Consider the following 57114-nt stretch of genomic DNA (forward strand, 5'->3'; position numbering starts at 1 on the left):
GGTCGCTTCGTCCTCGACGGGGCGCTCGACGTGTCGCTGTCCTCGCGCGACATTACGCTCGGGCAGGCACGGGGTTTCGAGCGGGCGCTCTCGGCGTACGTCCAAGCGTGCGTGGATCGAGGGGGCTGCTTCCTGGGCGACTCGGTCGACGAGGGGCTGGCCACGATCAAGGAGCTCCTCGCCGAGACGGATCAAGAGCCGCTCGGCACCGGCACCGATCGCGAGCTGACCCAGGGCCGGGCGCTCTATGGCCTGATCGCGCCGCTCTACAACAAGGACTACTGGTACATCCTGGACACCGCCTTGGCCGATGCCCTCAAGGGAGACGGTGCCGGGCTGTTGAACCTCGCCGACCTGTACGCCTCGCGCAACGGCGACGGCACGTATGAGGACAACTCGTCGGAAGCGATCTTCGCGATCAACTGCCTCGACGATCCGTGGGCGATCGGGCCGCGCAAGATCCACGCGGCGGTGCCGGAGTTCGAGGAGGCGTCCCCGACTCTGGGGCGTACGTTCGCCTGGATGCTGGCCGGCTGCAAGGGGCAGGTGGCGCGCTCGACACTCGCACCACTCGACATCCGTGCGGCCGGTGCGGCGCCGATCGTGGTGATCGGGACGACGCGTGATCCGGCGACACCGTACGAATGGGCCGAGGCATTGGCCGCTCAGTTGGAGTCCGGGGTGCTGGTCTCGCGTGACGGGGATGGGCACACGGGTTATAACTCGGGCAACCGTTGCGTGGATCTGGCGGTGGAGGACTACCTGGTCGAGGGGACCGTGCCGGATGACGGGTTGAGCTGCTGAGCCTTGGGCCGGTGCTCAGCGCAGAGGCTCGGCGACCTGCAGGATCCGTTCGGTCGCGAGTTTGATCATCAGTTGCGCGGCCGGGCTCAGGTGCGCGCCCGTGCGGTGCACGATCGCGAAGGTCTCGTAGAGGGCCGGACTGAGGCTGACGAAGCCCGCGTCCGGTGCGAGTCTGGGCAGGATCGCGTTGGCCGCCCCTCGAGGGATGACGGTGTCGGCGTAGCCGGCCCCGGCCACCTCGACGGCGGTCTCGACATCCTCCACCTCCACACGCGTACGCGGGTTGAAGCCGGCCTCGTGCACCATCTGCCGCAGCCGCCCGCGGGTCGCGTCGACCGAGGCGAAACTCGTCTCAGGCAGGACCATCGGCGACTCGGCCAGCCGTTTGGCGGTGACGGGCTTTGCCACGCGCTCGGGGTGGACCGAGATATAGACCAATTCGTCTCGTGCGACCGGGATGATCTCCAGGCCCTCGGTGCTGGCCGGTGAGGCGACGAGGGCGGCCTCGATCCGGCCGCGGCGCAGGTCGTCGAGGACCTCGGAGGAGTTCTGGCCGATGAGTTCGACGCGGACTCCGGGGTAGCGGTCCAGCACGTCGCCGATCAGCGTGGCGCTGAGGTAGAGCCGGGAGATGCCGAAGACACCGAAGCGGATGGTGCCTGTCTCGAGTTCTTTCACCGCCTGCACGGCGCGCCTGGCTTGGTCGGCCGCTGCGAGGGTTGCTTCTGCGTACGGTCGCAGTGACTCAGCGGCCGACGTGGGGAGGACGCCTCTTCCTACTCGCTCGAAGAGCGTGACGCCCAGGGACTTCTCCAGCGAGCGGATCTGCTCCGAGACGCTGGGCTGGGCGTAGCCGAGGTCGGCGGCGGCGGCGGTCAGCGAGCCGGCTTCGTACGTCGCGAGGAAGCAGGTGAGTTGATGCAGCGAAAGCATAGGCAAGTCCTTGGGAAGTTACTGGAAAGTGAGGCTACCCCTATCGCTTCGGTCCAGCGAGACTTCTGCCAATCGTTCACTCACTGATCTTGAGGAGGTCGCCATGTTCGACGCCACCTGTGCCGCCTGCGGCAAACACCACCTGATCTTCGAAAGCCAGATCCGCGGCCTCGACAACACCGAGCACGGTGCCGTCGTACGTTATGAGTGCTGGTGCGGGTCGGAGCAGTTGTGGGGCGCACGCGGCCCCGTCGCAGCCTGAGCGGTTCTCGCCCCTGCCGTAGCGTGGCCGCATCGCTGACTCATCTCATCCCGGTCGGTTCCGGCTCGTAGCCCTGCTGCTGATCGCCCTCGTGTTGGGTGCGGCGGCGGGGCTGCTTGCGTTGCGCGATGTCGGCGAGCCGCCGCGGCAGCCGCTGCCATCCTCTCCCACTCCGACCCCGACTTTGGTGCCAGGTTTGCCAGCGAACGTGGCGGTGTCGCAGTTCAACCTTTGGTCGGAGAACCCATCCTGGCGCGACGATTTGCGGACCCTCGTTCGCAGGCACCAACCCGATCTGATCGGGCTCAGCGAGACGTACGACAAGTCGGCGTCGACGCTGGCGCCTGCCGGCTATCGGGCCTGGCTGCCGGTTGAGCCCCGGCACGCGCAGGACACGGCCGTGCTGTGGCGCGACGACTGGACGCTGCTGGCGTCGGGTTCGGCCCACATGTCGGCCGAACCCGACCTGCGCTTCCCCTCGTGGCGGCTGCGCCGGGCCAACTGGGCGACCCTGCGTACGCACACCGGCGCCGTCGTCTCGGTGATCGCGGTCCATCCCAATCCCGTGGGCATCGACCTGCACGAGTACCTCCGCAACCTGGGCGGCCTGGTCGCGCGACTGTCGGCCCGGGGCCCGGTCTTCGTGCCGGGGGACTTCAACGTCCGCTATGAGGGGGACGGCTACCCCGTGCGCTGGGTATCCGCTGCTGGGTTGATGAATCCGTACGACACCCTCGGCGCACCGGTCGGCGGCACCGGCAGGCACGGCGGGACCATCGACTGGGTGCTGGCCTCGGCCTCCCTGACGGCCGTCCGGCTGCGTACGTTGTCCGATCTCGGCTCAGATCATGTCGCGGTGACCGTGGAGTTCGCGCCCTGATGTCCCGATTGCGGGCTGGCCGCGTGGACTCTCTATACTCGCCGCGTTGCGCAGCCGTCCTCGGCTCAGCAGCTGGCCGCCTTAGCTCAGTCGGTAGAGCGAATCACTCGTAATGATTAGGTCGTCGGTTCGATTCCGACAGGCGGCTCTCACACGCCTCTGGCCAAGCTGTCCCCGAAGACTTCCGCGTTGTGCGCGTGTGCCGCGTGGTGCAGACCGAAGACAGCATCCATCCCGGCGTGCAGCCCCATCAGATCCTCTGCCTGGTTGACCGCCTTCTTGGCGAGCGCCAGACCGAGGCGGGGCATCTGGGCTATCCGGTTGGCTAGCTGGTCAACCGTCTCTTGGAGCTCAGGCTCGGGCACGACGCGGTTCACCATGCCGAGGGCATAGGCACGTTCGGCGCTTATCGCCTCGCCAGTGAAGAGCAGTTCCTTGGCGGCACGGGGATTCAGCGCCCAGGGGTGCGCGAAGAACTCCACGCCAGGGATCCCCATCGCCACGGTCGGATCGCGGAAGTAAGCGGTATCGGATGCCACGATGAAGTCGCAGGCCCATGCGAGCATCAGCCCCCCGGCGATGCAGGCACCGTGGACCATCGCGATCGTCGGCTTCGGCACCTCACGCCACCGTCGGCACATACCGAGATAGACCTCGGATTCTCGGGCCCACCGGGACTCGACGCCCTGCTGACCCACATGGTCCCAATGCAAGACGGCGCGCCGCTCGAATGAGGTATCGACATCTCGCCCTGGCGTACCGATGTCGTGGCCTGACGAGAAATGCCGACCGGCGCCGCGCAGCACGATCACTTTGACCTCGACGTCGTCGACGGCGCGGCTGAACGCGTCGTCGAGTGCGTACGTCATCGCCGAGTTCTGCGCGTTGGCGAACTCCGGGCGGTTCATCGTGACGTACGCCGTGGGACCGTCGACAACGTAGTGAACCGGCTCGTCGGTGCTCATCGGACGAGGCTAGACCGCAACCGACCGACCGCGCCACAAATATCATGAGAAATTGTTGACGGCTCTTCGATGCCGGATGAGACTGTCGTGGTGAAGGGCGTCGTCGAGCATCCGCGCTCGGCGGGACAGTTGGCCTTCAGCAGATCGATGGGCGCCTATCTGTGGGCGCGCGCCGCCGCGTATCTGGGCTTTTGGGCCTTCGCGGTGGTCTCCGCCATCGTCATGTACGAGGCCACCGGCTCGGTCGCAGCGGTCGCCCTGATCACGGTCGCGCAATTCCTGCCGCGAATTCTTCCTCACGCCGCTCTCGGGAGTGCTCGCCGACCGAGGGCACGTCGCGACTCTGATCGTGTCGGGCTTCTTGCTCACCGGCGCTGGCTCGACCCTGCTGGGGTGCTGGCTGCTCGCCGTCGGCGGGCCTTCCGGGCTGGCCGGCCCCACGCCCGTGCTGCTCGCCTCGTTGGTGGTCGGCCTGGGCTTCTCGGTCGGTTCGGCGTCGACATCAGCGGTGCTCACGGTCCTTGTCGAACCTCACGAACTCGCGGTCGCCATCCCGCTGAACTCCGTACCGCTGATGGTCGCGCGAGCGCTGGGTCCGGCTCTGGCGGGGCTCCTGCTCCTCATCGCCGGGCCGGCGAGCGCCTGCCTGTGTGCGGCTCTGCTGAACTTCGGCTGCGCCGCTGTGATGGCCTGGTTGCGATTGCCGCAGCGCCTCGCTGCCGAGGATGAGGCCGGCTCGGTGCGACTCGCGACCGCAATCGCCCATCTGTGGCAGAACAAGCCCTTGCTGCTGGTGCTGGTGGGTGCCGCCGCTATCGGCATCGGCGCGGAGCCCGGCGTCACGTTGGCGCCTGCTTTGGCGGCCCAGTTGGGCGAGGTACGAATGGCCGGTTGGATCGCCAGTTCGTTCGGTGTCGGTGGCGTGCTCGGTCTGCTCGCACTGGGCACCGTACGCCGCAGGTTGGGGCACGCTCACGGTGCCTCAGGCGGGCTGCTGCTGATGTCCGCGGGCCTCCTCGTGGTCACGATTTCGGGCTCGGTGGGACTCGCGCTCGCGGGGATGGCCCTAGCGGGTGTGGGCATGACGATCGCTCACGCCAGCAACGCCACGTTGCTCCAACTCCTGACGCCGCCTGGTCTGCGCGGACGGGTGACCGCGCTGTGGTTCCTGTGCTGGCTGGGCGCCCGTCCCGTGGGCGCAGCGCTGATCGGCGCGCTCGGCGATGTGTGGGGCGTGACCGCGGGGCTGCTAGGCACCCAAGCGGTCGTGGCCGGTGTCGCTGTCGCTTGCTGGCTCGTGTGGCGCGGCGTCAGGGAATGAGCACGATCTTGCCGGTGTGCTCGCTTGCCTCAAGCCGCTGGTGTGCCTGTGCGACCTCCGAGAGCGGCATGACTTGATCGATGACCGGGAGGATCTGTCCCGACTCCACCAGGGGCCAGATCGAATCCTCCACCTCGCGACAGATCGCGCCCTTTTCTGCCACCGGCCGAGGCCGCAGCGAGGTCGCCATCACCGCGGCTCGCTTCACCAGCAACTTGCCCATGTCGAGTTCGGCGCGCGTGCCGCCCTGCATGCCGATGATCGCGAGTCGGCCACCGGTGGCGAGGGTGGACAGGTTGCGTGCGAGGTACGAACCCGCCATGTTGTCGAGGATGACGTCGACACCGCGACCGTCGGTGGCTTCCTTGGTCGCGGCCACGAAGTCTTCGGTGCGGTAATTGATCGCTAGGTCGGCGCCCAGGCCGCGCGCCGTGTTCGCCTTCTCGTCGCTTCCCACGGTCGTGATCACGCGATGCCCCAGGGCGGTCGCCAACTGGATGGCGAAGCTGCCGATACCGCCAGCCCCGCCGTGGACCAGCAGCGTCTCGCCCGGTTGCAACCGCGCCGTCATCCACACGTTCGACCACACCGTCGCGGAGACCTCCGGCAGCGCAGCGACGGCTGGAAGGTCGAGATTCGAGGGCACGGGCATGACCTGTTGCCAAGGCACCGCGACCCTGCTGGCGTACCCGCCTCCGGCGAGCAGAGCGCACACTCGGTCACCGACCTGCCACCGTTCGACCGCTTGGCCGACCTCGACGATCGTGCCCGCGCACTCGAGGCCCATGACGTCCGTCACGCCGGGCGGCGGCGGGTAGTAGCCCTGCCGTTGCAAGGTGTCTGCGCGATTGACGGCAGTCGCCGCCACCTCGATGACCACCTCGCCCTCGCCTGCAACGGGATCCGGCAACTCGGTGAGCGCCATGACATCAGGCCCACCGAACGACTCCATGGTGATCGCACGCATGCGCTCACCTTGCCATGTCGATCACCGGGATTGAAGAGAGTTGGCTGTATTTATCATGAGAAATATTGACAGTGACCCGGCGTCGCTGATTCACTCCTCCACGAGCGTGACCGCGGTCACAACAGCACAGTGCCGGGAGGCAGTTCGGATGGACATCAGCTCAACGGGTCGCTCAGCCTGGGCGAGGGCCGGGGATCTTGCTATCGAGGTCCCTGCCGTGATCATCACGTTTTTGATGATGCTGCAGATCACCGCCAACGCCGTGCTGCGGACCTACTTCAAACAACCCATCGAATACACCCTTGAGATCACCCAGTACTGGTACATGCCCACGCTGGCCTTCCTTGGCTTCATGGCGGCCCAGCGCAGAGGCCAGCACATCGCCGCGGACCTGATCTTCACCCGGTTGCCGGAGGTGACCAAGCGTCCCGTGTTGGCCTCGCTGTACGCGGCTGCGGTCGTGCTGAGCATCGGGCTGGCGTGGTACGGCTGGGGGGAGGCTGTCGAGGCCTTCGAGTTCAAGAAGCACGCGGGGGTCTCCCCGCTGCCGGCGTGGCCGGTGTACTTCTTGGCACCGCTCGCCTTCGCCGTGATGACCGTGCAGTACGCCTATGCCACGATCCGGGTCTTCACCCACGGCGTGGATGACAGCCTCGAAGAGGCCGAGCTCAAAAGCGTCGACGAGGACGAGGTCCTTGCTGCGCGAGAGGACCGCTGAGATGACTGCCGAGACCCTGCCCGTCGTACCAGCCGAAGACGCGACCGAGCCGCCTAAAGGTTCGGGATCGTGGCTGACGTTCGTCATCGCCATCGGATTGCTGATCGCGTTGACGATCGGCATCTTCATGCCTCTTTTGCCCGAAGCGATCGGTGTCATCGCCTGCTTGCAGATGCTGGTCCTGATCTTCCTGCGGCTGCCGGTCGCGCTGGCGATGATGATCCCTTCGCTGCTCGGCATGTTCGCGATGCGCGGCTGGATGCTCGTGGAGTCGTCGCTGGCCACCATGCCCTACTCCGAGACAGCGACCTGGAGCCTGAGCGTCATCCCGATGTTCATCCTGATGGGGCTTCTGCTCTGGAAGGCCGGCCTCACCGAGGCACTGTACGTGGCCGCTCAGCGTTGGCTCGGCTGGTTGCCCGGCGGCCTGGCAGTCGGCACCAACCTGGCGGGCTCGGGCCTCGCGGCCGTGAGCGGATCGTCGGTGGGAACGACCTATGCGCTGGCTCGCATCGGCATCCCCGAGATGCTCAAAGCCGGCTATGACAAACGGATGGCGATCGGCGCGGTGATCGTCGCCGGACTGCCCGGCCAACTGATCCCGCCCAGCATCATGCTGGTCATCTATGCAGGCATCGCGGAGGTCCCCGTCGGGCCGCAGTTAATGGCGGGCATCGGGCCAGGCGTCATGGTGGCGATCCTGTTCACGATCATGATCGTGGCCTTCGCGACGTTCAAGCCCGCTTGGGGTGGGCGAGGAGGGGAGGAGCCGGAGTCCTATTCCTGGGCTCAACGCTGGCGCTCGCTCGTGCCCATCTGGCCGGTTCCGATGATCATCGGCATCATCATCTGGGGCACCTTCTCGGGAGTCTTCACCGCATCGGAGTCCGGCGCCGCTGCTGCTCTCGTCTCACTCATCGTGGCTATGATCTGGCGCCGAAACTCGGGCCCATGGCGAGCCGTCGCCGATGCGGCAGTTGCCACGGTCAGCAGCGTGGGTGCGATCTTCTTCATGCTCGTCGGGGTCGAGATGCTCTCCCGGATGATGGTGCTGACCGGGATCACCACTGGATTCAGTCAGATGGTCGAGTCGATGAATCTCGGGCGTACGAGCTTCCTGCTGATGATGCTGCTCGTCTACCTAGTGCTCGGCACGTTCCTCGAGCCGCTGCCGATGCTCGTCCTCACGGTTCCGATCCTGATCCCGACGCTGCAGGCGCTCGACATCTCACTGCTCTGGTTCGGCGTCTTCGCGGTCTTCATGGGGGAACTCGCGGTGGTCTCGCCCCCGGTCGGCATTCTCGCCTTCATCATCTACAGCATCGTGAAGGACCCCGAGGTCAACAGAGGTCAGAAGGTGTCCATGGGCGACGTGTTCATGGCGGCAACCTGGTTCTTGCCGATGGCCGTGCTGGTGTCGCTGCTGTTGATCTTCTTCCCGGAGGTGGCCACCTTCATCCCGGACTCGATGGGGAAGTAATTCCATAAATCTCATGAGAATTGCTTGCCAGCAATCATCATGAGGAATTAACCTGTGATCCACGTCACCACGCTCCGTGGCTGTCAACAGAGGAGATCACAGATGCGCACACGTTCCGCGAACCGTTGGCTCCGGCCAGCCGCCCTGATCGCTGCCGGCGCCTTGGCCCTGTCAGCGTGTGCCGAGAGCGGCACTGAGGGCGACGCCAGTGGCGGCGAGGGTGTGGAGTTCGGCACCGAGAAGGCAGACTTCCAGGCGGCGTTCGCCGACGTCGACCCGATCAAGATCAACACCCAAGTGCCCGCGCCCAAGGGGTCGCCGATCACCAAGAACTACGAGGACTACTTCGCTGCGATCGAGGACTGGTCGGACGGGAAGATCACCTTCGAGGTGGCCTGGTCCAACGCGGTGGCGCCTGCCACGGAGACCGACGACGCTCTCGCGGACGGCCGCTTGGACATGGGCTTGGTGATGGCGGCCTACGAGCCCGACAAGTACCCCGCTTATGCAGCGTTGAGCGACACGTCTTACATGGGCAATGGCAACCCGCTCGAAATGATCATGACGCCGCATGGGTACGTCACCGAGATCGTGTGGGACAACGAGCAGGTCCAGAAGGAGTTCTCTGACGCGGGCCTCAAGTTGCTAGTGCCCTCGTTCACCGGCGGCGTCAACAGCATCTTGTGCACTGAGGAGCGGCGCAGCCTGGCGGACCTCAAGGGCAGTCAGGTGCGGATCTCTGGTGCGGCGCATGCCGCTGAGGCCAAGGCGCTGGGCATGTCGCCGGTCTCGCTGACCTTCGAGGAGGTCTACGAGGGCCTGCAGCGCGGTGTCCTGGATTGCGCGTTCGCGGGCGTGACGGTCGTCCGTCTCGCGGATCTGCTCTCGGTGTCGCCGCACCTCATCTTGTCGAACGAGGCGAGCTTTGCTCAGGTGCCCTCGACGCTGGTGATGAGCCAACAAGCGTGGGACAAGTTGCCTCTCGTGGCCCAGCAACTGCTCTTCGACCGGCTCGACGTCTTCGTGCAGTCCAACATGGACTCCCTCGTCGGCCTGTTCCGCGACGTCTTGGGTGAGGTCGAGGGCAAGGGCGGCACGATCGCCGGCCTGGATGCTGATGCGCAGGCTGCCCTGGACAAGGGCAACGAGGACTTCCTCGAGGCGATCGCCGACAACGCGGCCATCGAAGACGGAGCCGGCCTAATCGAGCAGATCCGCGAGAAGTCAGAGAAGTGGCGCGCGTTGGTCGGCGAACTGGGCTACGACACCGAGGTGGAGTACGACGAGTTCCCGGCGTGGGCGCAGGAGAACGAGGTCGACCTGACCGACTTCATGGCCAAGGTCACCGAGATTCAGAACGAACAACGCCCTTGACCTTATTCCTCATGAGGAATAGGATCCCTGTGACCGCAGTCACGCGGTCCGAGATCTCATATCGAAGGAGACCAGTCCATGCGCATCATCTCCCCATCGCGCCGAGCGCGCGGCGTGGCTGTATTCGCCACCGTTGCCCTGGCGCTGACCGCCTGCGCTGAGCGGGACGAGAAGTCCGCCACTAGGTCAGACGGCGAAGGGGTCGCGTTCGGCGCCTCCATGGAGGAGTACCAGGCCGCCTTCGAAGAGATCGATGAGATCACTTTGAACACGCAGTCCCCGGCCCCCGAGGGCTCGCCCGTGGGCAAGAACTTCGAGGACTACTTCGCTGCAGTCGAAGAGTGGTCGGGAGGCAAGATCAAGTTCAACGTGACCTTCGCCAACGCGGTCGCTCCTGCGCCCGAGGTGGACGAGGCGATCGCCGACGGCCGCCTGGATCTCGGCAGCGTCATGGCGGGATACGAACCGGACACGTATCCCGCCTACGCGGCCTTGAGCGACACGTCGTTTATGGGTAACGGCTCTCCGCTGGAGATGATCATGACGCCGCACGGCTACATCTCGGAGATCGCCGTCGGCAATGAGCAGGTGCAAGAGGAGTTCGCTGCTCGCGATCTGACGATCCTGGCGCCGGCCTTCACCGGTGGCATTAACGGCATCTACTGCGGCAAGGAACTGCGTACGGCCGCCGACCTCAAGGGAGCACAGGTCCGCATCTCCGGTGCTGCGCACTCGGCCGAGGCCAAGGCGATGGGGATGACCCCGGTCTCGCTGGCGTACGAAGAGATTTACGAGGCACTGCAACGCGGTGTGCTCGACTGCGCCTTCGCCGGGATCACCGTGGTGTCGCTCGCGGATCTGCTCTCCGTCGCTCCGCACGCGATCTTGGATCGCAACACCCACTTCGGACAGGTCCCCTCGGCGCTCTCGGTGAACACCGAGGTGTACGAGGGACTGCCCCTGGTCGCGCAGCAACTGCTCTATGACCGCTCGGACGTGTTCATCGAGTCGAACATGGAAGGTCTCGTGGGCATGTACCGCGATGTCCTCGGCGAGGTCGAGGGCAAGGGCGGCAGCATCGCCGGACTGGACGAGGCGTCTCAGGCGGCTCTGGACGAGGGCAACGACGAGTTCCTCGACGCGGTCGCCAAGAACTCGGCGATCACGGACGGAGCCGGTCTCGTGGAGCAGATCCGCTCGACGTCGGACGCCTGGAGGGCCAAGGTCGGTGAACTCGACTACGACGTCGAGGTCGACTACGCCGACTTCTCCGCCTGGGCGCAAGACAACGAGGTCGACTTCGAGCCGTTCATGGACGAGGTGCGCACCACGTTGTCGGCCAACCGGCCATCCTGATAGCGCCAGCCGCACTCACGAGAAGGAGATCTTCAGCCGTGACCGCCATTGCGACCGATCCGCGCGCAACCTCATCCGTCGAATTCGACGGGAGCCAGCTCTCCAGTGCCGCAGCCGACTTCATCGGTGCCGGTGTAGTGCCGCATGTCATCGACGGTGAGTCGAGGGGATCCGTCGCTGGGGGAGAGCGCGCGATGGTGAACCCTTCGACGGGGCGCACCTTCGGGGCCGTGGCCAACGGCACGGCTGAAGATCTCGACTCGGCGGTGAAGGCGGCCAGGCGTGCCTTCGACGACGGGAGGTGGCGCCGCCTCGCGCCGCGCGAGCAGGAGGCGCGCCTGCATCGACTGGCGGATCTTCTCGTGGAGCATGGGGAGGTCATCGGTGACCTCGATGCGCTCGACGCGGGGATCCTGCGCAGGTACGCGTCCTTCATCGCGCAGTACTCCGCGAACGCGTTGCGCTACTTCGCGGGCTGGCCCACGAAGCTCGTAGGCCAGTTGCCCCCCGTCGGCCCTGAATACGTCGTGCAGGAGCGCGTCGAGCCGATCGGCGTGATGGGAGTCATCAAGCCGTGGAACGGGCCGGGCGCCATCTTCGCCCAGGTGGCACCCGCGCTGGCGGCGGGCAACTCGGTCGTCCTCAAGCCGGCAGAGCACACCCCCTTGAGTGCGACCTATATGGCGATGCTGGCCCTCGAGGCCGGGATCCCCCCCGGCGTGTTCAACGTGGTGCACGGCGACGGCGTCGTCGGCTCGGCCATGGTCGCCCACCCCGGCATCAATCGGCTCTCCTTCACCGGCTCGGTGGGCACGGGACGAGCGCTCGCGGCTGCCGCGGCTCAGACCTTCAAGAAGGTCAATCTCGAACTCGGCGGCAAGTCGCCGGTGCTGATCTTCCCTGACGCCGACCTGGAGGCCGCGGCTGCCGCAGCCACGCGGTCGGTGTGGAACAACTCGGGACAGGTCTGCACGGCAGGCACTCGCACGCTGGTGCATCGCGACATCCACGACGACTTCGTGCGGGCCTGCGTCGAGTTGTCGCAAGCACTGCCGGTGGGCAATGCCTTCGACCCCGAGAGCGAACTCGGTCCCCTGATCACCCCGGAGCAGTTGGCCAAGGTGCGCCACTATGTGGAGCTCGGCCAGAGCGAAGGCGCCACCTTGGAGCACGAGGGCGAGGTGCCCGCCTCGGGGGGCAACATCCAGGCCCCGGTGATCTTCTCGGGCGTACGCAATCAGATGACGATCGCCCGCGAGGAGATCTTCGGCCCCGTCATGTCGATCCTGAGCTTTGAGGACGAGGGCGAGGCGTACCGGTTGGCCAACGACACGGAGTTCGGTCTCGCCGCCGGGGTCTTCACCACCGACATCGCGCGCGCCAACCGGGCCGCCGAGGCGCTGGACGCCGGCACCGTCTGGATCAACTGCTATCAGGTGACCGATGCGGCAGTGTCGTACGGCGGCGCGAAGGCGTCCGGGTACGGCCGCAGCCTGGGTGGTCCTGCGCTGGAGGAGTACACCCGGCGCAAGTCCGTCTGGTCACGCAACTACTGAAGTTTCGAGAGGTCAGGGGCACAACCATGAACAGGTACGTCGACCGGGTGGTGCTGCTTATCGGTGCCGGCTCCGGCATGGGACGCGCGGCCGCGCTGCGCATCGGCTCCGAAGGCGCTCATGTCTGGGTGGCCGATCTCGATGAGGCGAGCGCCGAGGCGGTGGCCGCGGAGATCGTGGCGGCCGGCGGGAGCGCCGTCGGGGTCCGGGTGGACGCCACGGATGTCGATGCCCTGCGGGCACTGTTCGCGCGCATCGGCGATGAGCACGGAGTGCTGCACGCGGTGCACTATCAGGTGGGTATCCCGGGCGCCCCTGGACTGGACATCGACGAGGCAGCCTGGCAGCAGTCGATGGACGTCAACATGAAGAGCGCCTTCTATTCGGCCACGCTCGGGTTCGACCTGCTGGAGAAGGCGGGCGGCAAGGGCAGTGTGACCATGACGAGCACGGCCGCGGCGCTGGTCGGCTCGGGACGCGCGCCGCTGTATTCGATGACCAAGGGCGCCTTGCCGCCGCTCGCCCGTTCGCTGGCGATCGTCGGGGGCAAGCGCGGCATCCGGGTCAACGTGGTGGCTCCGGGCATGGTCGAGACGCCGATGCTGGCCTCGTTCTTCCCCGGAGCCGAAGACCGTGATCCGGCCGAGTTGATGGCCGGATTCCGCGACGTGTTGCCGTTGGGGCGCGGGGCGCAGCCCGAGGAGATCGGCAGCGTCATCGCCTTCTTGAACAGCGATGACGCCAGTTATGTCACCGGCGCCACCATCCCGGTCGACGGCGGCTACACCATCGCCTGAAACCCTTGACCTATTTATCATGAGGAATTAGGCTGGACTCAAGTCCACCACCGGAAGGAGATCGCGACATGAACGAGCAGCTCGTGGCTCAGTTGCAGCGGGTGACCGACGATCTCGACATCCGCCGCGTGATCACCGATTACGCCTCCTTCATCGACTCGCGACAGTGGGATCGCCTGCGGGAGGTGTTCGCCGACGACTTCGCGGTGGAATACCACAACGGCCGGACCCGGGTGGAAGGGCCGCAAGCCGTCGTCGACTACATCATCGAGAACACCGCACACCTGGCCTGGCAGCACCACAACGTGACCCCCTACGGCATCGATATCTCCGGGGACGAGGCCACGGCCCAGGTCTACTTGATCTCGCACCAGGTCGTGACCGACGAGCCGGAGCACGTGCTCACCATGGTCGCCACCTACGACCTTCAGCTGCGACGAGCCGGGAACTCCTGGCAACTCACCTTCATGGAGCACCACATCAAGGTCGCCACCTTCGTGCCGATCATCTCCACTCCGCCGGGCGGGGCGTACGTCCCTCCGGCGGTCCGCCACTGACCGTCTCGCACCATCCGTCGCCACCTCACCAGGAGTGCATCATGCAAGACCACAGCCCCAGCGCCGGCCTCTCGCCCGAGGACGCCCGCGACGCGGAGGACCGCATCAAGCGCGCCCAGGCGGCCGGGTGCCCGGTCGTCCACTTCGACTACACCACCCCGAAGCCGGCGTTGCAGCTATTTCAGTGAGTTCGACAAGCTGCGTGCGCAAGGCCCCACGGCCTACTCCACGTACGGCCCGGGCTTTTGGATGCTGCTCACCTCCGAGCTGGTGCGCGAGGCGTACCAGACGCCGGAGATCTTCAGCAGCAGCGCCACGATCCCGACGGTGCCGCACCCCGACTGGCAGTGGATCCCCACCATGATCGACCCGCCGCTGCACGGGGAGTACCGGCGGATGATGAACATCGCGTTCTCGCCGCGGTTCGTACGCCAGATCGAGGACAGCGTGCGACAGGACTGCGTGGAGGCCATCGAGTCGTTCCTGGACAAGGGTCAGTGCGACTTCATCGAGGACTTCGCCAAGATCTACCCGACGAAGGTCTTCTTGCGCATCGTGGGCCTGCCCCTGGAGGACACCGAGCTTTTCATGGGCTGGGTCGAGACCATCTTCGAGGGATTGGGGCACTTCGGGGACGAGGCCGAGGACCAGTTGCAGGCCCAGCGTGAGATCCACAAGTACTTCGAAGGGGTGCTGAAGGACCGCCGCGAGAATCCGCCGGCCAACCCCGAAGAGGACTTCTTCTCGATCATCGCCAGCTCGCAGATCAACGGCCGGCCGATCACCGACGAAGAGTTCCTGAACATGTCGGAGGTGCTTCTCCTGGCCGGTCTCGACACCATCAAGAGCCAGCTGAGCTACATCTTCTACCACCTCGCGATCACCCCGAAGGACCGCGAGTGGATCGTGCGTGAGCCGGAGATCATCCCCAACGCGATCGAGGAATTCCTGCGCGCGCACAACATCGTGATGACCGCCCGTCAGGTTGCCCAGGACACCGACTTCCACGGCTGTCCGATGAAGAAGGGCGACATGGTGATGGTCGCCAACCCTTCGGCGTCGCGCGACGAGGCGGAGTACGACAACCCCACCGAGATCCAGTTCGACCGTCAGGTCAACCGGCACTACTCCTTCGCCGGAGGTCCGCACCGGTGTGCGGGGGCACACCTGGCGCGACGCGAGATGGCCATCGCCATCGAGGAGTGGCACAAGCGCATTCCGGAATACCGCGTGCTGAACACCGACGGCCTCGTCGAGAGTGGACCTCAGGTCGGCATCGAGAGCTCGTCCTCGGTTGGGACAAGTGAGAACGCGATGACCAAGCACGTCTCCATCGACACCGGCAAGTGCAGCGGCCACGGTCGCTGCTACACCTTGGCGCCGGCCTTCTTCGACTCAGACGACGAGGGTTTTCCGGTCATCCTCCAGACCGTCGTGGCTGAAGACGCAGACGGCATCGCTGACCTGATCGCCGCCGTCGACAACTGCCCCGAGCGCGCGATCACGGTGACGGAGCAGGTCTGAATCATGTCCGTGTCCACACCGCCAGCCCCTGACGTGACACCCGAGCTGACGCGCTTTCGTGCGCAGGCGAGGGAGTGGTTGCGTGGGCATGCGCCGGCCAACGAGGCGCTGCGTGATCCGCACGACGTCTCGGTCTTCCACAACCTCGACCACGAGGCGGAACTGGCAGTGCTGCAACGACTGCGGGAGTGGCAGCGGGCCAAGTTCGACGCCGGGTATGCGGCCCTGGCCTGGCCCGAGGACCTCGATGGCGCCGGGCTTCCGGCTGAGTACGCCGACGCGTTCAAGGCCGAGGAGGAGGGCGTCGTGGCGTTGACCCGCCACGAGCTCTTCTCCGTGACGATCAATCTGATCGCGCCGACCGTCCGGCTCTACGCCAGCGACGAGTTGCGCGGACGGCTGCTGCCGGGTCTGCTGGATGGGTCTTTGCTGGCCTGCCAACTCTTCTCCGAGCCCGGAGCCGGCTCCGACCTGGCCAACATCGCCACGCGTGGTGAGCGCGAAGGTGACCAGTGGGTGATCAACGGGCAGAAGGTGTGGACCTCGGGAGCCCAGTTCGCCGAGTGGGGGCAGGCGATCGTACGCACGGAGCCCGGCTCACGTCGCAACCGCGGGTTGACCACCTTCTTGATCCCCATGAACGCACCCGGAGTGGAGATCCGCCGCATCCGCCAGATGTCGGGCGGCACGAGCTTCAACGAGGTCTTCCTGACCGAGGTCCGGATCCCGGACTCCTACCGTCTCGGTGAGGTGGGCGAGGGATGGGCCGTCACGCGAGCCACGCTCGGTTTCGAGCGCGCGAACGCGTCCAACAAGTCAGGCGTCGGCGGCTCCTTCGAGCAGTTGTTGGAGTTGGCCGAACGCACTGCGGCCCTCGAGCACCGTGACGTCCGCGCGCAGTTGGCCGACATCCGTCTTCGCGAGGTTGCGGCAGAGGTCGCGATGCGACGCGACAAGCGGGCCAGGGAGGCCGGTGAGGCGCCGGGTGCATCCGGCTCCATGCGCAAGTTGCAGTGGGTCGCCAAGCTGAGCCGGGTCTCCGAACTCTCTCGCACCCTGCTCGGGTCGTCCCTGGTGGCAGACACCGGGGTGGACGGCACCACCAGTTGGCAGGCACACGTCCTCGGCGCTCCCGGCTATCGAATCGCCGGAGGCACGGACCAGATCCAGCGCAACATCGTCGCCGAGCGTCACCTCGGTCTGCCTCCAGAGCCGAGGCCCGCTCCCGCGAAGGACGCGTCATGAGCGTCGCGATCGATCTGAGCGGGCGGGTCGCCTTCGTGACCGGAGGCAGCCGCGGGCTGGGCCTGGAGATGTGTCGGGGACTGGCACGTGCGGGTGCGCACGTGGTCGTGGCCAGCCGCAAGCTCGAGAACTGTGTCGAGGTCGCCGACGAGTTGACCCGCGAGACCGGCAACCGGGCATACGCCGTCGCCGCGCATGTGGGCGATTGGCAGGGCTGTGAAGAGGCTGTCCAGTCGACCTTGGCCGAGTTCGGCCACCTCGACATCCTGATCAACAACGCTGGCATCGCCCCTCTCTACGAGTCCTTGGAGTCGGCGTCCGAAGCGCTCTTCGACAAGACGATCGACGTCAACCTCAAGGGGCCCTTCCGCATGAGCACGCTCTTCGCGCCGCATATGCGCGAGGGCGGCTCGATCGTCAACGTCTCCTCGATCGCCTCGGTCCGACCCAAGACCACCGACCTCGTCTATGCCGCGGCCAAGGCTGGCCTGAACACGATGACCAAGGGGTTGGCCCAGGCGTACGGCCCTCGTGTGCGGGTCAACACGATCATGGCGGGGCCTTTCCTCACCGAGATCAGCGAGGCCTGGTACACCGACGAGTGGCGTGCCCGCGCCCAGGCATTCCCGCTCCAAAGGGCAGGGCGGCCTGACGAGATCGTCGGCACCACGCTCTATTTCGCCTCCGACCTCTCCTCCTTCACGACCGGCACCGTCCTTCCTGTCGACGGTGGCCGCTGCGCGATGCCCTGAGGGCGTACGCCGTCCTCCACCTCAACCTTTCTGAAAGTGAGCAAGCCCATGACCACCACGGATGTGCCACAGCATTCGCGTGATCGGCGGCCCGTCAAGCGGGTCGGACCGCTGGCAGGTGTGCGCGTTGCTGACTTCTGCTGGATGGGTGTCGGCTCGGTGGCGACCCGACTGCTCGCGGACTTCGGCGCCGAAGTGATCAAGATCGAGAACCGGCGTCGCATCGACCGTCCGCGACTCCTGCCGATCTATAAGGGCGAGGCCCGCAACTACGGCGAAGAGGTGCAAGACGCCGACCCCGACCGTGGGGGTCTCCACAACAACTACAGCCGCAACAAGCTCGGCATCACCGTCGATATGAAGACCGAGCGGGGACGCGAACTCGTCGACCGTCTGGTCGGGTCGAGCAGTGTGGTCACGGAGAACTTCGCGCCCGGTGTGATGGAGCGCTGGGGCCTGACGTACGAGCGCCTGGAAGAGTTGTCGCCCGGCGTCATCTACGGCCGGATGAGCGGCTTCGGGCACACCGGACCACACGCGCACTTCAAGTCGTACGGGCCGATCGTGCAGGCCGTCAGCGGGCTGTCGTTCATCAGCGGGATGCCCGGCATGGAGCCGTCGGGGTGGGGACTGTCCTATATGGACAACCAAGCGGCCTACTACAACTCGGCGGCGCTGCTGATGGCAATCCTGCGGCGCAACAAGACCGGACTCGGCGCCGAGGTGGACGTGTCGGCAGTCGAGGTGGGAATCTCGATGATCGGGCCGGACATGCTCGACGTCACCGTCAATGGGGCGCGCACCCGGCGACCCGATTTCCCTCGGGGCAACCGTCTCGACCACCCGGCGGCCGCGCCGCATGGGGTGTACCCGAGTCTCGGCGAGGACCGCTGGGTCGCGATCGCCGTGTTCGGTGACGAGGACTGGGATCGCTTCGTGACCGCGCTGGGGCGGCCCGCGTGGACCGAAGATCCGCGGTTCGCCGACTCCGAGGAGCGGAGGCGCCACCAGGATCAGCTGGACACCCACGTCGCCGACTGGACCCGCACCAAGACCGCGCATGAAGTCGTGGAGTTGCTCCAAGGTGCCCAGGTGGCGGCAGGCGCTGTCCAGAACGCGCAGGAGCTCAATGAGAGCGACCCGCAGTTGGCGGCAAGGGGGACCTTCTTCGAGCTTGACCACCCGGTGATCGGGGAGGCGCGCTTCGAGGGCACGCCGGTGCATTTCTCGCGGACCGTGCAGCACACCTGGCGTTCGGCGCCGCTGCTCGGCGAGGACAACCACTACGTGTTCGGTGATCTGCTCGGCCTGCCGGCTGACGAGATCGCCGAACTCGAGGCTGAGGGAGTGATCTGACGTGTGGGACGGACCGACCGGCGAGCTGACCTATTCGGGTCTGCGGGTTATCGAGATCGCCCAAGACCCCCAGGGCGAGATCGTCGGGAAACTCCTGGCTGATCAGGGAGCCGACGTGATCAAGGTGGAGCCGCCCGGGGGTGCCACGGGCCGCCACATCGGGCCGTACGCAGCAGGGCACGAGGGCGACCTCGACCACAGCCTGCATTTTTGGACCTACAACACCGGCAAGTCCTCGGTCGTGCTCGACAGTGCCACCGAAGAGGGGCGGGCTCAGCGAGCAGCCCTGATCGCGAGCGCCGATGTCGTGATCACCAGCAGCAGCCCCGCCGGACTCGCCGCCGACGAGATCGATCCGGTGGCGCTGAGCGACCAGCACCCTTCGTTGATTGTCGTCTCCGTCTCGCCTTATGGCCTCACCGGTCCTTGGGCCGACCGTCGCTCCAGCGACCTGGTGGCGCTGGCTGCCGGCGGCATCTTGATGAGCTGCGGCTACGACGATCACTCACTCCCGCCCGTACGCCCTGGCGGCAATCAGGGCTTCCAGATCGGAGCGAAGCTTCGGCCACCTCGGGCTGTTGCTCGCGCTGCTCGAACGGCAGGCCACGGGGCTGGGGCAGGTCGTCGATGTCTCCATGCACGAGGCCGTGGCGGTCAGTGGTGAGTTGGCCAACCCCTATTGGTTCTATCCGAAGGTGCTCCTGCAGCGTCAGACGTGTCGGCACGCGCAACCCTCGCCCACACAGCCCGCGCTCTTCGAGTGCGCCGATGGCGTGCAGGTCTACTTCGCGCTGATCCTCAGCGACGCTCGCACGTGGACCACCCTCGTCGAGTGGTTGGCCACGCTGGGACTGGATCTGGACCTCGGCGAAGAGAAGTACCTCGCCTTGTCCTACCGCCAACAACACTTCAGCCACATCCAGACGATCATGGAGTCCTTTTTCTTGATGCAGGACTCCGACACCGTCTATCGCGAGGCACAAAGCCGAGGTCTGCCGCTGGGGCCGGTGCTGGCCCCAGAGCAGTTGCTGGAGGACGAGCACCTTCGTGAGCGCGAATATTTCGTGGACGTGGAGGCCGGGGAGGGCATCGTCGCGCAGTTCTCCGGAGCGCCGTTCCGCTTCTCCTACGGCACCGGAGAGCCGAGCGCACCTCCCCGCTTGGACGAGCACGCAGCCATCCTCGATGAGCAGTTGGTGGGGCAGACGTCGTGACGAGCTATCGATGGATGCCGGACGCCTGCGCGATCGCAGGCATCGGCACGACCGAATACTCCAAAGCCAGTGGGGTCGGCGTGACCGCGCTCGCGGCCGATGCGACCTTGCGGGCGCTGCGCGATGCCGGGCTGACGCCTGGCGACGTCGACGGCTTCGTACGCAGTGACTACGACGAGGTCTCCCAGGTGGCGCTCGCCGATGCTCTGGGGATCGACGACATCTCGTATTGGGGACAGAGCGGCCCGGGAGGCTCGGGTCCGTGCGCCATGGTCGGGCAGGCCGTCGCCGCGGTGACCTCCGGTCAGGCGAGCACCGTCGTCGTCTACAGGGCACTCAACGGTCGTTCGGGTCGGCGGCTGGGCAAGGGCGTCTCCGTGCCTGGCGGCGTGGGGGGCAACTCGTCCTTCCTCGAACTCTTCTCGCCCTACGGCGTCACCTCGCCGGGCCAGTTCTTCGCGATGCTGGCGCGTCGCCACATGAGCGAGCACGGCCTCACCCAGGAGGCCCTCGCCGAGATCGCGATGGTGTGTCGTCGTCGGGCCAACGCGAACCCTGCAGCCCAGATGTACGACCGCGAGCTCACGCTGGAGGACTACTACGCCTCGCGGATGATCTCCGACCCGCTGCGGCTCTTCGACTTCTGCCTGGAGACAGACGGCGCGTCGGCCGTCGTGGTCACCTCGGCTGAGCGTGCCCGTGATCTGGCGCAATCGCCCGCCCTGATCCGCTCGGTCGCGCAAGGGACGGGCGTACGCGTCGGGCCGGGCCAGATGTATCCCGTGCTGATGACGGAGTCTCTCGATCACCTGACCTCGCGCAGCACCGCGGCGCGGCTCTATGAGCGTGCGGGTCTGACCGCTGCCGACGTCGACGTCGCGCAGATCTACGACTGCTTCACCATGACCGTCTATCTGCAACTGGCCGACTACGGCTTCTGCAAACCCGACGAGGTCTCCGCCTTTATCGAGGGCGGTGGGCTCGACCTGGGCGGCCCGATCCCGATCAACACCGCTGGCGGCCAACTCTCCGAGGGATACATCCACGGCATGAACCACATCGTCGAAGGCGTACGACAGATTCGCGGCACGTCGACCTCGCAGGTGCCGGGAGCCGAAGTCTCCTTGGTCACCTCGGCCCCGCCGCCGGGTGCGAGCGCACTGATCCTGGTGGCGTCATGAGCGCCGACACCGCACTGGGTGCGGAGGTGGGTCTGCGTCCGGTCACCACAGACCCCGACACCCGAGGGATCTTCGAGGCAGCACGCGAAGGACGTCTGGTGGTGCAGGGGTGCTCGGCCTGTGGCCAGGTGCAACAGCCCCCGCGTCCGGTGTGTCGAGCATGTCTGGGCACCGACCTGACCTGGGTCGACCTGCCCGGGAGGGGAGTGGTGCACACCTGGACGGTCGTCGAGCACCAGATCAACCCGAGCTTCCCCGTGCCTTACACCACGATCCTGGTCGACGTCGATCCGGGCACCGGGCAGGACCCGGTGCGATTCCTCGGTCACCTGGCCGGGCGACCTGATCTGCACGTGGGAACGCCCGTCACGGTCGAATTCGTCGACCTCGAGGACGACATCACTATCCCCAACTGGCAGTTGGCTGCCGACTGATTCCGCGCCGCAGCTCACTCGGCGCGCCTGACGCAAGGAGCATTCCATGGCCTGGGACTTCCAGACCGACCCCGAATACCAGGAGAAGCTCGACTGGGTCGAGCAGTTCATCCGCGAAGAGGTCGAACCCGCCGACCGGATGTACGAGCACCCGCTTGACATGGCCGACCCCGTACGCAACGCGCTGATCAAGCCGCTGCAACAGCAGGTCCGCGACCGGGAGTTGTGGGCCTGCCACCTTGGTCCGGAACTGGGTGGGCCGGGTTATGGACAACTCAAGCTCGCGTTGCTCAACGAACGCATCGGCACGACTCTCAGCGGTCCTGTCGTCTTCGGCACGCAGGCGCCGGACTCGGGCAACGCTGAGGTATTGGCCCACTTCGGCTCCGACGAACTCAAGGAGAGATTCCTCAAGCCGCTGCTGGCCGGGGAGATCGCGTCGTGCTTCTCCATGACCGAGCCCACCGGCGGTTCGGACCCCACGTCGTTCCAGTGCCGCGCGGTCCGCGACGGCGACCACTACGTCGTCAACGGCGAGAAGTGGTTCTCGTCGAACGCCCGCTTCGCGTCCTTCCTGGTGCTGATGGCGGTCACCGACCCAGACGCAGAGCGCCACCGCCGCGCCTCGATGTTCATCGTGCCCACAGACACCCCGGGGATCGAGATCGTCCGCAATGTCGGGGTGACCGGACACGCGGGCCACCAGGGCACGCACGCCTACGTCCGCTACACCGACGTCAAGGTCCCGGTCGCGAACCTCCTCGGCGAGGAGGGCGACGGCTTCAAGGTTGCTCAGGTGCGCCTGGGTGGCGGCCGGATTCACCATGCGATGCGCACGGTGGCGCTCGTACGCCGGTCCCTCGACATGATGCTGGAACGCGCCGTGTCTCGCGAGACCCGGGGCCAGCGCCTGGGCGACCTGCAACTGGTGCAGGAGATGATCGCCGACTCGTGGGTGCAGTTGGAGCAGTTCCGTCTCTTCGTCCTCCAGACAGCCTGGAAGATCGACCAGCTCAAGGACTACAAACTCGTCATCAAGGACATCGCCGGGGTCAAGGTCGCCATGCCCAAGGTGCTCCAGGATGTGGCCGGTCGTGCCCTGCAGTTGCACGGTTCGTTGGGCATCTCCACGGAGATGCCGTTCGGCAAATACGTCCTCGAGAGCTTCCATATGGCGATCGCGGACGGCGCCACCGAGATCCACAAGCAGTCGGTCGCCAAGCAGTTGCTGCGTGGCGTGCAGCCCGCGCCCGACCTGTTCCCCTCGCAGCATGGATTGCGCCTGCAGGAGCAGGCCGAAGCAAAGTTCGCCGAGGCGCTCGCGGACCTGCGAAGCGCGGGGGCCTAGGTCAATGATTCTGGATGACTCCGAGGGTGTGGAGCTGCGCGCCGAACTCACCTCCGTGCTGGCCAGGCTGTTCGAGCGGGTTGCTCCTCTCGACCAGTCGGTCGCCCGCGCCGAGATGGCGATCGAGCGTGGCTATGACCGAGAACTCTGGGAGCGCCTCAACGGTGAGGTCGGAATCGTCGGGCTCGTGGTGCCGGAGGAACTCGGTGGTGCCGGAGCGGGCCTCGCCGAGGCAGCGGTCGTGTCCGAGTTGGTGGGACGGCGAGCGGACGCGTTGCCCTGGCTGGGCACGTTGCTGTGCGTACAGGCCCTCGCGACCAGCGGCGGCGAGGCCGCGCAGCGTTGGCTCGAGCCCCTCGTCGAGGGTCGAGCGATCGGCACCGTCAGCTGGGCCGAGGGGCTCCTGGCCAAGGACGACGACAATGGCTGGCAGGTCTCCGGCGAGGTCGACCTCGTTGTTGACGGCAGCACTGCGGACGTGTTGATCGCCCGTGCCGAGACAGACGATGCGCGTCGATGGTTCGCCGTCGATCTGTCGGAAGCGACGCGCACTCGGCGGGACTGTCTCGACCTGACGCGAGATCTCACTCACCTGTCCTTGTCGGGTGTTCGCGCCACCGCACTGGAGGCCGACGAATCGCTCGGGGGAACTCTCACTGACTACGCGACGGTCGCGTTGGCCGTCGAGCAACTGGGCGTCGCGGAACAATGCGTGGAAGACGCGGTCGCGTACGCCGGGACGCGTGAGCAGTTCGGAAGAACCATCGGCTCCTTCCAGGCGGTGAAGCACACGCTGGCCGACCTGGCGACCGAGGCAGACCTGGCCAGGTCACTGGTCGAGCATGCTCTCTGGGCGTCGACCGCCGATCCCACCCGATTCAGTGAGGCCGCTGCGATGGCGATGCTGGCGGCGTCGGGGGCGGCCGTCACGGCGTCGGCCGAGAACGTCCAGATCCATGGCGGGATCGGGTTCAGCTGGGAGCATCGCGCCCACCTCTACTTCCGCAAGGCGCGCAGCAACGAGGTGCTCCTGGGTGGCCGCGCCGTACACGTCGAGCGAGTCCTCGCCGCGCACCTGGTGGCGTCGTGACCGGAGGTCCCCAGCGGGTGGTCGTGGTCGGTGCCGGCCTGGGCGGCGGGCGTACGTGCGCTGCGCTGCGCGCTGCCGGCTTCGAGGGCGAGTTGACTCTCGTGGGGGCCGAGCAGCACGCGCCTTATGACCGGCCGCCGCTGACCAAGGGCGTCCTGACGCAAGCCAGCGATCCCGACCTCGGCCTCGACCTGGCCGAGCTGCGCGTCGACTTCCTGCCAGGCGTCCGTGCGACCGGCCTCGATCTGGCGCAACGCACGCTGGCGACCGACGCCGGGGAACAGCCGTACGACGCCCTCGTGCTGGCCACGGGCGCCTCCCCGATCCGGCTGCCCGGAGACGGTCCGCAGGTGACCATCCGCACGCTCGACGATGCCGTGGCGCTTCGCGACCGACTGCGACCGGGGAGCCGACTGGCGATCATCGGCGCCGGGTGGATCGGCGCCGAGATCGCAACCGCCGCCGTCGGGCTCGGCGCCCACGTCACCTGCCTCGAAGGAGCGGACGCACCTCTGGCAGGCCCTCTCGGGTCCGAGGTCGGACGACTGCTCCTGCCGTGGTGGCACGACGTGGATCTGCGACTGGGTGTCCAGGTGGCCTCGGTGGAGCGTGACGGCGTACGACTGGTGGGCGGAGAGCTGGTGCCGGCCGACACGGTGCTGACCGCGATCGGCGTACGCCCCGAGGTGGGATGGCTCGCGCACAGCGGCCTGGAGATGGCCGCCGGCGGGGTCGCCGTGGACTCGGATCGACGCACCAGCGACCCACACGTCTACGCGATCGGCGATGCCGCGGCACGTTGGTCGGACTCCCTCGCAGCGAGGGTGCACTCGGGACACTGGGACGAGGCCGTCAACGGCGCCATCGCCGTCGCCGCCACGATCGTGGGCAAACCCCAAGGCCTCGACGAGGTCCCCTACTTCTGGTCCGACCAGTTCGGCCGCAAGATCCAGTACGTCGGCCAGCACCGTCCCAGCGACACCCTGGTGATGCGAACCCACGATGACCCGGCCAAGTGGGGAGCCGCCTGGCTCGACGACCACGGCCGCCTCACCGCGCACGTCAGCGTCGGATTCCCGCGCGCCATGGTCGGTGCCCGCATGGCCATCCAGGAGCGTCGTCCGATCGACCCGGAGCGATGTCGCGATCTCGCGGCTGCCCTGTAGACCCCCAGAACTCCACGAGAGAGAACGCACGTGAGCAAAGACAGTCCCGAGGCTCTTCGCCGAGTCGTGATCCGCTTCGCGGGCGACTCCGGCGACGGCATGCAACTCACGGGCGAGCGCTTCACCAGCCAGGCAGCCGTACTCGGCAACGACCTGGCCACCATGCCGGACTTCCCGGCCGAGATCCGTGCACCGCGAGGCACGCTGCCCGGCGTCTCGTCCTTCCAGATCCAGATCGCCGACCACGACATCCTGACTCCAGGTGACCACCCCGACGTCCTGGTCGCGATGAACCCGGCGGCGTTGAAGGCCAACCTCGGCGACCTGCGCCCCGGCGGGACGCTGATCGTGAACACCGACGAGTTCACGCCCAGGAATCTGGCCAAGGTCGGGTACGACCACAACCCCCTCGAAGGGGACGCGTTGGCCGACTGGACCCTGCACACGGTCGCCATGGCGAAGTTGACCCTGGGGGCCGTCGAGTCAGCCGGCGTCAGCAAGAAGGACGGGGAGCGGGCCAAGAACATGTTCGCCCTCGGCCTGGTGTGCTGGATGTTCGCGCGACCCACCGACGAGACCGAGCAGTCCATCCGCGCCAAGTTCGCGAAGGCGCCGCAGGTGGCCGAGGCCAATCTGCTGGCATTCCGGGCGGGCTGGAACTACGGCGAGACCACCGAAGCCTTCGCCACCAGATATCAGGTCGCGCGGGCCCGGCTGGCTCCTGGCACCTATCGACAGATCTCCGGCAACCGCGCGCTCGCCCAAGGCCTGGTCGCAGCCAGCCAACTTTCCGGCCTGCCTCTTGTGCTGGGGAGTTATCCGATCACCCCGGCCTCCGACATCCTGCACGAGTTGAGCAAACTCGCGGACCTCGGCGTGACGACCATGCAGGTCGAGGACGAGATCGCGGCGATCAGTGCAGCGATAGGAGCCTCCCTCGGGGGTGCCTTGGCGGTGACCTCGACGTCGGGCCCCGGCCTGTCGCTGAAGTCGGAGGCGCTCGGGCTTGCCGTCATGGTCGAGATCCCACTCGTGCTGGTCGATGTCCAGCGCGGCGGCCCCTCGACCGGGCTGCCCACCCGCACCGAGCAGTCGGATCTCCTGCAGGCGGTCTATGGCCGCAACGGCGAGTCGCCAGTGCCGGTGATCGCCGCGAGTTCGCCCGCTGACGCGTTCGACTCTGCGCTCGAGGCAGCACGAATCGCCATCACCTATCGCACTCCGGTGATCTTGTTGTCCGACGGCGCCATCGGCAACGGCGTCGAGCCATGGCGGATTCCGGCACTCGCCGACCTGGACCCGATCGAGCCCGATTACGTCACCGAGGTGTCTGTGCGCACGAAGTATCAGCCGTACGCACGCGACCCGCACACGCTGGCGCGCGCGATGACCCTGCCCGGCACCCCGGGTGCGACCCATCGGCTCGGCGGCCTGGAGAAGGCCAACGGCTCGGGCGCGATCTCCTATGACGCGGCCAACCACGACCTGATGGTGCGGCTGCGCCACGAGCGCATCGCCGGCATCGAGGTCCCGGATGCGGTGGTGGACGATCCGTCCGGTGTCGCCGACCTGCTCGTGGTCGGCTGGGGAAGTTCGGCCGGACCGATCGGGGAGGCGTGCCGCTTGCTGCGCGAGACCGGCGTGCACGTGGCGCACCTGCACCTTCGCCATCTCAACCCGTTCCCGGCCAACCTCGGACACCTGCTGGGCAGTTACCACCGCGTGGTGGCACCGGAGATGAATCTCGGCCAGCTCGCCCAGATGCTGCGAGCCACCTATCTGGTGGACGTCACGCCGATCACCAAGGTGCGCGGAGAGTCGTTCACCTCGGTCGAGTTGGCCCACGCCTTCAACCAGGCACGTGAAGGCACGCTCGGAGTCCATGAGGGTGGCAAGGCAGCAGCCGCGCGCGCTCAGATCATTGCCCGTCCCCGGGTGCTGCAGGAGGAAATGGCATGACGACTTCCACGACTCAATCCCTGATCGGACAGGATCTCGGACTGAGCGCGACAGCATTGGTGCCTGCTGCGGACGCGCCGTTGACCGCCAAGGAGTTCGCGACCGATCAGGAGGTGCGCTGGTGCCCTGGTTGTGGTGACTACGCGATCCTGGCCACGGTCAAGAACGTCTTGCCCACGCTCGGCATCAAGCGCGAGAACATGATGTTCGTCTCCGGCATCGGGTGCTCGTCACGCTTCCCCTACTACGTCGATACCTATGGGATCCACTCGATCCATGGTCGTGCGCCGGCCGTTGCGACCGGACTCGCGGTGACGCGGCCCGATCTCTCCGTCTGGGTCATCACTGGTGACGGTGACGCCTTGTCCATCGGAGGCAATCACCTGATCCACGCGCTGCGCCGCAACGTCAACCTCACGATCCTGCTCTTCAACAACCGGATCTATGGCCTGACCAAGGGCCAGTACTCCCCGACCTCGGAGACAGGCAAGATCACCAAGTCGACACCACAGGGCTCGGTCGATCAACCCTTCAACCCGTTGGCATTGGCGCTTGGGGCCGAGGCCACCTTCGTGGCTCGGGCGCTCGACAGTGATCGGGCCGGGTTGGCGGACGTGCTGCAGCAGGCGGCGACCCATCGGGGCGCCGCACTGGTGGAGATCTATCAGGATTGTCCTATCTTCAACGACGGCTCGTTCGACCTGCTGCGTCGCGAGGGCGCCGAACAGCGGCTGATCGCGCTGCGCCATGGGGCACCGATCGTCTTCGGTGCCGACGGCGAACGCTGTGTGGTGCGGGTCGGATCCCGACTCAAGGTCGCCTCGACCGCAGACGTGTCCGAGGCCGACATCGTGGTGCACGACGCGCTCACCGATGACCCGGAGTACGCCTACGCGTTGGCCCGACTCTCCTCGCAAGACCTCGACCACGTCGTGAGTGGCGTGCTGCGAGCGACGCAGCGCCCGGCCTACGACGATCTGGTGCGCGCCCAGGTGTCGGGTCCGACGCCTGGTTCCCTCGGAAGGAATTGCGGCGACACAGCGACTGATGAACGGGACGGACACATGGACAGTGTGAGGGTGGAACGACGACGCCCCATGCCGAGCCGACACCGTCTCGGTGGTCAGGAGGACCAATGACCAAGAAGACCGCCCCGAAGAAGAGTTCGGCCAAGAAAGGCAAACCGACCGCACCGCCGATCCCGATCGCCGCCGGTGGCTCGGTGTTGCGTCCGCTGAAGGCCGCAGAGGTGGTGGCACGCGAGGTCGTACGCACGATCAGATCGCAAGGCCTCCAGCCGGGAGACAGCCTTCCGTCGGAGTCCGAGATGCTCAAGCAGTACTCCGTGAGCCGGGAATCGCTTCGTGAGGCGCTGCGGCTCCTCGAGGTGGGCGGGATGATCTCGATCCGCCGCGGTCCCGGTGGTGGTCCGGTCGTGGGCACCGTCGACTCGGCCAATCTCGGCCGGATGCAGGCGCTCTATTTCCATCTTGCCGGTGCTACCTACGACGAACTGATGGAGGCCTGGGTCTTCGCAGAGTCCACTCTGGCGCGGATGGCCGCAGCCAACCCGAACGCCGAGGCGCGCGAGGCCGCGATGGCCCCCTATCTCGAGGGGCAGGCGGACGAGGATGACCATCACGACCTCGAGGTCTATATGTCGGGCCACGAGGGCTTCCACGGCACTGTGGCGGCGCTGTCTGGCAACAAGGTGTTCCACCTGACCTTCCGCGCTTACGGCCAACTGGTGGCGCACCACCTGGCCACCGTCGGCGACGTGCGCAATCACCACGCCGCCCTGGTCGAAGACCACCTCAAACTCGCCCAAGCCATCCACGACGGCGACAGCGAAGCCGCGGCCACGCTCATGGAGGACCACCTGAGCAAGGTCGCCAACATCAACAAGGCCACGCTCGGCGCCCTTCTCGAGGGCTCGGTCGAGTGGCTATGACCCTCTAGGTCGTCCCATCAGGGGACGGCTGCCGACCACGTCAGGATCACACAGCATGCTCTTCAACGAAGCCATCGCCAAGGCCTTCGCCGACCACGGAATCCGGCACATCTTCGGGGTCTTGGGCGACGCGAACCTCTACATGATCGACAGTTTCCAGCGAAAGTTCGGCGGCAGCTTCTATTCGGTGTCGCACGAGGCGGGGGGCGTGTTGGCGGCCAACGGCTTCGCTCGTACGACCGGCGAACTCGGAGTCGCCACCGTCACCCACGGTCCGGCGCTGACCAACATCGTCACGCCCCTGGTGGAGAGCGTGCGCGACCACACGCCGATGCTGGTGATCGCCGGTGACACCTCCGTGGAGGACAAGGACAACTTCCAGAACATCTCGCAGCGCGACGTGGTGGTGCCGACCGGTGCTGGGTTCGAGCAGGTCCGCTCCCCGCAGACAGTGTGTGAGGACGTCGCGGTGGCCGTACGACGGGCGCTGGTCGAGCGCCGTCCGATCGTCTTGAACGTCCCAGCTGACTTCCAGTGGCAGGAGGCGACGTATGCCGCTCCCTCGGGTCCTCGTCACCCGTCTCGCCAGGCGGTCGCGCCCGATGCGGCTGCCGTCGAGGAGGCAGTGGGCCTGATCGCGTCCGCCAACCGCCCGCTCGTGCTGGCCGGGCAGGGTGCGACGAGCCAGGAGGCTCGCGAGGCCCTGATCAGGCTCGCGCACCGCATCGGCGCGCCGCTGGCCACGACGCTGCGCGCTCGCGATCTGTTCCGCGGCGAACCGCATCACATCGGGATCGCCGGGACCCTGTCGCACGAAGAGGGGCTTGACGTGATCGGGTCGGCCGACACCGTCATCGCCTTCGGCGCGGGCCTGAACCGCTGGACCACCGCCGAGGGTTCGGTGCTGGAGGGCAAGCGGGTCGTGCAGGTCGACGTCGATCCGGCGGCATTGCACCGCCACCAGAGCGTGCACGCCGTGGTCCTGGGTGACGCCGGCGCGGTGGCCGAGGCGTTCGTCGAACTTCTCGATGAGGCGGAGGTCAAGCCCACCGGCTTCGCTTCGCCGGAGCTGGCCGACAAGTTGGCGAGCCGTCGCGACGACGACTTCACCGACCTCAGCGCCGATGGTCATGTCGACCTGCGCAGCGCGATGCTGCGGATCGAGGAGGAGTTCCCGCGAGACCGTGCCCTGGTGTTCGACGGTGGCCGCTGGATCTTCAACGCCTTCAAACTGTTCCACGTGGAGCACCCGCGCAACTACGTGCACACCGTGAACTTCGGCTCCATCGGTCTGGGCATGGGCAACGCGCTCGGGGCCGCGGTCGGCTCGCAGAAGCCGACGCTGTTGGTCACCGGCGACGGTGGCTTCATGCTCGGCGGACTGGCGGAGTTCAACACCGCCGTGCGCCACGGCCTCGATCTCGTGGTGATCTTGTTCAACGACATGGCGTACGGCGCCGAGCACATCCAGTTCCGCAACAAGGACATGGACCCCGCCGCCTCGACCTTCGACTGGCCCGACTTCGGGCCCGTCGCGGACGCTCTGGGCGGCAAGGGCTACACCGTGCGCACGCTGGAGGATCTCGACGCGGCACTCGCCGAGTTGCCAAAGCGCGATCGTCCCGTCCTCATCGACATCAAGATCGACCCGGACAAGGTCACCCTGGCCGGCCACTGAGCCGGAGGGCGTGATGAAGGTCGGAGCCTTCACCTTCGTTGTTCGCTCGGCTCCGAGACCGCTGACGGTCGAGGACTTCCGGACTCGGGCCCGACGCCGACTGCCGCGCGCGGTGTGGGCGTTCTTGGAGAACGGGGCCGACGACGAGCGCACCCTGCGTGCCAACAGACAGGCGTACGGCCAGTGGTCCTGGCGGCAGCGGGTGCTTGCCGGGGTCGACAGTGTCGACCTCTCGTGTCGGGTAGCCGGCGTCGAACTCGCCCTCCCGGTCGTGCTGGCGCCGGTCGGGCTGGTGTCGGCGTTCCACGGGACCGGCGACGTGGCCGCCGCAAGGTCGGCCGAACGAGCTGGGACTCGCCACGTGTTGAGCACCGGCTCGGCGCACGCACTCGAGGAAGTGGCCGCGCAGAGCCGCGAGGCGCATTGGTTCCAGCTCTATCCGTGGGGCGATCGGGCGCTGACCGGGAGCTTGATCGAGCGGGCCGGTCGTGCGGGTTTCGGATCTCTGTTCGTGACAGTCGATGTGCCTGTCGTGGGCAATCGTCTCGGTGAGCGGCGCCTCGGGATGGGCGTAGAGCCTCGGGTCTCGCTGCTGGGTGCCGTGGACGCGGCTGCGCATCCGCGTTGGTTGGCGGGGCTGGCGCGGCACCGACGCATCACGATGGCCAATCTGGCACCGCCGGGTCAGCGCGGTCGGTTCGATGCCACCGCCCAGCGGTTCGCGGTCAGCATGCGACCGGGCCTGGATTGGGATGACCTGCGTTGGGTGCGCAGCAGGTGGGATGGCCCGCTCTTCGTGAAGGGCATCCTCGACCCCGAGGACGCCCGCCGGGCTGTGCAGGCCGGAGCGGACGGTGTCGTCGTGTCCAATCACGGCGGGCGACAGCTGAGCCCGGCCCCTGGCACCGTGTCGGCCCTTCCGGCAGTCGCCGAGATGGTGGGGGAGCGTGCCGAGGTGCTGGTCGACGGAGGAGTGCGGACCGGGTCCGACGTGGCGATGGCGCTGGCACTGGGTGCTCGAGCGGTCCTGATCGGCCGACCCTGGGTCTACGGGCTCACGGTCGCGGGGGAGTCCGGTGTCACCGGTGTGCTGGACGTTCTGGAATCCGAGTTGAGGAGGACGCTGCATCTCATCGGCGTCGACTCCGTTTCTCGGTTGAGCCCCCACGATCTCCTTCGCTCCGAAGGCTTGCACTATTCCTCATGAGGAATTAACCTGAGCTGCATTACGGCACAGAGCAGGAGGGCGTCATGGGTGGAGCGACCGGGTCCAACTCGGATGTCGCCCCCGTACGCACGGGTGAGGACCTGGACTGGGTGTCCTTGGAGGCGTACCTGCGCGAGGCCCTCCCGGAGCTTCGAGGGAGACTTCTCCGTCCTGCAGTTCCCGCGAGGCTCGGCCAACCTGACCTATCGAGTCACCTTCGGTGAGCGCCACCTGGTGGTCCGGCGCCCTCCGTTCGGAACGTTGGCCGCAGGAAGCCACGACATGGCGCGTGAGTTCCGCGTGCTGCACCGGCTGCCTCGTGCCTACGACCGCGCGCCGCTGGCCCTGGTGCATTGCGAGGACGCCGAGGTGATCGGCGCCGAGTTCTTCGTCTCCGAATACCGCGAGGGGCTCGTGGTGTGGGATCGCGTCCCCGAACAGGTCAGTGCTGACGCCGATGCCAGCCATCGAGTCGGTTTCGCTGTGGTCGAGGCGTTGGCGGATCTGCATGCCGTCGATCCGGCCTCCTGCGACCTGGCCGACCTGGGCCGTCCCGAAGGTTTCCTCGAGCGTCAGGTGGCCGGCTGGACGAAGCGTTGGCACGCCGCCGCAGAGTTCTCGGACCTCCCCGACGCGACCCAGACCCGCGCTCTTGTGGACGAGGTCGCCGCCCGGCTGGCGCGCACCCGACCGGAGAGCCAGACGGCCGGGATCGTCCACAACGACTACAAGATCGACAATTGCCAGTTCCGCCCGGGCGATCCCGACCGCGTCTACTCGGTCTTCGACTGGGACATGGCGACGACTGGTGACACCCTCGCTGACTTCGGCACGTTGCTCAACTACTGGCCCGACAGCAGCCTTGCCGACGATGACGTACGCGCTTTCATCGCGGCCTCGGCGACGCGCAACCTCGCGCTGCCCACTCGACGCGAGGTCGTGCAGCGGTATGCCGAGATCAGTGCCCTGGACCTGAGTCGCATCGAGTGGTACGAGGCGTTCGGCTGCTGGCGCACCGTGGTGATCTTGCAACAGCTCTATGCCCGCCACGTCCGTGGCCAGGGCAGCGATCCGCGCATGGCCCAACGCGGCCTGATGGTCGCCCCGCTGGCGCGTCGCGCGCTGGCACTGCTCGGCGGCACCCCGTGATTCGAAACGACCTGACAGGAGCAACGACATGAAGACAGGCACCCGAGCCCTCAGCGCCGTGTGTGACACCGAGGTCATGGTGATCAAGGGCGCAGACGTCGTCCTCGAATGCGGCGGAGCCCCGATGGTGAGCGCTCGCGAAGCCTCCTCGGGCTCACCGTCGGCCGGACTCGACGCGGGCACCCAGCTGGGCAAGCGCTATGTGCACGAGGACTCCGGATTGCAGGTGCTGTGCGTCAAGCCAGGGGCCGGTTCCCTGAGCGTCGACGGCACGCCCTTGGAACTCCTGGCGGCCAAGCAGCTGCCCTCGTCCGACTGACGTCCCCACACACTCACAGGCAGGGACTCGATGAACGTCACGATGCTGCTCGACATGGTCGCCCAGGCTGACGGGGACCGGGCCGCGATCACCAGCGGCGACCTGACATGGACGGCCGCGGAGCTGGATCGGCGCGCGCGCGAGTACGCCACGAAGATCGGCGAACACGACGTGTCCGCAGTCGTGTACCTGGGCGAGAACTCAGCAGACGCGGTCGCACTGTTCTTCGGCTGCGCCGCCGCCGGGGTGTCGTACGTCCCGGTCAACTACCGCTGGACCGACGCCCAGTTGGCCGAGGCGCTGCAACGGATCGCTCCGGTCGCTGTCGTGGCCGATGAACGTTCGCGCTCACGGGTCGCCGACCTCGACGGCGTGAGTCTCCTGGGGTCCCCAGACGGATCGCCGCTGGAGGTCGCGGCGGATACCGATGGGGAGTTCGCAGCGGTCCTGCTCTTCACCAGCGGGACCAGCGGCACGCCCAAGGCAGCAGTGCTGCGTAATCGCCACCTTGTCCCCTATGTCGTGACCACCGTCGACTTCCTCAACGCGGAGCCCGACGAGTCGATCCTGGTCTCCGTGCCGCCGTATCACATCGCGGCGGTGAGCTCGATGCTGACGTCGGTCTACGCCGGCCGTCGGATGGTGCTGATGGCGACCTTCGATCCGTACGAGTGGGTGGCTATCGCGCGACGAGAGGGCGTCACGCAGGCGATGGTGGTGCCGACCATGCTCAACCGGATCCTCGACGTCGTCGAGGCTGACGGTCAGGGGCTACCGAGACTTCGCCACCTGTCGTACGGCGGTGGTCGGATGCCCGTGCAGGTGATCGAACGGGCCATGACACTGCTGCCCGGGCTCGACCTGGTCAATGCCTATGGGCTGACGGAGACCAGCTCCACCATCACCTTGCTCAGCCCGGACGACCATCGCGATGCGGCAGCCAGCCACGACCCGCATGTGCGGGCGCGCCTTGGGTCCGTGGGCAAGGCGCTGCCGACGGTCGAGATCCAGATCCGAGACGAGTCCGGCGACGTCGTCGGCGCCGGCCGACCCGGGGAGATCTGGGTCCGGGGCGATCAGGTGTCGGGGGAGTACCTCTCGCACAGTGCGATCGACGCGAGCGGTTGGTATCCCACCCGTGACCACGGACACCTGGATGCCGAGGGCTTCCTCTTCCTGCACGGTCGCGCCGACGACGTGATCGTGCGTGGGGGAGAGAACATCGCGCCGGCCGAGATCGAAGACCGACTCCAAGAGCATCCGGCCGTGGCCGAGGTTGCCGTGGTCGGCATCCCGGACACCGAGTGGGGCGAACGGGTGGAAGCTTTCGTGGTCTCGGTGGATGGGGTCGAATGCGACGACGAGGCCTTGCGTGAGTGGGTCCGTACGGGCTTGCGCTCGACGCGGGTGCCCACCCACATCCACCGCCGCCGCGACCTGCCGTACAACGAGACCGGCAAGTTGCTGCGACGCGAACTCAAGGCGGCGCGGATCGCCGACCTTCAGGCAGCCGAAGACTGAGGAGAGACATCGATGGGGATCGCCGACGACCGTGTCGTCATCGTCACGGGAGCAGCTGCGGGCATCGGCCGGGCACACGCGCTCGAGTTCGCCAGACAGGGAGCAGCTGTCGTGGTGAACGACGTCGCCTCCCCCGACGGGGTCGTGGCCGAGATCGAGGCACTGGGTGGTCGCGCGCTGGCCAACACCGACGACATCTCCGAGTGGGACGGCGCCGCACGCCTGGTCGCGACCACGGTCGAGCGGTTCGGGGACCTGCATACGGTGGTCAACAACGCCGGAATCCTGCGCGACAAGATGATGGTGGGCATGGGCCCCGAGCAATGGGACCCGGTGATCAAGGTCCACCTGCGCGGGACGTTCTGCGTCAGCCACCACGCGGCTGCCTACTGGCGCGCCCAGGACAAGGCCGGAACCCCGACGGACGCCCCGAGGATCGTGAATACCTCCTCGCCGTCTGGGCTCTTCGGCAACATCGGCCAATCGAACTATGGAGCGGCCAAGGCAGGGATCGCAGGGTTCACCGTGATCGTCGCCGACGAGCTCGCCCGGCTTGGCGTGGGCGTCAACGCGATAGCTCCCACCGCCTTGACCGACATGACCGCAGGCCTCGACGCCTATGTCGACAAGGTCCGCGCCGACAGCGAGCGCAGCGGGTTCGACGTGGGTTCGCCCGACAACATCGCCCCACTCGTCGTCTGGCTCGGGTCGCCCGTGAGCGAGGGCATCACCGGCCGGGTCTTCACGATCAAGGGGGGCGAGGTCAGCGTGGCCGAGACGTGGGTCAAGGGGCCGACCGCGACGAAGGACGACGGAAGGTGGGAGGTCGACGAGTTGAGCACCGTGCTTCCGCGTCTGGTGGCCGACGCGCGACCCAACACCACGATCACGGGGGTGCCGCGATCGTGACCGAGGCAGTACGTGTCTTCGATTCCCTCGACGAGCTTCGGGCTGCGGTTGGTGAGGACCTCGGCACCGGCGAGTGGGTCACCATCGATCAAGAGCGCATCTCGGCCTTCGCGGACGTGACCGAGGACTGGCAGTGGATCCATGTCGACGCGGAGCGCGCCGCGAAGGGTCCGTACGGCGCGACCATTGCGCATGGCTACCTCACCCTCGCGATGGTGCCGGTGCTGGGCGGAAGGATCTTCCGAGTCGACGGGCCCTCGATGGCCGTCAATTACGGGGTCAACAAAGTGCGCTTCCCACAACCCGTCACTGCCGGTTCGCGGATTCGTGCCGTGGCCACCTTGCTCAGTGTCGAGGACATTCCGGCCGGGGTGCAGGCGATCATCCGCTACACGATCGAGATCGAGGGTCAGACCAAGCCCGCGTGTGTAGCCGAGACCGTACGCGTGATGGTGCCCTGACCGGTCAACCGGCCTTCGGTGACGAATGCCAGGCGACATGCATGACGTCGTCGCCGATCCGGGCCCACACGGCCGTGTAGCCCACGGTCGACTCATAGGTGCCCGCTCGCGTCAGCGCCTCGATCGCGACATCTCCGGTGACGACCGCGAGCTCGCCGTGGATGTTGATCGTAGTCGCGCTCGGCTCCAGACCGACATAGCGCAAGGTGCCGCTGCGCAGCAGTTCCAGGAAGGATTCCTTGGTGTCGCGCACGCCGTTGGAGTGGGTATAGACCAGATCGTCGGCATACAACGAGGCGAGTGTCGTCAGGTCCGCGCCCATCAGGGCGATCCAGCGCTCGCGTTCGAGTCGCTCGATCTCGTCGCGGGTCAGCGTGCTCATGCTTCTCCTCGACTCAGTGGGTGCGCACGATCAGGACGTCGCACGGTGCGTGGTGTGCCACTCCGGCCGCCACGCTGCCGAGCACGCGAGCGAAGCCCTGGACCCGTTTGTTGCCCACCACGATCATGCTGGCGTCGAGGCGTTCGGCCTCCTTGACCAGGCCATCGGCGGGTGTGCCCTGCACGGCCGCAGTAGTGAGCCCGGGGACGGTTCCCCGGACCAAGGCCGCGGACTGCTCGGCGAGTTCGATCGCGACGTCGGATTCGCGAAGACGCCCACCCTCTGCGAGCGACACCGGAGCTTCCGCGGCGTACGCACTGATCACATGCAGCTGAGCGCCCGTGTCTCGGGCAAGGTCAGCCGCGCGCTGGACAGCGAGATTTGCGGTCTCCGTGCCGTCGGTGCCGACGACGATCAGGTTGGCCATGATCACTCCTGCAGTTGAGAGGGGGAGTCCCTGCCCCCTATTATCATGAGGAATAGGCCGTTAGTCCACCTTGCCGTCCACAAGGGTGAGCCGCACCCAGTCCGCGCGAGGGTCGCGCAGCACGTCGACGAGGGGTCGGGTGAGCAGGCAGAGATCCGCGACCGCGCCCGGCCGCACCCGACGCGCAGTCCCCCCGGGATCCTCGGGAGTGCTGAGGTAGGACGTCAGGGCCGTCTCGGCGTCGACTCCCTCGTCGCCGCTGATCACGACGCCCGTTCGCGTTCTCCTGGCTCCGGCGGACCTGATGACCTGCCACGGATCCACGTCGCCGTAGGGGGCGTCGCTAGACCCGGCCACCCGCACACCCGCGCGCGCCAGGCCTGCCCAGCGATACAGATACGGCTGGTCATCGGGTGACACCTCACGCAGATAGAGATCGCCTCGGGTGCGGATGAAATCGGATTGGGTGACCACGCACAGGCCCAGTGCGGCGAGTTCTTCGTCGAGTTCCGGGGGCGTGATCGCGCCGTGCTCGATGCGATCACCGCGAACGCTGCCGATCTCACGCAATGCAGCGACGGTGAGAATCAACGACTCGCGTGTCACGCAGTGCACCGCGACCGGACGGCGCTCGACGCCATGGCCCATGGGGTCCAGGAGCGCCACGAGATCGGCGTAGGTCGGAAGGTCGTGATCGCGCAGGAGGATCTTGCGCGGACCCCGGCTGAAGCCCGGCGGCAACTGCGACTCGGGGGCGATTCCGAGCACGTGGACGCGCAACGGATGGACGGCTGTCAGCATGTCGAGCGCGGCATCGTCGAGGTCGGGAGTCGCATCGGTGACTCCGGTGATCCCCCTCGAGCGCAGCCGGGCTGCCACAGCGCGCAGGGCTGAACGCTGCTCGTCGGATTCGTCCGGGAGCGCGCTGAGCAGCCGCTGGTCATATCGCCAGAGCCGTCCGGTCGGTCGCCCGTCCGCCCAGCGTTCCACGTCGGGACTGTCGTCCAGCGCGGACGACACCTCCCGCACCGCGCGCGAGTTCAGCATCCACAGCGCTCCGCTGCGGTGCTGCACCCGGACCGGTCGATCCGAGATCCACTCGTCCAACCGGTCTCGGTCGAGCGGGCCGGCCAGTGACTCGTGATACCCCACCGCTCGGATCCAGCCGTCTCCGGCAGCGTTGCGCAAGGCATCGCCCAACTGCGTGGGCGACGTGATCGCGTCCGTTGCGAGGTTGAGGGAACGTCGCTCGGCGGCCATCGCGTTGAGGTGGAGGTGGTGATCGTGCAGGCCGGGGAGGAGAGCGCCCCCGTGCCCCTCGATCACGTCGCCGCGATGTGATCGCGGGTCTGTCCCGAGCTCGACGACGCGCCCTCGTGAGACGAGCACGTGCGTGCGACGCCCCTCCACCTCCACGTCACGCAGGAGCAGGCTGTCGGTCATCGTCGGAAGACCTCGCCGTTGTGGGCGCCCGGAGCCGCGGCGATCCCCGCTGGAGTGCGGGCTGACGGAACCGCGACCTCGTGCCAGGGGCCGGCTGATCGCACGCGCCAGCTAGTCGGTCCTGCAGCCTCGACCTCGGCTCCGATGGGGCCCCCGGCACCTGCTTCGGTGCTCACGGCGTGCATCGAGACGTCGAGGAGCGCGCCGTGGTCTTCCAGCAGGGCCTGCGCTGTCGCCCTCGCGGCTGCCACGCCTGCGAGTGGGTCAGCCAAGGCATCCCCGCACGGCAGCACCTCCTCGTGGTCGAGTGCGACGAGGCCTGCGCCGGCGGCCACGTCGTCGCCGAATCCGACCGCGTCGACGTCCCTGCCCTGTGCGGTGATGGAGACCCAGATCAGACCGTCCGCGACGAGGTCGGTCGCCGGCAGGCCGAGTGCGGCAAGCGCACGGGGTCGTGACGCCTCCAAGATGACATCTGCCGTGCGCGCGAGTTCGAGCAGCGCAGCACGCTGGGCGGGGTCGGCGAAGTCCACCGTGACCGACCGGTGCCCGTGGTGCAACAGATCGAAGAACGCTTTCGGGCCGCGACGCGCACCGTCGAGCCGGCTCACGCTCTCGACCTTGATCACCTCCGCGCCACCCAACCCCAGGAGGTGGGCGCACAGCGGCCCCGCCCACAAAGACGTGAAGTCAAGGACGAGCGGACGCTCTCGTACGCGCGCCCGTACGCCGCCTGGTGTGTGCACGACAGCGCCGCGGTCGAGCTTCGGTGGGGTTGTGCGTACGCCGCGACCGGGGAGACCGAGCAGCGCCACGCGGGCCGCCGCCTCGTCGGTGGTGCGACCCTTCGCCCACTCGGCCAACTCGGCCCAAGGGTCGCCGATCTCGTCCACCTCGAGGAGGGCGGGCACGAGGTCGAGATCACTTGGCCTTGCCAACGAGATGCCCAACCAGCTGTCCACGGTGGGCAGGGCACGAAAACTGCCCCCGCACGACCATGGCCCCTGACGAGTAAGTCCCGCGATGGCGGCGCGTTCCCCGAGCAGGCGACAGTCCGGGAGCCGTGGCGTCGATCCCGTACGCCGGGTAGTCGCGTCGGCAAGTGCCGAGAGATCCGTGGCAATCCGGGTTGCCGGAGCGCCGGGGGAGGTCATCGGTGGACCGTCGGGGCGTCCGGTCAGCCACATCGCCCCCGAGGCCGCCCAACTTGCGAGCGCGGCGTCAGAGGCACTCATCGACGAGTCCCCACTCCAGTGCAGTGTCCAGGTCGATCGGACGTCCCGACATCGCCATGGCGGCCGTACGCCATCGCCCGATCCGGCGCGGGATGGAGACCGTGCCGCCCGCGCCGGGGATCAGACCCATCGAGACTTCGGGCAGTTGGAACCACGCGTTTGCGCGAGCGCGCACGTGTGTGGCGAAGGACGGGATCTCGATGCCCGCGCCGATGCACGCACCATGCAAGGTCGGGCGGACGCGCTCGGCCATCCGGTGGATCGCCAGGCCGGCGCTCTGCTCCATCCGGACCAGGTGCGCAGCCACCGGCGAGCCCGCCGTCCCGAACTCGTCGAGGTCGCCGCCGCTGCAGAAGGAAGGTCCGGTGCCGGTGAGTTCCACCCTCTCCAGAGAGTGGTCGAGTGCCGCGAGGGCGAGGGCCTCCAGCAGAGCGTCGCGCACCTGGCGACCGAACGCGTTGTGCCGCTCGGGCCGGTTTAACCTGACCTCGAGCACCGCGCCGTCGCGCGCCATCAGCACCGGCTCAGGTGACGCGGGCACGGCCCGCGCTGGGGTTGCGATTCGCCATTGCTCGAACTCGTCGGAGGCCAGGAGTGCCGAGTACGCCAACGATTCCATCTCGAGGGCCGACTCGACGTCGAGTCGCTCCCCGACGCGCAGCAGGCGGGCGAACAGCCTGCTTGCCAACGGGGCATGCGCCACCGTCCTGTTGACGTGCTCTACGAAATCGTCGCCGGCGTTCAGCCAGCATCGTCCGGGTCCGTCGGGAGCCAGGGTGAAGTCGAGGCGTTTCAGCAGCGGCTCGGACCACTGGGGGAGTGGCTGTTGGGACCACCCGATCAGCACAGGTCGAGTAGACCCCGCGCCGGAGGCAGGCAGTCGTACGGCGGCTCGTCGCGCCAGGTCGGGTGACAGGCCGTCGAGTCGGATCAGGAGAGCCGCATCGTCGGACCCGAAGTCGGAGAGGTCCGCGAGATCGACGCGCCTCATCTCCACCTCCTCGCGAAATTATCATGATCAAATGTCGTACGCTGGGGGTTCCGCCCTCAGGAGGACGACCGCATGACCGACCCCGTGCTCTCTACCGTTGCCGACGGTATCGCTCATCTCGAACTGAACCGGCCAGAAGCAGCCAACGCCTTCGACATGGCGCTGGCGACTGCCCTCTTCGAGGCGGTCGAGTGGGCCGCTGGTGAGGACCAGGTCCGCGCAGTCCTGCTGACCGGGTCGGGGCCACGTTTTTGCGCGGGGGGAGACGTGGCGAGTTTCTTGGCAGGCGACGACGTCGAAACCGAGCTTCGGCATCTTGCGCTCGCAGTGGACCGAGCCGTGCGCGCGCTGGAGGGGCTGGCCAAGCCCGTCGTCGCCGCCGTGCATGGTGCCGTCGCCGGGGCGGGACTGCCGCTGATGCTCTCTGCCGATGTGGTGGTGGCCGATCCCGGCACGAAGTTCGTCTTCGCCTATCCGGGCATCGGGCTCAGCCCCGATGCGGGTGCGTCCTACCTGCTGCCGCGCGCGATGGGCCAGCAGCGTGCCCTTGCGTTCGCGCTGACCGGCGAGGTGCTCACAGCGCAAGGGGCGCAGGCGTCCGGCTTGGTCACGCAGGTCGCCGAGGGTGCAGCCGACGTGGCGCGCGGCATCGCTCAGCAGTGGGCCGGTGGGCCGGCCACGGCGCTGGGGCATGCGCGACGTCTGCTGCGCGCCGGTTGGCAGATGGAACGGGAGGAGATGGGCATCGAGGAGGCTCGCACGATCTCCAACCTCGTCAACGGTGCGGAGGCCAAGGCCCTGATTGCGAAGTTCCTTTCGCGGTGAATCAGGAGGGGCGTTCGTATAGCTCCACGGAAACGCCGTCAGGATCTATCGCGTAGATGGCCAGGGCCCCTTCGAGGGATCCCTTCGCCAGTGCTACCGGCCGTGCGGAGCGAAATCGATAGCCCAGGCTGGACAAACGCTTGCACAGGGACTCCAGATCCGTGACATAGAAACACACATGAGAATGTCGGACCTGCCACGGCTCCAGCGGCTCATCGCCGGTGACAACGGGATCGAACTCGAACAGTTCCAGTTGGGTGTCACTGCCCGGAACGTCGAGGAAGGCGACTCGCGCCCGTGGTCGCGCGGTGCCCCAGAGCGCCTCTCCCGCCGCAACGTCGACCTCTCGAATCAGCTGCACGTGCAACCCCAGTCCGTCGCGATAGAAGCGCAGCGAATCTTCGAGGCTCGTCACCGTCAAGCCCGCGTGCCAGATGCCGACCACGGTGCCTGCCGCGGTGGTCATCGCGCGAGGTACCCGGAGTCGGCAGCCAGACTGGCTCCCGTGATGTACGAAGCCTTGTCCGAGCTCAGCCACACGACCGCCTCTGCTACCTCGCGTGGGTGAGCCAGTCGACCGAACAGGCTCAGCCGACTCTCGCCCGCGTCGGCGGAGAGATCGCGACCGGCTCTCGCCTGGCGGATCATCGGAGTGTCCATGCCCCCGGGCAACACGGCATTGACCCGGATGCCGTGCTGGGCCAGCTCGATAGCACCGGCCTTGGTGAGTCCCAACACGCCGTGCTTGGCGGCGACGTAGCCAGCCTGATTCGGTTGCGGACGCACGGAACTCGTCGAGCCGATATTTACGATGCTGCCCGCCAGTTCGCCCTGTGCGACGAACTGGCGCGCTTGGTGCTTCATGCAAAGCGCGATGGAGCGCAGATTCACCGCGATCACCCGGTCGAACGCGGCGACGTCGAGGTCCAGGAGTGGCTGCCTGTCCGGCGCGATGCCGGCGTTGTTCACCGCGAAGTCCAGGCGTCCGGCTTGACGAACCGTCTCGGTGACGAGCGCGGCGATCTGCGCTTCGTCGGCGACGTCGCAGCGTACGAAATGGGCCCGCGCGCCGGAGTCGCGCAACTCCTGGGTGAGCGCCTGTCCGCTGTCCGGATCGAGGTCGGACACGATCACCGTGTGACCACTCTCGGCGAAGAGCCGGGCGACCTCGGCGCCCAGGCCGGCTCCTGCGCCGGTCACGAGGGCGACTCTTGGTTGCTGGTCAGGGCTGGCGTTCACGTGCGTTCTCCTGTCGTGGTGAGAGGCTCTGATCTGAATCGGGAGCGGCGCCGCCCAGCAGGGCACGCCGCTGGAGTGCGAGCAGCAGTACGACGGCGCAGGCGCTGGTGAGGGCGAGGCTGCGGAAGAGCCACTCGTACCCGAGGGAGGGCAGCAGCAGGCCGAGCAGCACCGGGCCGGCCGCGACGGAGAGATCCAAGAAGAGATAGAACGTCGACACAGACTGCGGCAGGCGCTGATCGGGGGCCAACTGGACGGCGACGACGGTGGTGGCGGCCATGGCCATGCCGATCCCGGTGCCGCACAGAAGGCCGGCGAACGCCATGACCAGATGAGACCCGGCGAAGCTCAACACCAGCACTCCGCTCGCGATCGCGGTGAGGGAGGGCAGCAGGACCCTGGTCGCGGAGCCGCGGTCCATGGCCCGGCCGCTGAAGGGCCGCACCACGACGAACATCAGGGAGTACGCCAAATAGAACGTGGTGGCGCCGCCGGCGACTCCTTGCTCGTTGACGTAGGGATCGATGAAGCTGAACAGTCCCGAATAGGGGATGCCGATCAAGATCACGAGGGCGCACAGGGGCAGCACGCGTGGCTCGAAGAAGCGCAACCACCCCGTGCCCGGTCCAGTCGACGGTCCGGTCGTCTCCGCAGGCTTCTCGATGAAGGTCGCGGCAGCGAGGCTCACCAGGCCAAACGCGACCACCGCCCAGATCGCCGCGTCGTACCCCAGGTTGTGAGCCATTGCCAGTCCCGTAGCCGGTCCGACGGCGCCTGCCAGCGAGTTGCTGAGTCCGAAGTACCCGGTCGCCTCTCCTCGCCGTGACGTGTGTACGGCCTGCACCGCGGCCGTGAGGGCGGCGGTCGAGCCGATAGCGAACGCGATCCCGGTCAGCACGCGCAACGCGATGAAGACCTCGATCGGCACCGGCAGGAGGAGGGCGGCACTGGAGGCCACGATGACGGCCGACGAGCCCACGCCGGCGGCACCCAGCGACCGGCCGTGCAGGGCGGGGCCTGCCAGTGGCCGCGCGATCACCGCACCGACCAACAGCGCGCCCGCCGCAGCGCCGCCCCATGCGACCGAAGCGTCATAACGATGCGCGACAAGGAGCACCGTGACCGGCACGAGGACGAAGAAGTTGCACGAGAGTCCGAACATCACCAACGCAGAGCCCACGAAGGTGGGGCTCCAGAGGCTGGTCCGACTCATCGTGTCCTCGTCGAGGTGTGGAACGACACCGGCCGGACCGCAGGGGGCGGCCCGGCCGGTGTCGAATCTGATCAGGAGGGGCGGTGCTTGGACACGACGTCGTCGTAGAGCGTGTCCAGGTACTCCGTCAGGTCGAACCCGTTCTCCTCGTGCCAGGCCGAGAAGTCGGCGAAGCCGACCTCACCGTCGAAGCCGAGGTCACGCACCTTGCTGGCCCACTCGTCGGTCTTCGATTCGAGTTCGGACACCAGTGCCGCACCGTCCTCGATCTTGCTGTCGGCCGCCATCGCGTCCAGTGCCTCCGCGTGTGCGCCCTCGAGAGCCTCACGCGCGTCGTTGGAGAAGGGTGAGACCGTGCCGCCCGCTTCCTGGATCGCGGCCAAGCCGTCGACCTGGAACTGGGTGGACCCGGTGATGTTGACGTCGAGGATCGTGCGCGACTTGTCGAAGAGCAACTGCTGGGCGACCAACGGAAGCTCGTCCCAGAAGTTCTTCGACACCAGCCAGCCGCCGGGGGTCTTGGACAATCCGACCGTCTCGTCGATGGTGAAGTTGGGGGAGATGTCGATCAGGCCCATCAAGGAGGCCACGCGCATGCTGTTGAGCGAGCAGTCCACGGTGCCGCGCTGGAGTGCCTCGAAGAGTTCGGTGTACGGCATCGAGACCGGAGCGGCCGACAGCGCCTTGAGTTCGAGTGAGTTCACCCGACCGGCCGCGACCGTCTGCACGCCCTTGAAGTCCGCCATGCTCGAACGCGCCTCGCTGCACTCGATGCCGTTCGCGTCACCGCTGAACCACGGCAGGATCGGGACGAGGCCCTGCTCCTCCAACTCACTGGCGAACTGGTCGCTCTCCAGGGCGATCTGGTTCATCGCGCCGTGCAACTGCAGCGGGTTGATCGCCGGAGCCTGGTCGCCGATGAAGGAGGCGTCGCCGAGCGCAGCGTTGAAGGGGTACTGGTCGGCTTCGTAGACATAGAGCACGTTGCCCATGTCGAGGCGACCGTCGCGAAGAGCGTCATCGACCTCGAGGGTCTCGGCGACCGCGTTGGAGAAGGCGATCTCGAACGTGATCTTGCCGTCAGACCACTCCTCGACCTCTTTGAAGTAGTCCTCGTACATCTTGCCGACCGGCGAGCCTTCGGGCGCCGAGCTCTGCGCGTTGACCGTGATCGGATCGACGTCGGCGAAGGCCGCCTTCCAGTCCTCGAGGGGGGCGCCGTACGCGACGCCGTCGCCGGTGGCGCTGTCGTCCTTGCCGCCGCCCTCCTCGGCACAGGCGCTGATCGCCAGCGTCAGGCCGAGCGCGGTGGCCGCGCCCAAGAGGCGCTTGGGGTTCGTGGTCACTTCGGTCTCCATCTTCTAGTGGGTGCTCAGGCCACGGCCTTCGCGAGGTGGTGTTGGCGTCAGCGGCTGGCGGCATCGCGCGCGGCGAGCCAGCCGAAGACGATCGCGGGCCCGAGCGTCCCGCCGGGCCCTCCGTACGTAGCGCCGAACGGGGAACCCATGACATTGCCGGCGGCATACAGGCCGGGGATGACGTCGCCGTCGAGGTCGAGCACCCGACCTTCGGTGTCGACACGCGGTCCCCCCTTGGTGCCGAGGCCGCCGCTCTCGACTCGAATCGCGTAGTAGGGCGCCTCTTCCAAAGGCCCGAGAGTGCCGCGAACATCGCGCTTGAACCGGGGGTCGCCCCACCAGCGATCATGTGCGCTGTTGCCACGCGAATAGTCGGGGTCAGCGCCCTGCTCGACGTACTGATTCCACTGGGAGACCGTCGCCTCGAGGTTGTCGGCGTCGATGCCGACGTCCTCGGCGAGTTCGCGCAGGCTCGCATAGCCCTTCAGCCAGAACGGTGGCTCCTCGCCGGCCGGGTGCGGGCCGACGGTGCCGTAGGTGCGCAGGTACTCCTGGTCGAAGACCAGCCAGCTCGGCAGGTTGGCGTACTCGAAGGCGCTCACGTCCTCGACGTGGAAGGCGCCTCCGAAGGCGTTGTAGTTGGCGGCCTCGTTGGTGAAGCGTCGCCCTGACTTGTTGACCATGATCGAACGCGGACGGGTGCGATCGGCGTTGATCATCGCCCTGTTCATCGCGTTCACTCCCTCGGGCAGGTCAGCCGCGGGGATCCACCACGCCTCGCGCATGTTGGACAACATCGCGCCGGCCTTCATCGACATGTAGAGGCCGTCGCCGGTGTTGGTCTTCACGCTCACCGGGTGGGTCAGTGGTCCGCGAAGGAACGCGCGCTTGTATTCCTCGTTCCACTCGAACCCACCGCTTGCCAAGATCACGCCCTTGCGTACGGGTTGCACGACCTCGCCGTCAGGGGTGTCGAGACGGACGCCGACCACGGCGCCGTCCTCGAGGATCAGCTCACGTCCTCGGAAACCCGTCTGAGGCTCGACACCCGCCCGGAGGCAGGCATGAAGTAGCCGACCCGCCAGCGCCTGCCCGGCCCCACGGATGTCGCCGTCGATGCGGCGCTGGAGCTCTTCCTCCGAGGGTGGTTCGGGGTTGACCGCGCCGAGCGGTGTCTCGCTCATCGTCAGGTGCTGGTTGGGGTAATAGGGGCTGCGGGTGACCTTGTCCGCCCACTCCCCGAGTTCGCGGAAGGAGAAGAGCGGGCACTCGATCGTCCGTCCGCCGCCCGGCTTCCCGCCGGGGTGCTCGGGGTGGTAGTCCGGGAAGTCCTTGACGGCATAGAACTCCGTGCCGGCGTGGCGGTCCAGGTACTCGATCGCGCTCGGACCGTTGTCGAGGTAGGAGCGGATGAGGGGTTCCTCGAGCAGTCCGCGCGAGAGCGACATGATGTAGGCCAGAGCCTCCTCGGGGGAGTCCTCCACGCCGATCGCGCTCTGGTGCGGGTTGCAGGGCACCCAGACGTGACCCCCTGACCAGGCGGTCGTGCCTCCGACCTGGTCCCCGCGTTCGAACAGTGCGACGCTCGCGCCCTCGTGCGCTGCGGTCAGCGCTGCGGTGAACCCGGCCGCTCCGGTGCCGAGGACGGCGACGTCGACTGGCTCCAAATGCTTCGCAGAGACCATGGGATGCTCCGTTCGAGAGGAGGATGCCCTCGACATGATTCATCATGAGGAATTGGATCGTCAAGGGTTTCGCGGATCCAATTTGGATAATTCTCATGAGGATTGACTTTCGGCTGACCGGTGTGCTCACACTCGGTCATGGATGTCTCGTTGATGGTCGCCGGCGGCTCTGGCACGCAGATCCGTGATCTGGTCGATCTGGCCGTACGGGCCGAAGCGGCCGGTGCGTACGGCATCTATGTCCCGGAGGCCTGGCGCTCAGGCTTCGTGGCTCCCACCGCCATGGCCGCGGCGACCAGGCGCGTACGGATCGGTGCCTACGTGCTGAACGCGCACGCACGGACACCGTGGGTGGCCGGTCTGGCAGCCGTCGATCTCGACGAGTTCTCCGGTGGTCGGCTCACCCTAGGGGTGGGCAGTGGCAACCGCGTGACCAACGAGTCCTACCAGGGCGTCCCGGTCGTCCGCCCGTTGCAGAAGATGCGCGACTATCTCTCGGTGCTGAGGTCGGTGACGTCGGCGCGATTGGGGGAACGGGTGGACGTGCCAGGTGAGAGGCACTCGGTCGACGGGTGGCACTCACAGGTCAATCCCGTGCGAAGCCGGATCCCGATCGTGCTCGCGGCGACCTCTCCGCGGATGGTCGAGCTGGCGGCGGAACTGGCCGACGGCATCGCGCTCGGCAGTTTGCAGTCAGTCGATTTCGTGGGTGGGATCGCGCGACGATGCAAGACCAACTCCCCGCGCGAGTTCAGGGTCGTGACCTCGATGTTCATCGCGGTGGACGAGGACCGCGATGTTGCGCGAGAAGCGGCCCGGGAGGCCGTGTTGAATCTCTTCGCGGGCAAGCCGCATCCGCACTATGAGTCGCTGCTGCGACAGCAGGGGTACGACGCGGTGGCGGACGGGATCCTCGACGCCGTGGCTGCAGGCGATCCGCCGCGCGCTCGCCTGGCGATCGCCGACGAGGTGATCGATTCACTCACGATCGCAGGCACACCCGAGGAGTGCGCGGACCGCATCAGTGACTACCGCGTGGTGGCGGACGAGTTGGTGCTCGTCAACGCGGCTGGCATGCGATATGCGGCGAGCAGCAGTGATCGTGACTCCGCGGCAGCCCAACTCGACTCTTTCGATCCGCTGCTCGACTTCCTTGCCCTTGGACTTCACACCCCATAACCACCATCCACGTCGAGCTTCTGCCCGGTGATGAAACCGGCCCTCGGTGAGGCGAGGAACGCCACCGCCTCCGCGATGTCGCGCGCGGTGCCGAACGTACGCAGTGGGATGTTGCGGCGAGTCACCTCCAAAGCCCGCTCGTCGAGGTCACCGGACGCGATCAGCCGCTCGGCCATCCCGTCGGTGAGCATGCCGGGACCGACGGCGTTCACGCGTACGCCGAAGCGACCCTCCTCGGCCGCGAAGCCGCGCACTAGCGCCTCGACCGCGGCCTTGGGAGCCGCCGAGAGACCGTCGCGGACGGGATAGCGAGCGGTCGCGGCGGTGGTCACGACCGTCATCGAGCCACGCGTACGCCGCAGCGACGGCAGGACCGCGGTCATCAGGTTGAAGAACGCTTTGACGTCCGCGTCGATCTGCTCGGAGAACTGCTCGGGGGACACACGCGACAGGTGGACCATCGGCACGTGCGGCCCGGCAGCGTGTACGGCCACGTCGATGTCGCCAACGGCTGATACAGCCGAGTCGATCGCAGCACTCACGGCCCCGGCGTCCGCGAGGTCCACCGCGACAAGGCGACGCACGGAGTCGCCCAGATCGGTGAATTTCGAGGGGTCGTACGCTCGCCGGGTCAAGAGCACCAGCTCATAGCCATCGGCCGCCAACTGTCTACACACCGCACGCCCGATGCCGCCGCTGGCTCCGGTTATACAGGCGATGGGTGCTGAGGTTATCTGATCCACCAGGCCATCCTGTCGTGCCGACTATGCGCGCACCGTCGCGACGTCATATTGCGCGATCTGGTCATCGCCGGTCACGATCGTCAGTCCCTCCGTGCGGGCCTGCGCCACGAGGAGACGGTCAAACGGGTCTCGGTGGAGAACAGGCAACCGTGCGACCGCGAGCCCGTGGGCGGGAACCAATGCGAGAGTTCGTACGCCCGTCGCGGCCACGGTTTCCCTCAGCTCGTCTGGCATTTCCAGTTTGCCGACGGCGGCCTTCACGCCGATCTCGGCGAACGAGACGCTCGAGACGAAGAGGTCGTCGGCTTCGCGGATAGCAGCGACCGACTCCGGACTGAGCCGACGACTGCCAGCCAACGTCCACAGCAGCACGTGAGTATCGAGCAGGATCCTCATGACGAGTACATCTCGTCAATCTCGTCCTCGGTGAACTCGAAGTCCGCTCGCATGTGAATCGTCGGCAGCGCACCGAAAGCAGCAAGGAAACGTTCGCCCGCCCCAGGAGAGGTGACCGGCACCAATCGCACGACTGGAACACCATTGCGCGCGATGGTCACGTCTTCGCCTGCCTCGACGGCCGAGATGAGTTCCGAGAGACGGTCTTTTGCGGCTCCGATGTTGAAGATCGGCATATGGCTCATGGTAGCCGCTCTTGGCCAAGGTTGGCCAAGGTTCACACGGCCTCCGGATGCGCGCCCGGCAGCCTTTCCAGCAGGTCCACCATCGCCTGCTGGTGGAGGTCGACGCCCTCCTGGTCCGGAGCCACCAGGACTCGGGCGCGCATGTCGGGGGAGACGTGGAAGATGTTCGGCGAGATGGCGTACGGACTCTGCCCCCACTCGCTGTAGGAGTGCCACGCCATCGTGAGGGCTGTCTGCAGGACCGACTCATCGACCGGCACGTGCACCCACAACTCGAATTTGTTGGGCACTGCCACCAGCACCCCGCTCTCGGGGAAGTCGCGGTCGAGCACCCTGCGGATGAGATGTGGCAACACGAGCACGCGCGCCGCACTGAACGGATCCCGGGCCTCCAGCACCTCCATCCACGAGTCCCGGATGTGAGGGTCGATCCGGCGGCTGGTCCGTTGCGGCAAGGGCAGGGCTGCGAGGTTGTCCAGGGCGGTGGCGTACGCCTCCTCGCGATCCCCAACCTGATCCAGTTTGCCGAACTCGAAAGTGCAGCCCTCACCGTTGCCGACCAGCAGCGCGGCAACGCCAGGCAACGGCATGAGTGGTTCGTATTCCGCGAACTCTTGGGCAGCTGCCTCGGGCCACAACTTGGCGAAGATCTGGTCGCGCGTCACGGGAGCGCTCAGGTCGATCGCGAGCAGCGTGGTGAGCTGCTGCCGTACGCACTGCTTCCACTTGCGCCTGGGCAGTCGACGCACGGTCAGCGCCAGATTGCCCAGACCGAGGAAGCGCCCATCCGGCAGATCGAAAGCCAGATCTGCGTTGAGGACGGGCTCATGGCCGTGATCGCGGAGGACCTGCTCAGCCTCCTGCAACAGCCAGCGGGTGTCGCCTGCACTGAGGCCCGGCAATCGAGATGCGTCCGAGTTCGTCATGGGTGGAGGCAAACACACAGGCTGCCGGGGTGCAGCCGTCATCCACAGCAGGACAGATCGCCGCGTGAACCGGGCGTCCCGAACGTGCGCTTCGGTGACACACTGCGCTGCGTGACCTCACGACTGCGTGTCCTCGTCGACGGGATCGGGGCCCTGGGTGGTCCGATCGTCGACGCGATCCTCGAACGCGACGAGCTGGAGTTGGCCGGCGTACGCATCTACTCCCCGGAGAAGGACGGCCGAGACGTCGGCACGCTGCGCGGCGGCGCGGAGATCGGCATGCACGCCACCCTCGACCCGACTGCGATAAACGCAGACTGCGTGGTCTACGTCCCGCGTACGCCGAGCCTCGACGACGTCTGCGCCTACCTGGAGCGCGGCATCAACGTCGTGACGCCGAGCTTTCTCTTCGCACCCGACCGCATCGCCGAGCCCGGCAAGAGCAGGCTCCAACAAGCCTGCGAGACCGGGCAGGCCACGGTCCACGCCAGCGGCATCAACCCCGGCAACCTCAGCGGCGTACTCCCGCTCGCGCTGTCCGGGATGACCCGCAAGATCCGCAAGGTGCACATCCAAGAACGCGGCGACTGGTCCTATTACGCCAGCGTCGACATCACCTTCGAGCAGCAGGCGTTCGGTCGGCCGGTCGAGGAGATCAACCCCGAGGCGACACCTGGGATCAAGCACACCAGCGACCTCTTCTCCAACCAGGTGTGGATGCTGGCGGACGCACTCGGAGCCGACATCGACGAGGTCACGGTCGAGGTCGATGCGGTCGCCGCAACGAAGGATCACCAGATCTTCGACCGTGAGTTGAAGGCGGGTACGACCGGCGCGCAACGTTGGCGCTGGCAGGGACGCAAGGCGGGCCAGACCCGCGTCGAGATCGAGACGTTGTGGACGCTGGGTCACGAATACCCGGCGCACTGGCCCACTCCGAACGACGGCTGGACCCTGACGATCGAAGGCGACCCGTCGATGCAGGTGCACACGATCGTGCTGGCCAGTTTCACCGAGCCGGCCACGATGGAGCAGCACGTGGCCGCCTCGTCGGTCGCCGCGGCCATGCAGGTGCTCAACGCAGTCCCGGTCGTGTATGCGCACGCGCCAGGTTTCGCGACCAGTGCCGACCTGCCGCTGATCCGCAACGCGAGCGGGTTCGCGTCAGGGTGAACTCTGCGCGGCGAAGTGCCGTTGGAGCGCGCGCAACGTGTCCGGGTCCAGCGCGGCTTCCGGATCCCGGATGATCTCGGCTTGGAGGTGGCGATGCGCCACGCCATAAACCGAGTCGCCGAGCGAAACTCGTGGGTCGTCGTCGTACCACTGAGGGAACACGCGGATGCCCAGCCGCTGCAGGCCGCCGACGACGAAACCGGGCTTCCCGCGGCGTACGACGAACCCGGCGACCTGGGCGAAGAACGCCCCGGTGATCAGGGCGAGCACCATCACCAGGACCGTGCTGGTGATCTCGTCGCTGGCGAAGTTGTCGACGGCCGTGAAGAGGCTGTCGTGGTACGCCGGGATCAGGGTGCGGGCGTGGCCGACGTACGGCGCGAGAAACTCACCGGTGTCGCCGAGTTGTCGCAACGAGTCCTGGTCGGGAATCGCATTCCACGCAGACATCACGTGATCCTTCGCCTGCAACGGTGCCGGTGGGAACTGAAGGAGCGAATCCTTCGCGCCGTTGACGCCGTCGATCATCGTCGCGAGGTCGTCGAGCGTCTGCGTACTCTGCGCCACGGTCGCCTCCAACTCGGCCTGGGGCGGGGTATGCGTATGCAGGTAGTCGACGGCGGTCTGGATCTCCTCGCGGTGTTCCACGACGTACGCACCGGCCCGATAACGATCCATCAGGTTCGGCACCGCCTTGAACGCGTCTCCCAGCTTGCCCAGGAAGGTCTCGCTGGGACTCAGCGCGACGCTGAGCGCTGCGGCCGCGCCGTACGCCCGGAAGGCCGACGCGGCCAGGAGGCCGAGCAGTCTGCGTACGACCTCCCACCGACGCAGCCGGGCGCGGATGTCGGTGACATCTGGTGTGGTCATGGTCGCCCATCCTCCACCACGCCCGCGGAGGATAATCCGACGCGACTGCAAGGAGGAGCCCATGGAAACCGACGAGTTCGCCGCGATCCTCGACGCCGTACGCACGTTCATCCGGAGAGATGTCGTCGCTGCCGAGGACGAGATCGAGGAGACCGACCAGATCCCTGCGCGTTTGCGCGAACAGGCCAAGGAGATGGGTCTGTTCGGCTACATGCTCCCCGAGGCGTACGGCGGGTTCGAGATGAGCGAGTCGGAGGATGTCCGACTGGCGTTCGAGTTCGGCTGGACCACCCCGGCCTTCCGCTCGATGTTCGGCACCAACAACGGCATCGCGGGCCAGGTGCTGGTCAACGCGGGCACGCAGCAGCAACGCGAACGCTGGCTGCCGGGCCTGGCCAGCGGCGACCTGGTCGCGTCCTTCGCGTTGACGGAGCCGGAGGCGGGCAGCGACCCGAGCGGATTGCGTACGAAGGCGGTGCGCGACGGGGATTCGTACGTCGTCTGCGGCCAGAAGCGCTTCATCACCAACGCCGCCGACGCCGACCTGTTGATGGTCTTCGCGCGGATCGGCGACGTCAGCGACGGGGCCCGCGGGATCTCCGTCTTCGTGGTGCCGACCGACGCGCCCGGCGTCACGATCGGCGCGAAGGACCACAAGATGGGGCAGCGTGGCGCGACCTCCAACGAGGTGTTTCTCGACGACGTACGCATCCCCGCCGACCACCTCGTCGGCGAGGTCGAGGGCGAGGGCTTCGGGGTGGCGATGAAGTCGTTGGTGAAGGGCCGCATCCACATCGCCGCCGTATCGGTCGGAATGGCCAAGCGGCTGATCCACGAGTGCCTCAAGCACACGACGACCAACACCCAGGGCGGCACCAGGCTGGCCGACTTCCAACTCGTCCAAGCGATGCTCGCCGAGAGTCAGGCCGAGGCGATGGCCGGTGAGGCGATGGTGCTCGCGACGGCTCGGGCGTACGACGACGGCAGCGACCTCACGATCGCGCCCTCGGCGACCAAGCTCTTCTGCACCGAGATGGTCGGTCGGGTCGCGGATCGCGCGGTGCAGATCCACGGCGGCATGGGCTATATGCGTGACGTGCCGGTCGAACGGTTCTATCGCGACTGTCGGCTCTTCCGGCTCTATGAGGGCACCTCGGAGATCCAGAAGCTGATCATCGCGCGGGCGATGGTGCGGGAGTTCGGCTGAGTCTCGGGAAGAGAGAGGCTGCGGATTGGGCTCGCTGATCGAGCTTGAGCCGAGCCGGTTCCAAGCCGACGCGCGGCTGGTGCGGTGACGGTGGCGGGTGGGCGCCCTTCGGGGCGCTCACCTGAGCCTGGGGATCCCTGGGCGTGACGCCGGTGCCTGGCTGCGCGGCATGGGGCACAATCCGGCCATGTCGCAGACGATCCATGAGGTTCTCGGACAACTACGGGCATCGTCCTTGGACGCTCGGGATCAGGGTGACAAGTTCGAGGCGTTGGTGGCGGCGTTCTTGCGGACCGATCCGGAGTGGACGGCGAAGTTCGACGACGTGTGGACGTGGACCGAGTGGCCGGGCCGTGCGGGTCGTCACGACACGGGCGTGGATCTGGTCGCGAAGTTGCGTGACAGCGACAAGTTGGCCGCGATCCAGTGCAAGTTCTACGGCGAGGGCGCGACAGTCTCCAAGGGGGCGATCGACTCGTTCCTTTCGGCGTCGTCGAAAACTGAGTTCGCGGCGCGCTACATCTTCGACACGGCCAAGTCGTGGTCCAAGAACGCCGACGACACGCTGGACGGACAGTTGGTGCCGGTGCAGCGGGTGGATCTGCATCATCTGGATGAGGCCAACATCGACTGGTCGGCGTACTCGTGGGATACCCCCGAGGTGCTGCCGTCCACTGGCCCGAAGTCGTTGCGGCCGCATCAGACCAAGGCTTTGCAGGCCGTACGCGAGGGTCTGACGGCGGGTGATCGTGGCAAGTTGATCATGGCGTGCGGGACGGGGAAGACGTTCACGTCGTTGCGGATCGCGGAGGATCTGGTCGGCGTGGGTGGGAGCGTGCTGTTCTTGGTGCCGTCGATCCAACTGTTGTCCCAAAGCTTTGCGAGAGTGGATGGCCAACCGGGAGGTCGACATCCGGCCGTTCGCGGTGTGTTCGGACGTACGCGTGGGGCGCAAGGGCTCCGACGAGGGCGACCTCTCCACGGTGGATCTGTCCGAGCCCGCAACCACGGATGCGGCGACGTTGGCGGCGCGGATGGCGACGGGGAAGTACGCAACCCCGCGGATGACGGTGGTGTTTGCGACCTATCAGTCGATCGACGTCATTCACCAGGCCCAGGCTCTGGGCCTACCGGGTTTTGACCTGATCGTCTGCGACGAGGCACACCGTACGACCGGGGTCACTCTGGCGGGTCAGGACGAGTCGCACTTCGTGAAGGTCCACGACGGTGACTATTTCGAAGGCCGCCCGGCGGCTCTACATGACGGCGACCCCGCGGGTGTTCGGGGACGAGGTGCGCCGCAAGGCCACCGACGCCGAAGCGTTGTTGGCCGACATGGGCGACGAGTCGGTCTATGGCCCGGAGTTGCACCGGCTCGGGTTCGGGGATGCAGTCGAGGCCGACCTGCTGACCGACTACAAAGTCCTCGTCCTCGCGGTCGACGAGGCCTATGTCGCGGAGCACTTCCAGACCGCGATGGCGGACGCGGGCGAGATCAAACTCGACGACGCGGCGAAGTTGATCGGGTGTTGGAACGGGTTGCGCAAGAACTTCGGTCCCGACGACCTCGAAGGTGACGACGACCGACCGATGCGGCGTGCGGTCGCCTTCGCTCGCGACATCCGCTCGTCCAAAGCCGCGACCGAGGCGTTCCCGCGGATGGTGGATCGGGCGCGGCAGGACGAGGCCGACGAGCGTACGGATCTGCGCGTCGCCGCCGCACACGTAGACGGCACGATGGGGATCCAGGAACGCAACACCCATCTGGCGTGGCTGAAGGAGGATGCGCCCGACGGCGAATGCCGGGTGCTGACCAACGCGCGTTGTCTGTCGGAGGTGTGGACGTGCCCGCGCTGGATGCCGTCTTGTTCTTGACCCCGCGCGGCTCGCAGGTCGACGTGGTGCAGTCGGTGGGCCGGGTGATGCGCAAGGCGCCGGGCAAGAAACTGGGTTACATCATCTTGCCGATTGTGGTGCCGACTGGGGTCGCCCCGGAGGAGGCGTTGCGCGACAACGAGCGCTACAAGGTCGTGTGGCAGGTGCTCCAGGCGCTGCGCTCACACGACGAACGCTTCCACGCGATGGTCAACCAGATCGAGCTGAACAAGCGCAAGCCGTCCCGGGTGCGGATCATCGACACCACCCCGGGCCGTACGCCTCCGGAGGCGGCGGATGAGCAGTTGACGCTCGACTATGGCTTCGGCGGGTTCCGCGACGCCATGTTTGCCCGCATCGTCGCGAAGGTCGGGGAGCGGAAGTATTGGGAGACCTGGGCCAAGGACGTCGCCGACATCGCCCAGGCCCACATCACCCGCATCAACGGGCTGCTGGCCGATCCGGACTCCAACCCGGCCCGAGAGTTCGAGGAATTCCTGACCGGTCTGCGCGGCAACCTCAACGAATCGATCACTCGCGACGAAGCGATCGAGATGCTCGCCCAGCACCTCATCACCGCCCCGGTGTTCGAGGCCCTGTTCGGCCCTGCCGACGATGGACACAGCGAGGGTTATGACTTCAAGGCCCACAACCCCGTCGCGCAGACGATGGAGTTGATGCTCGCCTCGCTTGAGGAGCACAACCTCGCCGCCGAGCAGGAATCCCTCGACTCCTTCTATGCGTCCGTACGCCGCCGCGTCGCCGGGGTCGAGGACGCCGAAGGCAAGCAGCGCGTCATCGTCGAGCTCTATGACAAGTTCTTCGCCACCGCGTTCAAGAGGACGGTCGATCGGTTGGGCATCGTCTACACACCCATCGAGATCGTCGACTTCATCCTCAACTCCGCCGACCAGGTGCTGCGCGCCGAGTTCGGCCAAGGCCTGACCGACGAAGGCGTGCACATCCTCGACGGCTTCACCGGCACCGGCACATTCATGACCCGCCTGCTGACGTCGGGTCTGATCGAGCCCCACGACCTGGCGCGCAAGTACGCCCACGAGCTGCACGCCAACGAGATGCTGCTGCTCGCCTACTACATCGCCGCGGTGAACATCGAGAGCACGTACGCCGCGCTCCGGCCGGTGGTTGAGGAGGGAGCGGGCTCAAGTCCGGTGGTTGAGGAGGGAGCGGGCTCAAGTCCGGTGGTTGAGGAGGGAGCGGAGCGACCGTCTCGAAACCACTACGAACCCTTCCCAGGCCTGGTCCTC

General features: G+C 67.0%; 55 protein-coding genes, 1 tRNA gene and 2 pseudogenes (1 of these 58 running past the window's edge). 40 read left to right on the plus strand and 18 right to left on the minus strand.

The genetic code is table 11. The features are described from left to right. A protein-coding gene (locus V9G04_00600) for an alpha/beta hydrolase (protein MEI2711816.1) crosses the window boundary here: on the plus strand, positions 1-804 show its 3' portion. 759 nt of this gene lie to the left of the window's left edge; 804 of the gene's 1563 nt are visible here — the last part of the coding sequence; its start codon lies off the left edge, out of view; its stop codon occupies positions 802-804. Between the two features lie 15 nt (positions 805-819). On the opposite strand, the gene V9G04_00605 is transcribed toward V9G04_00600, so the two are convergent. After that, positions 820-1737, minus strand: a complete 918-nt coding sequence (locus V9G04_00605) for a LysR family transcriptional regulator (GenBank protein MEI2711817.1) — start codon at positions 1735-1737, stop codon at positions 820-822. A gap of 103 nt (positions 1738-1840) precedes the next feature. On the opposite strand from V9G04_00605, the gene V9G04_00610 reads away from it, so the two are divergent. The 3 genes from V9G04_00610 (at position 1841) to V9G04_00620 (ending at position 3027) form a co-directional block, all read left to right on the plus strand. Next, positions 1841-1999, plus strand: a complete 159-nt coding sequence (locus V9G04_00610) for a hypothetical protein (protein ID MEI2711818.1) — start codon at positions 1841-1843, stop codon at positions 1997-1999. A gap of 214 nt (positions 2000-2213) precedes the next feature. Further along, positions 2214-2879, plus strand: coding sequence for an endonuclease/exonuclease/phosphatase family protein (locus tag V9G04_00615; GenBank protein MEI2711819.1), 666 nt, complete (start codon positions 2214-2216; stop codon positions 2877-2879). Positions 2880-2954: 75 nt separating this feature from the next. Continuing rightward, positions 2955-3027: transfer RNA gene (locus V9G04_00620), tRNA-Thr, on the plus strand. A gap of 1 nt (position 3028) precedes the next feature. On the opposite strand, the gene V9G04_00625 is transcribed toward V9G04_00620, so the two are convergent. After that, positions 3029-3844 (minus strand): enoyl-CoA hydratase, encoded by an 816-nt coding sequence (locus V9G04_00625; protein MEI2711820.1) that lies wholly within the window; start codon positions 3842-3844, stop codon positions 3029-3031. Positions 3845-4145: 301 nt separating this feature from the next. Between V9G04_00625 and V9G04_00630 the strand changes: the two are divergent. Beyond that, a pseudogene (locus V9G04_00630) lies at positions 4146-5165 on the plus strand (MFS transporter). On the opposite strand, the gene V9G04_00635 reads toward V9G04_00630, so the two are convergent. Beyond that, positions 5155-6132 (minus strand): NAD(P)H-quinone oxidoreductase, encoded by a 978-nt coding sequence (locus tag V9G04_00635; GenBank protein MEI2711821.1) that lies wholly within the window; start codon positions 6130-6132, stop codon positions 5155-5157. The pseudogene V9G04_00630 and the gene V9G04_00635 overlap by 11 nt on opposite strands. Before the next feature lie 217 nt (positions 6133-6349). Here V9G04_00635 and V9G04_00640 point away from each other — a divergent pair, with 217 nt between their 5' ends. The 29 genes and pseudogenes from V9G04_00640 to V9G04_00780 all read left to right on the plus strand — a co-directional run bounded on the left by V9G04_00640 (position 6350) and on the right by V9G04_00780 (position 36434). Continuing rightward, positions 6350-6850: a TRAP transporter small permease gene (locus tag V9G04_00640; protein ID MEI2711822.1), complete on the plus strand. Its 501-nt coding sequence runs from the start codon at positions 6350-6352 to the stop codon at positions 6848-6850. A gap of 1 nt (position 6851) precedes the next feature. Further along, positions 6852-8330: a TRAP transporter large permease gene (locus tag V9G04_00645; protein ID MEI2711823.1), complete on the plus strand. Its 1479-nt coding sequence runs from the start codon at positions 6852-6854 to the stop codon at positions 8328-8330. 102 nt (positions 8331-8432) lie between these two features. Next, positions 8433-9704, plus strand: a complete 1272-nt coding sequence (dctP, locus tag V9G04_00650) for a TRAP transporter substrate-binding protein DctP (GenBank protein MEI2711824.1) — start codon at positions 8433-8435, stop codon at positions 9702-9704. 78 nt (positions 9705-9782) lie between these two features. Then, a complete protein-coding gene (dctP, locus tag V9G04_00655) occupies positions 9783-11060 on the plus strand; it encodes a TRAP transporter substrate-binding protein DctP (protein ID MEI2711825.1) in 1278 nt (425 codons plus the stop codon). A gap of 38 nt (positions 11061-11098) precedes the next feature. Then, positions 11099-12616, plus strand: a complete 1518-nt coding sequence (locus tag V9G04_00660) for an aldehyde dehydrogenase family protein (GenBank protein MEI2711826.1) — start codon at positions 11099-11101, stop codon at positions 12614-12616. Positions 12617-12642: 26 nt separating this feature from the next. Further along, positions 12643-13413 carry an SDR family oxidoreductase gene (locus tag V9G04_00665; GenBank protein ID MEI2711827.1) on the plus strand — a complete coding sequence of 257 codons (771 nt, stop codon included), beginning with the start codon at positions 12643-12645 and terminating at the stop codon, positions 13411-13413. Between the two features lie 68 nt (positions 13414-13481). Beyond that, positions 13482-13970, plus strand: a complete 489-nt coding sequence (locus V9G04_00670; protein ID MEI2711828.1) for a nuclear transport factor 2 family protein — start codon at positions 13482-13484, stop codon at positions 13968-13970. A gap of 41 nt (positions 13971-14011) precedes the next feature. Beyond that, complete coding sequence (locus tag V9G04_00675) at positions 14012-14158, plus strand: hypothetical protein (protein MEI2711829.1); 147 nt, start codon at positions 14012-14014, stop codon at positions 14156-14158. A 61-nt stretch (positions 14159-14219) separates the two neighbouring features. Then, entirely contained in the window at positions 14220-15494 is a 1275-nt protein-coding gene (locus V9G04_00680; GenBank protein ID MEI2711830.1) for a cytochrome P450, read from the plus strand. 9 nt (positions 15495-15503) lie between these two features. Continuing rightward, on the plus strand, positions 15504-16739 hold the full coding sequence (locus V9G04_00685) for an acyl-CoA dehydrogenase family protein (protein MEI2711831.1): 1236 nt from the start codon (positions 15504-15506) through the stop codon (positions 16737-16739). Beyond that, positions 16736-17491: an SDR family oxidoreductase gene (locus V9G04_00690; GenBank protein MEI2711832.1), complete on the plus strand. Its 756-nt coding sequence runs from the start codon at positions 16736-16738 to the stop codon at positions 17489-17491. The genes V9G04_00685 and V9G04_00690 overlap by 4 nt, the downstream gene beginning before the upstream one ends. Positions 17492-17539: 48 nt before the next feature. Further along, positions 17540-18847 (plus strand): CoA transferase, encoded by a 1308-nt coding sequence (locus V9G04_00695; protein ID MEI2711833.1) that lies wholly within the window; start codon positions 17540-17542, stop codon positions 18845-18847. A 1-nt stretch (position 18848) separates the two neighbouring features. Further along, positions 18849-19511 carry a CoA transferase gene (locus V9G04_00700; protein MEI2711834.1) on the plus strand — a complete coding sequence of 221 codons (663 nt, stop codon included), beginning with the start codon at positions 18849-18851 and terminating at the stop codon, positions 19509-19511. Next, positions 19426-20061, plus strand: a complete 636-nt coding sequence (locus V9G04_00705) for a CoA transferase (GenBank protein ID MEI2711835.1) — start codon at positions 19426-19428, stop codon at positions 20059-20061. Before V9G04_00700 ends, V9G04_00705 begins: the two co-directional genes overlap by 86 nt. Beyond that, positions 20058-21242: a lipid-transfer protein gene (locus V9G04_00710; GenBank protein MEI2711836.1), complete on the plus strand. Its 1185-nt coding sequence runs from the start codon at positions 20058-20060 to the stop codon at positions 21240-21242. The genes V9G04_00705 and V9G04_00710 overlap by 4 nt, the downstream gene beginning before the upstream one ends. Then, positions 21239-21676 (plus strand): zinc ribbon domain-containing protein, encoded by a 438-nt coding sequence (locus V9G04_00715; protein ID MEI2711837.1) that lies wholly within the window; start codon positions 21239-21241, stop codon positions 21674-21676. Before V9G04_00710 ends, V9G04_00715 begins: the two co-directional genes overlap by 4 nt. Positions 21677-21722: 46 nt before the next feature. Further along, positions 21723-23024: an acyl-CoA dehydrogenase family protein gene (locus V9G04_00720; GenBank protein ID MEI2711838.1), complete on the plus strand. Its 1302-nt coding sequence runs from the start codon at positions 21723-21725 to the stop codon at positions 23022-23024. A gap of 4 nt (positions 23025-23028) precedes the next feature. Beyond that, positions 23029-24114, plus strand: coding sequence for an acyl-CoA dehydrogenase family protein (locus tag V9G04_00725; protein MEI2711839.1), 1086 nt, complete (start codon positions 23029-23031; stop codon positions 24112-24114). Beyond that, on the plus strand, positions 24111-25280 hold the full coding sequence (locus tag V9G04_00730) for an FAD-dependent oxidoreductase (protein MEI2711840.1): 1170 nt from the start codon (positions 24111-24113) through the stop codon (positions 25278-25280). The genes V9G04_00725 and V9G04_00730 overlap by 4 nt, the downstream gene beginning before the upstream one ends. Positions 25281-25310: 30 nt before the next feature. Further along, a complete protein-coding gene (locus V9G04_00735) occupies positions 25311-27239 on the plus strand; it encodes a 2-oxoacid:acceptor oxidoreductase subunit alpha (protein ID MEI2711841.1) in 1929 nt (642 codons plus the stop codon). Next, positions 27236-28316: pseudogene (locus V9G04_00740) on the plus strand (2-oxoacid:ferredoxin oxidoreductase subunit beta). Before V9G04_00735 ends, V9G04_00740 begins: the two are co-directional and overlap by 4 nt. A 58-nt stretch (positions 28317-28374) precedes the next feature. After that, positions 28375-29190 carry an FCD domain-containing protein gene (locus V9G04_00745; protein MEI2711842.1) on the plus strand — a complete coding sequence of 272 codons (816 nt, stop codon included), beginning with the start codon at positions 28375-28377 and terminating at the stop codon, positions 29188-29190. A gap of 55 nt (positions 29191-29245) precedes the next feature. Further along, the gene (locus tag V9G04_00750) at positions 29246-30868 is read left to right on the plus strand and encodes a thiamine pyrophosphate-binding protein (GenBank protein MEI2711843.1); all 1623 of its coding nucleotides are present in this window, start codon (positions 29246-29248) and stop codon (positions 30866-30868) included. 13 nt (positions 30869-30881) lie between these two features. After that, on the plus strand, positions 30882-32075 hold the full coding sequence (locus tag V9G04_00755; protein MEI2711844.1) for an alpha-hydroxy acid oxidase: 1194 nt from the start codon (positions 30882-30884) through the stop codon (positions 32073-32075). A 72-nt stretch (positions 32076-32147) separates the two neighbouring features. After that, on the plus strand, positions 32148-33224 hold the full coding sequence (locus V9G04_00760) for a phosphotransferase family protein (GenBank protein ID MEI2711845.1): 1077 nt from the start codon (positions 32148-32150) through the stop codon (positions 33222-33224). A 28-nt stretch (positions 33225-33252) separates the two neighbouring features. Beyond that, entirely contained in the window at positions 33253-33543 is a 291-nt protein-coding gene (locus V9G04_00765; protein ID MEI2711846.1) for a hypothetical protein, read from the plus strand. Positions 33544-33573: 30 nt separating this feature from the next. Continuing rightward, positions 33574-35064 carry an AMP-binding protein gene (locus tag V9G04_00770; GenBank protein ID MEI2711847.1) on the plus strand — a complete coding sequence of 497 codons (1491 nt, stop codon included), beginning with the start codon at positions 33574-33576 and terminating at the stop codon, positions 35062-35064. Positions 35065-35076: 12 nt separating this feature from the next. Beyond that, the gene (locus V9G04_00775; protein ID MEI2711848.1) at positions 35077-35973 is read left to right on the plus strand and encodes an SDR family NAD(P)-dependent oxidoreductase; all 897 of its coding nucleotides are present in this window, start codon (positions 35077-35079) and stop codon (positions 35971-35973) included. Next, a complete protein-coding gene (locus V9G04_00780) occupies positions 35970-36434 on the plus strand; it encodes a MaoC family dehydratase (GenBank protein MEI2711849.1) in 465 nt (154 codons plus the stop codon). The genes V9G04_00775 and V9G04_00780 overlap by 4 nt, the downstream gene beginning before the upstream one ends. A 4-nt stretch (positions 36435-36438) precedes the next feature. On the opposite strand, the gene V9G04_00785 is transcribed toward V9G04_00780, so the two are convergent. The 5 genes from V9G04_00785 to V9G04_00805 are packed head-to-tail and all read right to left on the minus strand — an operon-like array spanning position 36439 to position 40912. Further along, positions 36439-36816, minus strand: coding sequence for a nuclear transport factor 2 family protein (locus V9G04_00785; GenBank protein MEI2711850.1), 378 nt, complete (start codon positions 36814-36816; stop codon positions 36439-36441). A gap of 13 nt (positions 36817-36829) precedes the next feature. After that, the gene (locus V9G04_00790) at positions 36830-37243 is read right to left on the minus strand and encodes a universal stress protein (GenBank protein ID MEI2711851.1); all 414 of its coding nucleotides are present in this window, start codon (positions 37241-37243) and stop codon (positions 36830-36832) included. A 60-nt stretch (positions 37244-37303) separates the two neighbouring features. After that, positions 37304-38686, minus strand: coding sequence for an amidohydrolase family protein (locus V9G04_00795; GenBank protein MEI2711852.1), 1383 nt, complete (start codon positions 38684-38686; stop codon positions 37304-37306). Beyond that, a complete protein-coding gene (locus tag V9G04_00800) occupies positions 38683-39921 on the minus strand; it encodes a CoA transferase (protein MEI2711853.1) in 1239 nt (412 codons plus the stop codon). Before V9G04_00800 ends, V9G04_00795 begins: the two co-directional genes overlap by 4 nt. Continuing rightward, the gene (locus tag V9G04_00805; GenBank protein ID MEI2711854.1) at positions 39908-40912 is read right to left on the minus strand and encodes an enoyl-CoA hydratase/isomerase family protein; all 1005 of its coding nucleotides are present in this window, start codon (positions 40910-40912) and stop codon (positions 39908-39910) included. The genes V9G04_00800 and V9G04_00805 overlap by 14 nt, the downstream gene beginning before the upstream one ends. Positions 40913-40984: 72 nt before the next feature. Here V9G04_00805 and V9G04_00810 point away from each other — a divergent pair, with 72 nt between their 5' ends. After that, positions 40985-41737 (plus strand): enoyl-CoA hydratase-related protein, encoded by a 753-nt coding sequence (locus V9G04_00810; protein MEI2711855.1) that lies wholly within the window; start codon positions 40985-40987, stop codon positions 41735-41737. 1 nt (position 41738) lies between these two features. On the opposite strand, the gene V9G04_00815 is transcribed toward V9G04_00810, so the two are convergent. From V9G04_00815 to V9G04_00835, 5 genes are all read right to left on the minus strand, one after another. Continuing rightward, positions 41739-42203 (minus strand): VOC family protein, encoded by a 465-nt coding sequence (locus V9G04_00815; protein MEI2711856.1) that lies wholly within the window; start codon positions 42201-42203, stop codon positions 41739-41741. Next, complete coding sequence (locus V9G04_00820; GenBank protein MEI2711857.1) at positions 42200-42976, minus strand: SDR family NAD(P)-dependent oxidoreductase; 777 nt, start codon at positions 42974-42976, stop codon at positions 42200-42202. Before V9G04_00820 ends, V9G04_00815 begins: the two co-directional genes overlap by 4 nt. Next, positions 42960-44189, minus strand: coding sequence for an MFS transporter (locus V9G04_00825; GenBank protein MEI2711858.1), 1230 nt, complete (start codon positions 44187-44189; stop codon positions 42960-42962). The genes V9G04_00820 and V9G04_00825 overlap by 17 nt, the downstream gene beginning before the upstream one ends. A gap of 71 nt (positions 44190-44260) precedes the next feature. Beyond that, positions 44261-45547: a TRAP transporter substrate-binding protein DctP gene (gene dctP / locus V9G04_00830; protein MEI2711859.1), complete on the minus strand. Its 1287-nt coding sequence runs from the start codon at positions 45545-45547 to the stop codon at positions 44261-44263. Between the two features lie 47 nt (positions 45548-45594). Next, the gene (locus V9G04_00835; GenBank protein ID MEI2711860.1) at positions 45595-47232 is read right to left on the minus strand and encodes an FAD-dependent oxidoreductase; all 1638 of its coding nucleotides are present in this window, start codon (positions 47230-47232) and stop codon (positions 45595-45597) included. 138 nt (positions 47233-47370) lie between these two features. Here V9G04_00835 and V9G04_00840 point away from each other — a divergent pair, with 138 nt between their 5' ends. Continuing rightward, positions 47371-48411 carry an LLM class flavin-dependent oxidoreductase gene (locus V9G04_00840; protein ID MEI2711861.1) on the plus strand — a complete coding sequence of 347 codons (1041 nt, stop codon included), beginning with the start codon at positions 47371-47373 and terminating at the stop codon, positions 48409-48411. Here the strand turns inward: V9G04_00840 and V9G04_00845 are convergent. Genes V9G04_00845 through V9G04_00860 form a run of 4 tightly spaced genes read right to left on the minus strand, consistent with a single transcriptional unit; the run spans position 48399 to position 50721 of the window. Continuing rightward, entirely contained in the window at positions 48399-49154 is a 756-nt protein-coding gene (locus V9G04_00845; protein MEI2711862.1) for an SDR family oxidoreductase, read from the minus strand. The two genes, V9G04_00840 and V9G04_00845, sit on opposite strands and share 13 nt — an antisense overlap. Positions 49155-49175: 21 nt before the next feature. Continuing rightward, positions 49176-49550 carry a type II toxin-antitoxin system VapC family toxin gene (locus V9G04_00850; GenBank protein ID MEI2711863.1) on the minus strand — a complete coding sequence of 125 codons (375 nt, stop codon included), beginning with the start codon at positions 49548-49550 and terminating at the stop codon, positions 49176-49178. Beyond that, positions 49547-49786 (minus strand): type II toxin-antitoxin system prevent-host-death family antitoxin, encoded by a 240-nt coding sequence (locus V9G04_00855; protein MEI2711864.1) that lies wholly within the window; start codon positions 49784-49786, stop codon positions 49547-49549. Before V9G04_00855 ends, V9G04_00850 begins: the two co-directional genes overlap by 4 nt. Positions 49787-49827: 41 nt before the next feature. Continuing rightward, a complete protein-coding gene (locus V9G04_00860) occupies positions 49828-50721 on the minus strand; it encodes a hypothetical protein (GenBank protein ID MEI2711865.1) in 894 nt (297 codons plus the stop codon). Positions 50722-50832: 111 nt separating this feature from the next. Between V9G04_00860 and V9G04_00865 the strand changes: the two genes are divergently transcribed. Then, positions 50833-51894 (plus strand): hypothetical protein, encoded by a 1062-nt coding sequence (locus V9G04_00865; protein ID MEI2711866.1) that lies wholly within the window; start codon positions 50833-50835, stop codon positions 51892-51894. Here the strand turns inward: V9G04_00865 and V9G04_00870 are convergent. Beyond that, entirely contained in the window at positions 51886-52764 is an 879-nt protein-coding gene (locus V9G04_00870; protein MEI2711867.1) for a hypothetical protein, read from the minus strand. The genes V9G04_00865 and V9G04_00870 overlap by 9 nt on opposite strands. Before the next feature lie 61 nt (positions 52765-52825). Here V9G04_00870 and V9G04_00875 point away from each other — a divergent pair, with 61 nt between their 5' ends. The 3 genes from V9G04_00875 to V9G04_00885 all read left to right on the plus strand — a co-directional run bounded on the left by V9G04_00875 (position 52826) and on the right by V9G04_00885 (position 55846). Further along, entirely contained in the window at positions 52826-53971 is a 1146-nt protein-coding gene (locus V9G04_00875; protein ID MEI2711868.1) for an acyl-CoA dehydrogenase family protein, read from the plus strand. 187 nt (positions 53972-54158) lie between these two features. Then, entirely contained in the window at positions 54159-55112 is a 954-nt protein-coding gene (locus V9G04_00880) for a DEAD/DEAH box helicase family protein (GenBank protein MEI2711869.1), read from the plus strand. Positions 55113-55198: 86 nt separating this feature from the next. Then, positions 55199-55846: a hypothetical protein gene (locus tag V9G04_00885; GenBank protein ID MEI2711870.1), complete on the plus strand. Its 648-nt coding sequence runs from the start codon at positions 55199-55201 to the stop codon at positions 55844-55846. The last annotated feature ends 1268 nt before the right edge of the window (positions 55847-57114 follow it).

This window comes from Nocardioides sp. (assembly GCA_037045645.1).
Classification (GTDB): domain Bacteria; phylum Actinomycetota; class Actinomycetes; order Propionibacteriales; family Nocardioidaceae; genus Nocardioides.

What these genes read in the sequence shown, in the direction of transcription:
- V9G04_00605 (MEI2711817.1), bottom strand. Translation starts at nt 1,737, where the DNA reads ATGCTTTCGCTGCATCAACTCACCTGCTTCCTCGCGACGTACGAAGCC.
- V9G04_00610 (MEI2711818.1), top strand. Translation starts at nt 1,841, where the DNA reads ATGTTCGACGCCACCTGTGCCGCCTGCGGCAAACACCACCTGATCTTC.
- V9G04_00625 (MEI2711820.1), bottom strand. Translation starts at nt 3,844, where the DNA reads ATGAGCACCGACGAGCCGGTTCACTACGTTGTCGACGGTCCCACGGCG.
- V9G04_00635 (MEI2711821.1), bottom strand. Translation starts at nt 6,132, where the DNA reads ATGCGTGCGATCACCATGGAGTCGTTCGGTGGGCCTGATGTCATGGCG.
- V9G04_00645 (MEI2711823.1), top strand. Translation starts at nt 6,852, where the DNA reads ATGACTGCCGAGACCCTGCCCGTCGTACCAGCCGAAGACGCGACCGAG.
- dctP (MEI2711824.1), top strand. Translation starts at nt 8,433, where the DNA reads ATGCGCACACGTTCCGCGAACCGTTGGCTCCGGCCAGCCGCCCTGATC.
- dctP (MEI2711825.1), top strand. Translation starts at nt 9,783, where the DNA reads ATGCGCATCATCTCCCCATCGCGCCGAGCGCGCGGCGTGGCTGTATTC.
- V9G04_00665 (MEI2711827.1), top strand. Translation starts at nt 12,643, where the DNA reads ATGAACAGGTACGTCGACCGGGTGGTGCTGCTTATCGGTGCCGGCTCC.
- V9G04_00670 (MEI2711828.1), top strand. Translation starts at nt 13,482, where the DNA reads ATGAACGAGCAGCTCGTGGCTCAGTTGCAGCGGGTGACCGACGATCTC.
- V9G04_00675 (MEI2711829.1), top strand. Translation starts at nt 14,012, where the DNA reads ATGCAAGACCACAGCCCCAGCGCCGGCCTCTCGCCCGAGGACGCCCGC.
- V9G04_00680 (MEI2711830.1), top strand. Translation starts at nt 14,220, where the DNA reads ATGCTGCTCACCTCCGAGCTGGTGCGCGAGGCGTACCAGACGCCGGAG.
- V9G04_00690 (MEI2711832.1), top strand. Translation starts at nt 16,736, where the DNA reads ATGAGCGTCGCGATCGATCTGAGCGGGCGGGTCGCCTTCGTGACCGGA.
- V9G04_00695 (MEI2711833.1), top strand. Translation starts at nt 17,540, where the DNA reads ATGACCACCACGGATGTGCCACAGCATTCGCGTGATCGGCGGCCCGTC.
- V9G04_00715 (MEI2711837.1), top strand. Translation starts at nt 21,239, where the DNA reads ATGAGCGCCGACACCGCACTGGGTGCGGAGGTGGGTCTGCGTCCGGTC.
- V9G04_00720 (MEI2711838.1), top strand. Translation starts at nt 21,723, where the DNA reads ATGGCCTGGGACTTCCAGACCGACCCCGAATACCAGGAGAAGCTCGAC.
- V9G04_00725 (MEI2711839.1), top strand. Translation starts at nt 23,029, where the DNA reads ATGATTCTGGATGACTCCGAGGGTGTGGAGCTGCGCGCCGAACTCACC.
- V9G04_00745 (MEI2711842.1), top strand. Translation starts at nt 28,375, where the DNA reads ATGACCAAGAAGACCGCCCCGAAGAAGAGTTCGGCCAAGAAAGGCAAA.
- V9G04_00750 (MEI2711843.1), top strand. Translation starts at nt 29,246, where the DNA reads ATGCTCTTCAACGAAGCCATCGCCAAGGCCTTCGCCGACCACGGAATC.
- V9G04_00755 (MEI2711844.1), top strand. Translation starts at nt 30,882, where the DNA reads ATGAAGGTCGGAGCCTTCACCTTCGTTGTTCGCTCGGCTCCGAGACCG.
- V9G04_00760 (MEI2711845.1), top strand. Translation starts at nt 32,148, where the DNA reads ATGTCGCCCCCGTACGCACGGGTGAGGACCTGGACTGGGTGTCCTTGG.
- V9G04_00765 (MEI2711846.1), top strand. Translation starts at nt 33,253, where the DNA reads ATGAAGACAGGCACCCGAGCCCTCAGCGCCGTGTGTGACACCGAGGTC.
- V9G04_00770 (MEI2711847.1), top strand. Translation starts at nt 33,574, where the DNA reads ATGAACGTCACGATGCTGCTCGACATGGTCGCCCAGGCTGACGGGGAC.
- V9G04_00775 (MEI2711848.1), top strand. Translation starts at nt 35,077, where the DNA reads ATGGGGATCGCCGACGACCGTGTCGTCATCGTCACGGGAGCAGCTGCG.
- V9G04_00785 (MEI2711850.1), bottom strand. Translation starts at nt 36,816, where the DNA reads ATGAGCACGCTGACCCGCGACGAGATCGAGCGACTCGAACGCGAGCGC.
- V9G04_00790 (MEI2711851.1), bottom strand. Translation starts at nt 37,243, where the DNA reads ATGGCCAACCTGATCGTCGTCGGCACCGACGGCACGGAGACCGCAAAT.
- V9G04_00795 (MEI2711852.1), bottom strand. Translation starts at nt 38,686, where the DNA reads ATGACCGACAGCCTGCTCCTGCGTGACGTGGAGGTGGAGGGGCGTCGC.
- V9G04_00800 (MEI2711853.1), bottom strand. Translation starts at nt 39,921, where the DNA reads ATGAGTGCCTCTGACGCCGCGCTCGCAAGTTGGGCGGCCTCGGGGGCG.
- V9G04_00805 (MEI2711854.1), bottom strand. Translation starts at nt 40,912, where the DNA reads ATGAGGCGCGTCGATCTCGCGGACCTCTCCGACTTCGGGTCCGACGAT.
- V9G04_00810 (MEI2711855.1), top strand. Translation starts at nt 40,985, where the DNA reads ATGACCGACCCCGTGCTCTCTACCGTTGCCGACGGTATCGCTCATCTC.
- V9G04_00815 (MEI2711856.1), bottom strand. Translation starts at nt 42,203, where the DNA reads ATGACCACCGCGGCAGGCACCGTGGTCGGCATCTGGCACGCGGGCTTG.
- V9G04_00825 (MEI2711858.1), bottom strand. Translation starts at nt 44,189, where the DNA reads ATGAGTCGGACCAGCCTCTGGAGCCCCACCTTCGTGGGCTCTGCGTTG.
- dctP (MEI2711859.1), bottom strand. Translation starts at nt 45,547, where the DNA reads ATGGAGACCGAAGTGACCACGAACCCCAAGCGCCTCTTGGGCGCGGCC.
- V9G04_00835 (MEI2711860.1), bottom strand. Translation starts at nt 47,232, where the DNA reads ATGGTCTCTGCGAAGCATTTGGAGCCAGTCGACGTCGCCGTCCTCGGC.
- V9G04_00840 (MEI2711861.1), top strand. Translation starts at nt 47,371, where the DNA reads ATGGATGTCTCGTTGATGGTCGCCGGCGGCTCTGGCACGCAGATCCGT.
- V9G04_00850 (MEI2711863.1), bottom strand. Translation starts at nt 49,550, where the DNA reads ATGAGGATCCTGCTCGATACTCACGTGCTGCTGTGGACGTTGGCTGGC.
- V9G04_00855 (MEI2711864.1), bottom strand. Translation starts at nt 49,786, where the DNA reads ATGCCGATCTTCAACATCGGAGCCGCAAAAGACCGTCTCTCGGAACTC.
- V9G04_00860 (MEI2711865.1), bottom strand. Translation starts at nt 50,721, where the DNA reads ATGACGAACTCGGACGCATCTCGATTGCCGGGCCTCAGTGCAGGCGAC.
- V9G04_00870 (MEI2711867.1), bottom strand. Translation starts at nt 52,764, where the DNA reads ATGACCACACCAGATGTCACCGACATCCGCGCCCGGCTGCGTCGGTGG.
- V9G04_00875 (MEI2711868.1), top strand. Translation starts at nt 52,826, where the DNA reads ATGGAAACCGACGAGTTCGCCGCGATCCTCGACGCCGTACGCACGTTC.
- V9G04_00880 (MEI2711869.1), top strand. Translation starts at nt 54,159, where the DNA reads ATGTCGCAGACGATCCATGAGGTTCTCGGACAACTACGGGCATCGTCC.